We start from the raw sequence: 57,671 nt of genomic DNA, 5'->3' as shown, positions 1-57,671 counted from the left end.
GTGGGCGAATTCGCACAGACCGGCTGGCTGGCGTACCCGCCGTTGTCGGGAATAGAGTACAGTCCAAGCGTGGGGGTCGATTACTGGATCTGGAGCCTACAGCTCTCGGGTATCGGGACGACGCTGACCGGGATTAACTTCTTCGTCACCATCCTGCGCATGCGTGCGCCGGGCATGACGATGTTCAAAATGCCGGTATTTACCTGGGCGTCGCTGTGCGCGAACATCCTGATTATCGTCTCGTTCCCGATCCTGACCGTCACCGTCGCGTTGCTGACTCTTGACCGCTATATCGGTACCCATTTCTTTACCAACGATATGGGCGGCAACATGATGATGTACATCAACCTGATCTGGGCCTGGGGCCATCCGGAAGTGTACATCCTGGTTCTGCCGGTCTTCGGGGTATTCTCGGAAATCGCAGCCACCTTCTCGCGTAAACGTCTGTTCGGCTACACCTCGCTGGTGTGGGCAACCGTCTGTATTACCATCCTGTCGTTCATCGTCTGGCTGCACCACTTCTTCACCATGGGTGCGGGTGCCAACGTTAACGCCTTCTTTGGTATTACGACTATGATCATCGCCATCCCGACCGGGGTGAAAATCTTCAACTGGCTGTTCACCATGTATCAGGGACGTATCCAGTTCAATACGGCAATGATGTGGACCATCGGCTTTATCGTCACCTTCTCGGTGGGCGGTATGACCGGCGTTCTGCTGGCAGTGCCGGGCGCAGACTTTGTGCTGCATAACAGTCTGTTCCTGATTGCCCACTTCCATAACGTGATTATCGGTGGTGTGGTGTTCGGCTGCTTCGCCGGTCTGACCTACTGGTGGCCGAAAGCCTTCGGTTTTACCCTGAACGAAACCTGGGGTAAACGTGCTTTCTGGTTCTGGATTATTGGTTTCTTCGTGGCCTTTATGCCGCTGTACGTGCTGGGCTTCATGGGGATGACCCGTCGTCTGAGCCAGCAAATCGACCCGCAGTTCCATCCGATGCTGATGATTGCAGCGGGCGGTGCGGCGCTGATTGCCTGCGGTATTCTCTGCCAGCTGATTCAGTTCTACGTCTCTATCCGCGACCGCGATCTGAACCGTGACCTGACGGGCGATCCGTGGGGTGGCCGTACGCTGGAGTGGTCAACCTCTTCTCCGCCGCCGTTCTATAACTTTGCCGTCGTGCCGCACGTTCATGAGCGTGATGCTTTCTGGGAAATGAAAGACAAAGGCGAAGCGTACCAAAAACCGCAGCATTATGAAGAGATTCATATGCCGAAAAACACCGGCGCGGGCATCATTATTGCTGCCTTCACGACGCTGTTTGGTTTCGCCATGATCTGGCATATCTGGTGGCTGGCTATCGCAAGCTTCGCCGGCATGATCATTAGCTGGATTGTGAAAAGCTTTGACGAAGACGTGGATTATTACGTGCCGGTAGCGGAAGTCGAAAAACTGGAAAACCAGCATTTCGATGAAATCACTAAGGCAGGGCTGAAATAATGGCAACGAGCACCTTTAATCAAACGACGGCCCATGCGCATGACCATGGGCACCACGATGCAGGATCGAACAAAGTGTTCGGTTTCTGGATCTACCTGATGAGCGACTGCATTCTGTTCTCATGCCTGTTCGCAACCTATGCGGTGCTGGTTAACGGCACCGCGGGCGGCCCGACCGGCAAGGACATTTTTGAACTGCCGTTCGTGCTGGTAGAGACCTTCCTGCTGTTGTTTAGCTCCATCACCTACGGCATGGCGGCGATCGCCATGCACAAAAACAACAAAAGCCAGGTGATCACCTGGCTTGCCCTCACCTTCTTGTTTGGTGCCGGGTTCGTGGGAATGGAAATCTATGAATTCCATCACCTGATTGCTGAAGGTTTCGGTCCTGACCGCAGCGGCTTCCTGTCAGCGTTCTTTGCGCTGGTCGGGACGCACGGTCTGCACGTAACCTCCGGCCTGGTATGGATGGCGATCCTGATGTTCCAGGTGTCCCGTCGCGGGCTGACCAGCACGAACCGCACCCGTATTATGTGCCTGAGCCTGTTCTGGCACTTCCTCGACGTGGTGTGGATCTGTGTGTTCTCTGTAGTTTATCTGATGGGGGCGATGTAATGAGTCATTCAACCGATCACAACGGCGCGTCCCACGGCAGCGTAAAAACCTACATGACGGGATTTATCCTGTCGATCATCCTGACGGTGATCCCGTTCTGGCTGGTGATGAGCGGTGCCATCTCGCACGGTGCGATCCTCGGGACCATTCTGGTTACCGCAGTGGTACAGATTCTGGTACATCTGGTCTGCTTCCTGCACATGAACACCTCATCTGAGGAGCGCTGGAACCTGACGGCCTTTGTCTTTACCGTGATTATTATCGCCATCCTGGTAGTGGGTTCAATCTGGATTATGTGGAACCTCAACTACAACATGATGCTTCACTAAGAGCGGCGAGTATGTTTAAGCAATACCTGCAAGTCACAAAACCAGGCATCATTTTTGGCAACCTGATCTCGGTGATCGGCGGATTCCTGCTGGCCTCTAAGGGCAGCATTAACTATCCGCTATTCATCTATACGCTGCTTGGCGTATCTCTGGTGGTCGCCTCTGGTTGTGTTTTCAACAACTATATCGACCGCGACATCGATCGTAAGATGGAGCGGACGAAAAACCGGGTGCTGGTCAAGGGGCTGATCTCGCCAAAAGTCTCGCTGGTGTACGCCACCTTGTTGGGTATTGCTGGCTTTATGCTGCTGTGGTTCGGTGCCAATCCGCTGGCCTGCTGGCTGGGGGTTATGGGTTTCGTGGTATATGTGGGCGTGTATAGCCTGTATATGAAACGTCACTCGGTTTACGGCACGCTGATTGGCTCTCTCTCCGGCGCAGCGCCGCCGGTGATTGGCTACTGCGCGGTTGCCAACCAGTTCGACAGCGGTGCGGCTATTCTGCTGGCAATTTTCAGCCTGTGGCAGATGCCTCACTCCTACGCCATTGCGATTTTCCGCTTTAAGGATTATCAGGCGGCGAACATTCCGGTCCTGCCGGTGGTGAAAGGCATTTCAGTAGCCAAAAACCACATTACGCTGTACATCATCGCCTTCGCGGTAGCGACGCTGATGCTGACCCTGGGCGGTTATGCCGGGTATAAGTATCTGATCGTCGCGGCGGCGGTCAGCGTCTGGTGGCTGGGGATGGCGCTGCGCGGTTATAAAGTGGAAGATGATAAAGTCTGGGCGCGCAAGCTGTTCGGCTTTTCCATCATCGCCATTACCGCGCTCAGCGTGATGATGTCCGTGGACTTTATGGTGCCGGATTCACACAGTTTGCTGGCTTACGTCTGGTAAGACAGGATGAACATAAAAAAATCCGCTTCGGCGGATTTTTTTATGGCTAACAAACGTTATTCTGTGAAACAACTATGCCGGGTGGCGGCTTCGCCTTACCCGGCCTACCGTCAAAAATATCAATACGTCAGGCGTAACCCGTAGGCCTGTGCAAGCGAAGCGCCGCCAGGCATCATTCCACAGTATAACGTTTGCCAGCAGCCTGAAGGCATAGCGCAAGCTATGCCTTTTTACTTTATAGCGTCACTCCCTTTCTCAAAATCAGATTTCCGTACGCTGCGGTCTCCCCCGTAAGGACGATAGCGTAAGCCTGACGCGCCCGGGCATAAAAAGCCTCACGATCGATTCGCGTAATGCGGACCTCATCACAGAATGGATAAAGCACCTCGCTGTATCGCAACTGTACGTGCCCCTCATCCACCCAGCCGGCATCAAACGCCATCATCACCAACGGTTCAACGCGATCATCCAGATCGATTAACGGCATCATCGCCCCCAGCAGCTGACTCACCGACAATCCGTCAGCCCGGATAACCCTTGCGCCGAGTGAGTGAGCGGGAAAGTGCGCATCTGCTAACAGGATTTCATCACCATGTCCCATCTCCGCGAGCGTTTTTAAAAGCGTCGGCGAGAGTAATGGCGAGATGTTTTTAAGCATAGCGAAACTCCATTTTTTAACGCTTGTATAAGGGGCCATAATTCTGACAGGCCCGATAATCCTGCCCTTCACCGTCCATACCATGCGCCGCCCAGGCAGAAGGACGGTAGATGTCGGTGTCTTCGAGATTATGCATGCAAACCGGGATACGTAGCATTGATGCCAGGGTCACAAAGTCCGCGCCAACGTGACCTGCGGTTAGCACACCATGATTTGCTCCCCAGTTCGCCATGACCGAATAGACGTCCCGGAAAGCCCCCTGCCCTGTCAGTCTTGGCGCAAACCAGGTGGTTGGCCAGCCCGGATCGGTACGCTGATCAAGGGTGTCATGCACTTCTGGTGGTAATTCCACGCTCCAGCCTTCGGCAATTTGTAACACCGGCCCCAGACCTGCAATCAAGTTAATTCGGGTCATAGTAAAGGGAATACCGCCACGGCTCAGAAAACGGGAGGAATAGCCGCCGCCACGGAAATATTCGCGCAATCCCGGAAACCAGGTGGTCGCATTAAGGCAGGCGTCGGCCTCCTGCTGCGTCACCTCCCAGTGCGGTTTGATGGTCGGCTGGCCGGAAAACGAGGTCTGTTGTCCTGAACCATCCAGTGCGGCCGATCCAGAATTAATTAAATGAATAATCCCCTGTGAAGCATGTCCGGACAATATGTGCCCGGTCACACGCTCGACGGCTGCTGGTGACCAGTAGGTTCTGACATCAGCAAAGATCTGCGCTGTTCCTGTCAGCAGATGGCCAAAAAGCATCGTCACACCGTTAAGACTGTCATTTTCCGTTGCCAGAATAGTCGGCTGTCGCACGCCGTTCCAGTCAAAGGAACTGTTGAGTAATGCCTCCGCCATATCGGCATTAGGATATTGATCGCTCCAGTGACGCTGCCCCTGAAAGCCCGCAGCGATAGCGTTGTAACCCAGCGCTTCTTCTTCACGACCAATCCCGGCAAGCGTGCTGTTGCCCTGCATCATGTCGCGGATACATATTGCAATCAGTAAACTCTCACGCAATACATGCTGATGTTGCTCTGCGCTGAAACGCAGCGCCGGGGTATTTTTATCTTCGCCAAAATGGAAGTATTTTTGCGCCCAGGCCAGCGCCAGTTCCAGCTCCTGCGAATCATAAATTTTATGATCAATACGACGTCGCAATTCCGTCATATCCACTGCCTGCACCTTCATTCCCAGCCAGGATTCAAAAAATGCGTGATCGACGATCGAACCCGCTATTCCCATTGAGACGCCGCCCAGTGAGAGATAGCTTTTCCCTTTCAACGTTGCTACCGTCAACCCGGCACGAACAAAACGCAGGATTTTCTCCTCCACATCCGCCGGAATGACGTCATCATCTGCATCCTGAACGTCCTGCCCATAGATAGCAAAAGCGGGCAGCCCTTTCTGATTGTGCGCAGCAAGCGCGGCGGCCAGATAAACGGCACCCGGACGCTCTGTACCGTTGAATCCCCAAATTGCCTTCGGCCGTTGCGGCTCCATATCAATGGTTTCGCTACCGTAACACCAGCACGGGGTCACCGTCAGGGTTAATCCGACACGTTGCGCCGCGAATTTTTCCTCACAAGCGGCTGCCTCTGTCAGTCCCGCTATGCAGGTATCGGCGATGACACATTCAATCGCACTTCCACAAGCATGGCGCAGTTTCTGCGCGATCAGATTGGCCGCCGCGTGCGCCATCGCCATTGTCTGTTCTTCAAGCGATTCGCGAATACCCATTCGCCGTCCATCAATAACCGGGCGAATACCCACTCGCGGCAATACCTTTTTATTTTCCATCATTGCTCCTTAACATCCGTAATCCCAGCAATAAAACCCATGCTAACTCGAGTTAGCATATAAATTAGGACGCTGAGAACACAACAGTTTCGGCTCAACGTTGTGAGCAATATCACATCCCACTCTCTGAGCACAGTACGTGCCGATAAAGGGTATACTGAGCGGATAAGGGTTAAATTTTTTACGATAATGAATGAGATAGAGACCGGCAGAGATGGCCAAAACAGTTGAACAGATTGCCAATGACTTGAACTTATCCGTAACCACCGTTCGGTTAGTGCTTAGCGGAAAAGCGGAGCAATATCGCATCAGCGCTAAAACACAAGCGCGAATCAATGCTCACGTTGAGAGCTATGGCTACATTCTTAATCATTCCGCCCGTAGCCTGAAACTGAACAAAACAGATACGCTGGGGTTAATTGTCCCTAACATTTCAAACGTCTTTTTTGCCACGCTGGCAGAAAAGCTGGAGCTACGCTGCCGTCGTTCTGGCTATCAATTAATGATTACGTGTACCTACGATGACGTGGAGTACGAAAACAAACTGGTTAAGTCGCTTGTCGCCCGTAATGTTGATGGGTTATTTATCGTCCCCGCTACGCTTGAGAACCAACAGCACCACCTGCGCCTCGTCAAAAAACCGGTGGTCCTGCTCGACCGCGATTTTAGTGCCACCACGACACCGCTGGTTGAGAGCCATAACTATGCTGGCGGCGAAATGCTCGCTGACTGCATACTGAACGCAGGGCAGTTGCCGTTGTGGTTTTTGGTCGGCGATCCTCAGTTACCGAGTATTCGTGAGCGTATTGAGGGTTATCAGAACGCGCTGAAAAAGCACAATGTAGTCGCCAATAATTGGGTACTGACGGGTTCGGGAAACTCCCATGATGGAGGGTACTTGTTGATGAATCAGCTATTAAAAGATCACGGCAAGCCGCATGCGTTCATCGCCTCATCTTTACCTGTTCTGGAAGGCGCGATTGAAGCGCTGCGGCAACAATTTGGTTTTATTCCGGCCGATATAAATATTGCTACTTTCGATGAGCACCCCATGCTGGGCTTTCTGGCAAACAACGTCTGGTCGATGCAGCAGGATGAAGATCGCTGGGCAGAAAACGCCTTTGAACTGATGCAACAAGCGCTTGATGACCGACCGGGATGTGAAACGATAAAAGTCCCGATGAAACCGATTATTCGTAAACGCCACGGCTGACGTATTCCGGCGTGGCAGGACGTGTCACGCCGGTTTACTATCGATTATTTCACTTCGGCTTTACGCGTTGTCTGTTCAGGCATTGGGATCTTACCTGCACGCATCATTTGCGAGTAGTAGTCATTATTGATCACATAGTAGCGCATGATGATCCCTGTCAGAAGATAGAAAACCGCTGGCACCAGCAGCATTATCCATGACAGCCCGGCAATGGCCTGCGTATTCTGCGCGCCTGAAGCAGTATAGCCAACCCATGCCAGCAGATAGCCAGTAACAGGTCCGGCAATTCCCATGCCCAACTTCTGACAAAATGAGATCATGCCAATCGCCAGGCCGGAAGCATCAATTCCGGTTTTGCATAATCCATACTCAGATGCCTCGGTTATAGAAGACCAAAGGATTGGCGTATTAATTTGCGATACGATTGAACAGAGCAAATAGAAGATCGTCGCGCCATAAATATTACCCTGCCCGACCATCCACCAGGCAAGAACGGATACCAGTGCTGACGCATACATGGAATAGCGGAACACTTTGACTTTGCAATAAAAGCGGGTAAGCCAGGTTGATACCAGCGGTCCAATAATTCCCCCGACCGATCCCATACTCATAAACAGGGCAATCCCGATCCCATCGCTGGCACCGGCAAATTCTTTGGCATATAAAATCGCCACGCTGCCATTAACCAGAAATCCAATAAACAGGACGATCATCGCAAGGCTGATAACCTGCCATTGATCGTTTTTTAAAAGCCCTTTGATTTGGCGCGCCAGCGGTTCAGCAGCCTCGGTCTTGATAACACGTTCTTTCACGTTGAAGGCGCAAAAAAGCATTATGACAACGCTTATCGCACCAACCACTGAAAAAGCAATAGCATAACTGTTACGTGGATCATTGCCCTGTGTCACCCACCACGGCACCAGCGTTGAGACGATCAGCGTGGCGACTTTTGCCATCGGAAAGCGGAAAGCGTTAGCATTAAGACGCTCTTGCGGATCGGGTGTTATAACGCCGATCAACGAAATATACGGAATCGCCAGTACGGTAAAAGAAAGACTGTTAAATATATAAACCCCGGTAGACCATGCCATTTTCTCACCGTAGGTCTGGCCGAAGGTGGTAAACAGTAGCCATAATGAAATACCGAAAGGTAATGCACCAATGATTAACCAATGCCGGTAACGTCCCAGCCGCGTGCGAAATTTGCTGGTTAAAATCCCCATTAATGGATCGGATACCGCATCAATTGTCCTGACAATCATTAAAATCCAACCAGCATCGACTGGGGTTAAACCAACGACCTGAACCAAAAAAGCATAAATCAGGATAGACGCTGAAATAATGGATATTGTCAGCGCCATATCGCCAGCGCCATACGCGCTCTTTTCGAGAACCGATAAACGTAAGCTCATAATGCTTATTCCCGTAATCAGGAGGAGATTGATACAGGCATACGTATCTGCCAGCGAATTAATCGCTGGCCGTTAAATGTTGGCACGTATGCCTTAATAGTTATTTATGACTAAAAGGACTGACGATTTTATTTTTTTCCGACTTGGTATATGTTGCGATAATTTTTTTATCTACCTCTGCCTGTCTTTTTTCCTGCCAGACATTTAAACGTTGGCGAGCATTTTCTTTACGTTCCAGCATCTGCGGGCTTAAAGAGATGTTTTCCAGTGGTGCGAAAGGTTCACCAGGCTTAGCAGGGATACGCTCCCCGACAGGTTGCATGGTGAGCGACGGGGAAGGCAATTTTTGATACCAGTACACCGTGGAAGCCCAGTCATCTGCCAGATGATTAGCATGGCCATGCTCCATCGTCACCCGAATACGTTTCTTAAAATGCACCGGATCGGTAATGTGAAAACGATAGCTGGTCTGGAAACCCGCAATGTGAGAATCATGCAAACAGGAACCAATAAAAGGCGCAGACGTATTCTGCATTCCCCATGCATGATTAAAATAATCCTCGGTGCCGGTACCGTGAATGGTTGGTGGCCAGGCAGGATCGTCATCAATGAATATCATTTCGTCCCCTTCTCCCCACCACGTAGACTGGCGATGACGGACGGAAAGGTTACAGCCGATATAGTGTCCTTCACCGTCAATATCGAGAAGGACATAATTATTATCGCCAGTTTCGTTAGCAATATTCACTTCCGGACTATTAACCTGTAACTCAGGTGCCCAGCCTTTGCAGGGGTTTTCACGTTTCCACCATGCGTGAAAATAAGCCACATCGGCAGCGTGTTTTTCCGGATAAAACTCAAAATCAATATTAAAATATTGCCCGTAAGGAATATCGTTCTGATTTTCCACTTCAATAATTGCCCGCTCATTGAACGGCATCGGCAGATAGCAATTACAGGCCGCCGTTGCGCCGGGCTTATAGTTTTCCTCAGGGCGACAGGAGACCATAAAAGGGAGCGATGTAAAGCTGGCCGGGATCGAATGCCCTATACAGAAAAAATCGCCCAGCGGAACAATGACAGAAGGTTCCGTCTGGTTATCCCAATAAAATTTCAGCAGTACTTTACGGTAATAGGCTTCATCATGCTCTTCCCAACTGACGCCCAGCGCGTTATTGATTTCATTAATGGGCGCAACATATTGCCCTAATGTAGGATCAATGAGACCAGGCCCTTTAATACGCCGACAAAATTGGGTCATCCAGATATGCGTTATACAACCGCTACCGCTTATATCAGCCAGCCTGACCGTTTCACCCGCCGGTATCATCCAGTAATCCTGATTACGGCCACTTTGATCCCAGCTTGATACCCGCCCGCTGGCTGCCTTTTTCACCCGACATAAATCCTGCATAAAACCGATTTTTTCTACTGACATATCCATCGCCTCCGTCCATTGGCAGATAAAAATTACGTATTTTTCACCGAGGTCGTCAGAAAAGACGCCCTAAAACCCATTGCTAACTCGAGTTAGCAAATTAATCCCGCCCCAAAAAACTGACAAGGCAGTTGATTAAATAATGTGACAGTCATCATTATTTTTCTGCTAAGTGTTTGATAAGAAATAAAATGGCAGGAGCGTAAAGAAAGATATGATCGCTAAAATAAAGCGTTTAATGAATGGGCGTCACTTTATCAAAGTCAATCTGGGAAACCTGTTAACGTTCTTACTAAAGGGCAACTCATCATTTATTAATAACAAACTGACAACATAAAGCCTCACTAAAATATTTTTGAATAACGCCTTATCAAAAAGCACTATTCCTCCAGCAGCATATTTAAGAATCACAAATGCTTTACATTAACTTAATGTAATATTTATTAATTAACCATTTATTTACCTGTTCTCATTCACGTATTACACTATGTCCGGCTCTGACATTGAGGTAGTAATGAACGATTATAAAATGACGCCGGGCGAATTACGCGCCACCTGGGGTTTGGGGACCGTTTTCTCCCTGCGTATGCTCGGCATGTTTATGGTCCTGCCGGTTCTGACCACTTACGGCATGGCCCTGCAGGGCGCAAGCGAAGCCCTGATTGGTCTGGCGATTGGCATCTACGGGCTGGCGCAGGCCGTCTTTCAGATCCCTTTTGGTCTGCTTTCCGACCGTATTGGCCGTAAGCCCTTAATCGTTGGCGGGCTGGCGATTTTTATTGTCGGCAGCATCATTGCCGCGCTCTCCACGTCCATCTGGGGCATTATTCTTGGGCGCGCCCTGCAAGGCTCCGGCGCGATTGCCGCGGCGGTGATGGCGCTGCTTTCTGATTTAACCCGCGAACAGAACCGCACCAAAGCGATGGCATTTATTGGCGTCAGCTTTGGCGTTACCTTTGCCATTGCCATGGTACTGGGGCCGGTGATCACCCATAAGCTCGGGCTGAATGCGCTGTTCTGGATGATTGCCATTCTCGCCTCGGTCGGTATCGCGTTGACATTGTGGGTGGTGCCCAATAGCACCAGTCACGTGCTGAATCGCGAATCCGGGATGGTCAAAGGTTGTTTCAGCAAAGTGCTGATGGAGCCTGGGCTGCTAAAGCTCAACTTCGGCATTATGTGCCTGCATATCCTGCTGATGTCGTCCTTCGTCGCCCTCCCCGGCCAGATGGAGGAAGCAGGTTTTCCGGCGGCGGAGCACTGGAAGGTTTACCTGGTCACCATGCTGATCTCATTTGTGTCCGTGGTACCGTTTATTATTTATGCCGAAGTGAAACGGCGGATGAAGCGAGTATTCCTGGTGTGCGTCGCGGTCCTGCTGATTGCCGAAATCGTGCTGTGGGGCGCAGGTCCGCACTTCTGGGAGATTATCGCGGGCGTTCAGCTTTTCTTCCTCGCGTTTAATTTAATGGAAGCGCTGCTGCCGTCGCTAATCAGCAAAGAGTCCCCGGCGGGCTATAAGGGTACGGCAATGGGCGTTTACTCCACCAGCCAGTTTATCGGCGTGGCCATCGGTGGATCGCTGGGCGGCTGGGTGGATGGTTTCTTTGACTCGCAGACGGTGTTTCTTGCTGGTGCGTTACTCGCTACCTTCTGGCTACTGGTCGCCAGCACCATGAAAGAACCGCCGTATGTCAGCAGCCTGAGGGTAGAAATCCCACCGGAGGTTGCGGCTGATGAAACATTGAAAGAACGTTTGCTGGTCAAAGAAGGCGTTAGTGAAGTGCTGGTGGTGAAAGAAGAACATTCAGCTTACGTCAAAATCGACAGTAAAGTGACGAACCGCTTTGAGATTGAGCAACTTATGCGGGCAAAGCCTGTTTAGTGCTGATGCTTCAGATTGCCGCGCAGTGTATGGTCTAAAAAGTCAATGACGTGCCTTTTCCAGGCATCAGGATCGTGAGCAAACGTATCCTGATGATGAACGCCCGGTAACACCCAAATTGATTTCGGCGGGTGGGCACGCGCCAGCATCTGTTGTAACTCTATTAGCGGAGTATGTCGATCGTCAGCCCCCGCAACAATCAATAGCGGCGCACCGAGCTGATTGATATGGTCCACAGGACGCAACGCATCGGCAGAAAAACCCAGCCGGGGCTTAAGTTGCAGAGTCAAAAGCGGTGTGATAACCGACGCCAGCGCATCGCCAGTACGTATCGCCACCCGGTTATGTACCGCCTGTTGTAATGTGGGATACACCATTTCCAGGACCACAGCATCAAATTTACCCCGCACATCGCTCATTAAAAGCGCTGCGCCCCCCTGAGAGATGCCAATGACGCCAATTTTGCTGCCGGGCACACGTTGATATAACCAATGCCATGCACTATTCACACCCGCAGCTTCACGAAAACCAAAGGTAATCGCATTGCCTGGACTTTCACCGTGCGACGGTAAATCAATCAGCAATACGGAATAGCCGCGATCGTATAGCGCCTTCGCGCGGGGGATCATTTCCAGGCGGCTACTACGCACACTGTGAAGAAGCAAAACGGCGGGAGCATCAGACGATTTTTGCAGCCACCAGCCATAGACAGGCGCTTGAGTGGCTGTTGATAACGTCACGTTTTCAAAAGGTAGCTCAGGATGTGCTGGCATTACGACCGGATGCGGCGCAATGAGTTTACTGCCAATATAATAGCTGAGGCCCATCAGGAAGATGGCTGCAAGCAAAACGCCTGACCCAAGCCAGGCTGCCAGACGTTTACCCATTGGATTTTACCGTCCCTGGTAACTAAAAAATTAATCGCGGAAGTTCTTAAACTGGAACGGTTGCCCCAGATCGCCGCCGCGCACCAGCGCCATGACGGACTGCAAATCGTCGCGGGATTTTCCGGTAATACGAATTTCCTCGCCCTGGATCTGCGCCTGCACTTTCAGCTTGCTGTCTTTAATCAGCTTAACGATTTTTTTCTGGATCGCGCTTTCAATGCCCTGCTTCAGCTTCGCTTCGACGAACCAGGTTTTACCGCTGTGAACGAACGTTTCCGGCACGTCGAGCGACGTCCCTTCAATACCGCGTTTGAGTAGCTTGGCCCGCAGAATATCCAGTAGCTGATTGACCTGGAAATCAGATTCGCTCAGCACCTTGATTGTCTTATTCGCATCGTTCAGCTCAAATGTGGCCTCAACGTTGCGAAAATCAAAGCGTGACTCAACTTCGCGGCTGGCATTATCTACCGCGTTACGTGCTTCCTGAAGATCAACTTCAGAGACAATATCGAAAGATGGCATCTTTTCCTCTCCCTTAGTTTTGTTTGCGATGCATAATACCCGCCACACGGCATAACTCAACTTGTTCTGAGCAGAAAGCATAGCTGAAAACGCTATACTGGACTTATGGCAGGTGAGGAGGATGAATGAAAATTACCGTACTCGGATGCGGTGCACTGGGACAATTATGGCTGACTGCGTTACGTAAACGTGGGCATGACGTGCAGGGCTGGTTACGGGTGCCGCAACCGTATTGCAGCGTTAATCTGGTTGAGCTGGATGGTTCAATCGTTAACGAATCCCTGATCGCCAACGATCCCGATTTTCTCGCGCAAAGCGATTTGCTGCTGGTCACGCTAAAAGCCTGGCAGGTGTCTGACGCCGTACGCGCGCTGGCGGCAATACTTCCTGAAACATCCCCTATCCTGCTCATCCATAACGGCATGGGTGCTGTAGATGAACTGCGTAACCTGAAACAACCGCTGTTAGTCTCTGCGACGACACAGGCTGCGCGGCATGATGGCAATGTCATTGTGCACGTGGCTAACGGGATTACCCATATTGGCCCTGCGCGTAGCTACCCCAAGGATTACAGTAAACTTGCAGACATTCTGCAAAAAGTACTCCCCGACGTCGCCTGGCATAATAACATCTACTCAGCGCTGTGGGGAAAACTGGCAGTTAACTGCGTCATCAACCCACTCACTGCGCTATGGAACTGCCGCAACGGCGAGCTGCGTAGCCATCCGGAGGTGATTGAATCGCTATGTCAGGAGATTGCCGCCGTTATGGAGCGCGAGGGCTTTCATACCTCGCTGGAAAATCTGCTTTACTATGTTTATCAGGTCATTGACAGCACCGCGGATAATATCTCCTCTATGTTGCAGGATATCCGCAGTCAACGTCATACGGAGATTGATTACATTACGGGCTATCTGTTAAAACGCGCCCGCGCGCACGGCATTAGCGTCCCGGAAAATACCCGCCTGTTTGAACAGGTAAAACGAAAGGAGAGTGAATATGAGCGCATCGGCACTGATATGCCTCGCCCCTGGTAGTGAAGAAATTGAAGCCGTTACCACTATCGACCTGCTGGTTCGCGGCGGTATTAACGTCACGGTTGCCAGCGTCGCCAGCAATGGCGAGCTGACGATCGCCTGCTCACGCGGGGTGAAAATTCTCGCTGACGCGCCGCTGGTGGAAGTGGCCGACGGTGATTACGACGTTATTATTCTGCCCGGCGGCAATAAAGGCGCAGAGTGTTTTCGCGACAGTCCGCTGCTGGTGGAAACCGTGAAGCAATTTCACCGTTCCGGGCGCATTGTCGCCGCAATTTGCGCGGCGGCGGCCACGGTACTGATGCCGCATGAGATTTTCCCCATCGGCAATATGACCGGCTTCCCGGCGTTAAAGGATAAAATTCCCGAAGCGCAATGGCAGGACCGACGCGTAGTATGGGACGCGCGCGTCAAGCTGTTAACCAGCCAGGGACCAGGCACGTCTATTGATTTCGGCCTGAAGATTATCGATCTGCTGGTCGGGCGCGAAAAAGCGCATGAGGTGGCCTCACAGTTGGTGATAGCCGCTGGGATTTATAATTATTACGAGTAGCTAATGCCCGGCACCACCTTGCCGGGCTGCTTTTCTGATTTTTCGGGTAAAACGTCGAAACTGGCACAACACATAAAAGATCAGGGATTAATCTTATCTTCCGCCGTCGATTTTATTTTTTCGATAGCATCAATATTTTCTGACATCGCCTCGTTCAGCACTTTCACTGCGGTGATGGCATCCCTTTTCTTAATCGACATGTACACTTTGATATGGGCTTCAACGCTTTCGAGCGTAATACCCAGCGCACGGTTTAACTCTTCAAGATAATAATAATAGATATCTTTAATAGAACTCATCACATTATAAAAGACACTATTGTGCGATGCTCTGACGATGGCAAGGTGAAATTCGTAGTCGGCTTCAGAATACTTTTTATAATCGCTTTTGTTAATAAGCATGTTGTTCAGCGCCTGTTCCAGCCGATTGATGTCTTCCTCAGTGGCATGGGTCACCGCCAGTTCCACGCATTTAAACTCAACGGTCTGACGAAAAATCATCATATCATGAAACTCCTCACGGCTGAGATGCATGATGGGCCGGGGATCATTGCTCAACATTTGTGGTGTAAAGCTTTCGCTAACGTAGCTGCCGCTGCCCTGCCGCGTTACCACTATGCCAAGATCTCTGAAACGCTGGACGGCACTTCTCACACTTACGCGGCTTACATTGAATGATGTTGTTAGCTCAGCCTCAGAGGGAAGCCGACTGCCAGGTGCCCAACTACCGTCCAGTAATTTGGCGCTGATCTGAGCATAAATTTCATTTACAACATTCTGTTTCTGAATGGATTTTATACTCAAGTTTGGCATCCTGAGTGGTGGCATTTAGCCGTCCATTGTATATCACTTCGCTTTTAAGAACAAAGCGCCGCGAAGGCGCTTTATGGTCATCAGCCAAAGTTGACAAGGACTTTTGCAGATACATTTTTATCGGTTGCGGTGAGTAGTGCCTGCTCAATCTGGGCGGGAGGAAACGTTGCACTAATTAAAGGGCGCGGATCGATTCGGCCATCCTCCAGCCACCGGACCGCAACCGCAAACTCGTCGACAAACCGGAAAGATCCTCGCAGGCTAATCTCTTTAACGAGCATAGTCGACATCGGCCAATCAACCGAGCCAGCCCCCATCCCAACCTGAACAATGACGCCTGCGGGGCGGGTAAAATCGACGGTGGAGGTGATAGCGGCGGCTGCACCAGAAGCCTCAAAAACCACGTCAAAATAGCCCTTGTTCTGCTTATAGCATCTCGCTTGCACCTCTTCACGCGCATCGATGGTCGACGTTGCCCCCATTTGCTGTGCAAGTTCCCGGGAGCGAGCGCTTAGATCGGAGGCAACCAGTTCTGACGCGCCGGAACTTCTGGCAGCAGCAAGGATTAGGCATCCGATAGGACCCGCACCAATTACCAGAACCTTTTTTCCCGTCAGTGGGCCACCCACATTGACAGCATGAATGGCTACCGCTAAGGGTTCAGAAAACGCCATAATGTTTGCAGGAATGCGGCTGTCATAAGGAATGCACTGCACTGGCTTTACCGCAACATAATCGGAGAATCCACCGTTAATGTGCGGCACAAACTGCGCACTCCCCATAAAGCGCATCGTACTGCATAGATTCTGCTTTCCAGAAAGGCACTGCTCACAATGGTTACACGGGCATGAAGGATTCACTGCCACGGTCTGCCCACTCTTCAGGCTACTTTCCTCTGGTGCCTCACTAACTACACCGACAAACTCATGGCCTATCACCATAGGATGTTTAAGAACAGACAACCCTGCACGCCCATGTTGGTAATAATGAATATCGGAACCGCAGATGCCGCCACAGGTGACTTTAACCAGTACATGGGTTGTGTCATATTCAATATCGCGTGATTCAAAGCGTACATCTTTTTCTGCATGTGCCATGCAAGCATTACAGGTAATTTTTTTGCCGTTCATGATGACCTCATTATTTGTTTACGGGTGCCGGATTAATAGTATTTTCGCTGGAATATTGCTGTTTCTCCTTCTCAGGCAGGATGACCTCTATTTTCCCGACCAAAAAGATATAGGCCAGAAGCCCTAGCCCAGCGACGCCTGCGATATACCACATGGCATACTGAAAATTCTGAGTACGCTGGAGAATCAAACCAATAACAATTGGGCTGACAATACCTGATAGATTCCCACAAATATTCAGAATACCGCCCATGGTACCCAAAAAATTTCGCGGAATAACATCACTCCAGACCACCCATCCCAGATTTGAAAATGCATTAGCAAAAAAGGAAATGGAGAGAATAATAATTGCAACAACTGGCTGATCTTCAAAAAAATTAACCAGCGCGATAACCATCGTCACACATAACCCGCACATCACCGGTAACTTTCTGGCAAAGGTTCTGGATTTTCCTTTTTTAAGCAACATGTCACTCAAGGTACCGCCACAGAGAACACCCAACATCGCCATAATATAGGGCAACATTGCGCCAACACCGGCTTTAGAAATTGACAGGTGCAACCCTTTTTCAAGATAAACAATAAACCAGGTCAAAAAGAAATAGAGTGTTGAGGAGCAGGCAAATTGCGTAATAAACAATCCCCAAATCGTTTTTTTACTCATCATAAAACGGATGTCATGCCAGCTAATTTTAGTATTAACAGAGGACTGATTGGCTGAACCATACCCACCACCTGCCTTAATATAATCCAGTTCAGATTGGTTAACGGACGTACTGTGTTGCGGATCACGATAGTAAATCAGCCAATATATACCAAACAAAATTCCAGCACCGCCGGAAAGATAAAATGACATCTCCCAGCCGTAATTGGCTACAATGAATGAAAGGGCCGGTGTCAGGAGCGCCAGACCAATATATTGTGCACTCGAGTAGATTGCCGTTGCGCGTGCCCTTTCGTGGTCCGGAAACCAGGTGGCAATAATTTTAGTATTTGACGGAAAAGAGGGAGCCTCTGCAACGCCAATTAAAGCGCGACAAGCGAGTAGCATAACAAAAGACGCCGTTGCTGTCGCAAATAAGTGATGCGAAGCAAACCCCATCATAAAAGTAAAAATACTCCACAGAATAATTGCTCCGCCGTATAAAATTCTCGAACCTATACGATCAAGCACGTAACCGACTGGGATCTGGCTCGCAGCATAGGCCCAGGTAAACATAGAAAACAGTAAACCCAGCTGAGTCGGCGTCAAAGAAAAGTCTTCCTGAATATGTGTACCAGCGACAGCTAGATTAGCACGATCCATATAATTAATTGCGGTTACAATAAAAAGCAATGTAAGAATAAATAGTCTTGACTTTGTAGCTTTCATAATCACACCTATTTTTAACGGCAATACCCTTTTCAATTCAATTATTTATATAACTAAAAATTTGTATTGCCGTTTTATTATTTAAATCAAAAATTCAGCATGCGAGCTTACTTTAATAGATAAAACGCCCTGCTGTTTTAAGAGTGTGCTATTACTGCCGAATGCAATTACAAAGAAAAACATTACTTAGCGAGCAGGTTGTTAAGCTTACCAGACCCATTTGGAACTTTACTATTAAACGGAGTAATGAATGTTAATAACACTGCCAGAATAAGCGAGCCACCCATAAAAATATATGATGCCCCTGGCCCTCCAGTGAGTCCATTCAGATAGCCGACAATCCAGGAACCCACAAACGATCCCAGCGCACCAAAGCTAACAATAAATGCCATTGCGCCTGCCATTACGTTTCGCGAAATCATTTCTGGGATAGCGGCAAAGAACGGGCCGTAGGGAGTATACATTGCTCCACCAGCAATCATTAACAATATATAGGAAAGCCAGAAATTGGAAGCACCAATAGTAAACGACCCAATAAAGCAAACAGCACCGAGACTGAGAAATAGTAAAACAATTATTTTACGATTCAAAAACTTATCAGAGTACCACGATGCAGTTAACATTAACGGCACGGCTAATAAATACGGTGCTGCTGATAACCAACCTGTAGCTACAATACCCAATCCGGAAGCAGTTTTAAGAATAGAAGGCAACCACATAATAAAACCGTACATCCCAATGTTCCAGAAAAAGTGTATAAAGGATAGTGACAATACTTTTCCAGAACGGAAGGCCTCAGCATAGTTTTTAATTTCTTTAATATTTGTTTGTTCTTCAGCCAACGCCTTTTCAATATCAACCTTTTCCTGAGCGGTTAACCATTTTGCATCGACTGGACGATCGACGAAGATAAACCACCATATTGCCGCCCAAATAATTGCCGGAACACCTTCGATAATGAACATCCCGCGCCAACCGAAAGCATCAACGAGATAACCCGATATCACCGACATCCATAACACCGTAATAGGGTTGCCAAGAAAAAGGAAAGTATTGGCTTTCGAGCGTTCTTTTTTCGTGAACCAGTGGCTTAAAAAGACCAGCATCGCAGGCATTACCACACTTTCAGCCACTCCGAGTAGGAAACGAATAACGGCAAGAAATTTGACATCATGGACCATCCCTGTTGCCGTCGCGAGAATACCCCACAGAATCAAGCTCCAGAAAATAAGTTTTTTGGCACTGCGCTTTTCGGCATAAATTCCGCCCGGCACCTGAAAAAAGAAGTAGCCCAGGAAAAACAGCGCCCCAAGAAGAGAAGAAATACCGGGCGTAATGTTCAGGTCTTCAGCCAGGCCAGACGCTGCGCCAAACCCATAATTAGCACGATCCAGATAGGCGAGACTGTAAGTAATAAAAGCCAAAGGTATTAGTTTGCGCCAGCGTATAGGTGCCAGAGATAGTTGTGTGCTTTGCATCATAACGGATATTCCAGGTTAAGATTGCCATAACTAATGTTATGGCAATAAGGAAATGATTACAGGACTGCCAGCCAGCCGCCATCAACGTAGATTATTTGGCCATTGATATAGTTCGAGGCTTTGGAGGACAAAAATACTGCTGTGCCAATGAGTTCATCAGGATGTCCCCAGCGCTGTGACGGATTACTATTTTTCACCCAGCTGTCAAACTGTTTATCTTCAATTAGCGCGGTGTTCATATCTGTTAATATGTAACCGGGACCAATGGCATTAGTCTGAATATTAAACTGTGCCCATTCTGCTGCCATAGAGCAGGTCAGCATTTTAATCCCACCTTTCGCTGCGGTGTAAGGTGCAACAGTCGGTCTGGCAGCCTGGCTGGTTAATGAGCCGATATTAATAATCTTTCCACCTGTATTACGCGCAATCATCCGCTTCGCCGCCGCGCGTGAAACAAGAAACGCGCTGGTCAAATTAGTATCAATCACTTTTTGCCAGTTTGCCAATTCAAGTTCAACCATGGGTTTACGATACTGAATACCAGCATTGTTTATAAGAATATCAACAGCGATATTTTGTTCATCAAGTGAGGCGAACGCGGCTTCAATAGCATTTTCATCAGTAACATCAAAAGCCACACCGTGAGCGCGATACCCTTTGGCTGTCAGTTTTGCCACCGATTCTTCAAGCAAGGTATCCCGAATGTCATTCAGAACGACCTGTGCGCCCGCTGCTGCCAATCCCTCAGCGTAAGAAAAGCCCAGTCCACGAGCGGATCCTGTCACCAGTGCAGTCTTCCCGGTTAAATCAAATAAGGTGGTCATGTTTTTCTCCTGATAAATTTGTATGACGACTACCTTATTTGAGAGTGAGTTTTTGTTTACCTAAAATCAACCATCAACGATAATTTTTGCAATACGGATCACGAAACGGCCTATAAATTGTTTCGCAATATAACTCAATTTATTGATATATATGATATTAATTTTATCACAAATGCATTTTATGATCGTCGTCACAAAACGAGATTTGTACATCCATACCCTGTAAAAAGCATGATATAACTCAACTAAGTTGTAGGACGACTTACAAATTTAGAGTATTTCTCTCTCTGCATCCGGTTGGTTTTCTTATTAAGGAGTTAACGTGAGTAGCCTCAAAATCACTAATGTGAAAACAATCCTGACCGCCCCTGGCGGTATTGATTTGGCCGTGGTAAAAGTTGAAACCAATGAACCGGGTCTGTATGGGCTGGGGTGTGCGACTTTTACACAACGCATTTTTGCTGTGAAGAGCGCCATTGATGATTACATGGCCCCTTTTTTACTGGGCAAAGATCCTACCCGTATTGAAGATATCTGGCAGTCCGCTGCTGTAAGTGGTTACTGGCGCAATGGACCAATTATGAATAACGCCCTTTCTGGTATTGATATGGCGCTATGGGATATCAAAGGTAAAAGAGCGGGCATGCCCGTTTACGAACTGCTGGGGGGGAAATGCCGTGATGCAATCCCTCTTTATTGTCATACCGATGGGAGCGATGAATTTGAGGTAGAAGACAATATTCGTGCCCGTATGGAAGAAGGTTATCAGCATGTGCGCTGCCAAATGGGTATGTATGGCGGAGCAGGGACGGATGATTTAAAGCTGATCGCCACTCAGCTTGCAAAGGCGAAAAATATCCAGCCTAAACGCTCTCCACGTCATCAAACGGCGGGTATATATTTCGATCCTGATGCGTATGCCAAAAGCGTACCTCGTTTGTTCGAACATTTGCGTAATAAACTGGGTTTCGGTATTGAGTTTATTCACGATGTACATGAACGTGTCACGCCTGTAACCGCCATTCACCTTGCTAAGGCACTTGAGGAGTATCAGCTTTTTTATCTTGAAGATCCGGTTGCGCCAGAAAATATTGGCTGGCTGAATATGCTGCGCCAGCAGTCTTCCACGCCGGTCTCAATGGGAGAATTGTTCGTAAATATTAACGAATGGAAGCCATTGATCGACAATAAACTTATCGACTATATCCGTTGCCATGTCAGCACCATAGGCGGCATTACACCGGCAAAAAAATTAGCTGTATACAGCGAGCTGAATGGCGTTCGTACTGCATGGCATGGGCCGGGTGATATCTCTCCGGTTGGCGTTTGCGCCAATATGCATCTTGACTTAAGCTCTTCCAACTTTGGCATTCAGGAATACACCCCGATGAACGACGCGCTTCGCGACGTTTTCTCTGGTTGTCCTGAAATTGAACGCGGTTATGCTTATGTTAATGATAAACCGGGACTGGGTATGGATATTAACGAAGCAGAAGCGGCAAAATACCCGTGTGAAGGCGGTATTCCTTCCTGGACACTGGCCCGAACCCCCGATGGTACGGCATCCAGACCCTGAGTCAGCACATTTATCTTTTTTTGTCGTCGTCAGACTCTATGCTGATGACGGCAGCATTGCAGGAGTTTTACGCTGTGTTAGCCGCATCATAAGCTGCCTGAGCCGCCTGCACAGCATCCATGTTCCTTTCCACCCAATGGGCAAGCACCGTAACAGTATCGGTCAGTGTCCTTCCCAACGATGTCAGGTTATATTCTACCGTGACCGGCACAGTGGCAAAAATCTGCCGCGATATTAAGCCGTCTCTTTCCAGCTTGCGTAATGTCTGCGTCAGTACCTTCTGTGAAATCCCACGAATATCGCGCCGCAGATGGTTAAAACGCATCGGTCCATTCTCCAGTCGTCCAAGCACCAGCAAAGCCCATTTGTCCGCCAGCCTCGCCAGCACATCACGGGTAGGGTAACGATCGTCGTAAATGTTCCAGGGCAATTGCTTTTCATTCATAACGTACCTCACCAGTCAGGTTACCTTGAGGAAACGTAGTGACCTCAGAGTGCCTTCTTCAATAGCTAAAGGATCATGTGTATAAATCTGATCGGGTTCTTAACTCGAATTATGACGTGCATATTTGATACCTGGGAACTCAAAATAGCAAAGTCTCTGGCGGCAACGTCAAAATATGGCATAGACATGGCAAAAAAGGACATAACATGCTGAGCAAAAAACTTATCACACTAATAATAACGGTCATTATTGGGAGTACAAGCCAGGCACTGGCTCAGGAAGACAAATTACATGAGGTTCCTCAGGCGACTGATAATGAATTTTCTCCCACAGGAAAATCTTACAACGTGGATTTTGGCGATCAAAAATTTCGCCTTGATTTTACCTCATCCAGGGAAATGCGCTTTACATCTCCGGATGGTAAAAATACCGCCACTGTACCGATTAGCGTAACGCCCATCAGCAATGACGTGTATATGATCTACTGGTCACGTCGAGCTGGCCAACACGTAGTACACGTTGATGATTTTCGCCATGGTGTTGCATACACTAATATCTTTCTTCCCGATGGTTCAGCTTCTCGTCGCAAAGGTACGCTGACCGAAATAAAAAAATAAACAGAGAACAAACGATGTTAAATAAATTTAATGATGCTTTTACACGTTTTACCGATCACCCTGATTTTGGACGGCTATTACTAAGATTAACGTTCGGGGTATTAGTGATCTTCCATGGTATCGCTAAGGTCAACCACGGTGTGGACTGGATTTCCAGCATCCTTGAATCCAAGGGGCTACCCGGCTTCATTGCTTATGGGGTATTCATTGGGGAGATTATCGCCCCTCTACTAATCATTGTAGGGTGGTTTACCCGTCCGGCCGCCCTTATCTATGCCTTTAATATCCTTGTCGCCACACTATTAGTGGGGACGGATAAAATTTTCAGCATTACCAAAGTGGGTGCCTGGGGTCTGGAAAATGAAGCGCTCTTTTTCCTTGGCGCGCTTTGCATCATGTTTCTGGGCGCAGGGAGATACCGTCTGCCTTTCAAGAATAACTAACGTAAATTAACCAAGCATAAGAACATGAGTATTGTCGCTATTTATTATGCAGGATACGGCCACACATAATGATTTCAGTAACAGTTGATGCCCTGTTTTACTCATGGTAAGGGATAACTTCCCGGATAGTGATCCTATCCGGGAATATTTTGTTATGGCCGATACACCTTCACATTCTTAAAGCCCTGCTCGCGCAGGTACAGCGCCTGCAACCGGCTCATTACACCGCGCTCGCACCACAGCAGCCAGGTTTTGCTCTGATCAAGATCGCCGAATTTAGTGCTCAGCTTGTAGAACGGTAAACAAACCACGTCGATCCCTTCTACTTTCAGCGGCTTATCGTCCTGCTCATCCACAGAACGGATATCCAGAATCACATCATTTGGGCTGAAGCCGCTGACAGTCTCAACCTCCACAACCTCCTGCTCCGTCTGGGCCGCGATATCGCGAATGTCGACGTTGCTGGCTTCCTCAACTACCCGGTCAAGGATACTGAAGTCAAAATGCGCTTCTTCCTCCTCGATTTTCGCTTTCACCGCTTTCACGGTCGGGCTTTTCGAGATCACGCCGCAGTATTCCGGCATGGTGCGGGCAAAGTCTTCGGTACCGATTTTACGCGCCAGATCGATGATGTGCTCTTTATCGTGTGAAATCAGCGGACGCAGGATCAGCGTATCGGAGACATTGTCGATTAAACGCAGGTTGGTCAGCGTCTGGCTGGAAACCTGGCCGAGCGCCTCACCCGTGACCAGCGCCTGCACGCCATAGCGTTCTGCAACTTTAGAGGCGGCGCGGATCATCATACGCTTGAGTACTACGCCCATCTGGCCGTCATCGACTTTTTCGAGGATTTCACCCACTACCGGCTCAAAGTTAATCGCCACAAAACGCACGCGATGTGAGCTGCCGAAGCGGTTCCACAGATAATGCGCCACCTGACGTACGCCGATTTCATGCGCCGCACCGCCGAGGTTGAAGAAGCAGTAGTGGACACGGCAACCGCGACGCATCAGCATATAGCTGGAAACCCCGGAGTCGAAACCGCCGGAGATCAGCGACATCACGTCTTCCTGCGTACCAATCGGATAACCGCCGATCCCCTCTATGCGGTTGTTCACCAGCAGCAGGCGATCGTTTTCGATTTCGAGATTCACGGTGACGTCTGGCTTTGTCAGCTTCACCCGCACGGATTCAATATGCTGATTCAGACCGCCGCCGACGTAGCGTTCGACCTCAATAGAGCTAAACTCATGGGTGCCACGGCGCTTAACGCGCACGCAGAAGGTTTTGCCTTCCAGCCGCTCGCGATACAGCGCCAGGGCTTTTTCAAAGATGTCATGTACTGAAGTAAAGGGAACATCCTCGACTTCCAGCACATGATGAATACCCGGGATACGGGTCAGCGCATCGCGGATCGCAGGACTATGGTTTTCGTCTTTAGCACGAACTTCAATATGATCCCAGTGACGAACGATGGCAAGATCGTCTTTCCAGGACTTCAAAACGTTACGAATGTTACCGGTTAAAATTTTAGTAAAGCGCAAACGCACAGATTGGCTTTTGATAGTGATTTCCGGGAACAATTTAATGATAAACTTCATGGCGGCAATGGTTCTTTGGCAAGTCTTAAGCGACTTGTAGTGGAAAATAGTACAGCAGCCCATACCTGCGGCTGCATCCAGGCGCGCCAGTATACCACCATCGCGGTCATTCTGCGCATCTGCCCTTACCATTGCGCGTTATTTGCTAATCACTCCGGGTCCGTTACCATAAACCCTGAGCTGAAATTACTGAGAGTCAGACATTTACTATGCCAAAGAAAAACGAAGCACCTGCCAGTTTTGAAAGCGCGCTGAGCGAACTGGAGCAAATCGTCACTCGTCTGGAAAGCGGAGATCTGCCGCTGGAGCAGGCGCTCAATGAATTCGAACAGGGCGTACAGCTGGCGCGTCAGGGTCAGAAAAAGCTGCAACAGGCTGAGCAGCGGGTGCAAATCCTGCTGGCAGACAGCGAAGATGCTCCGCTTACCCCTTTCACCCCGGACGCCGAGTAAATGGATTTCATCCAACAGCTGCAAGTTTGCGTTGAGCGGGCGAACGGCGCGCTGCGCCGGTTTATCGAGCCACAGCCGTTTCAGAACACTCCGCTGGTCGAGGCGATGCACTATGGTGCATTGTTAGGTGGTAAACGCCTGCGGCCTTTTCTGGTGTACGCCACCGGTGAGATGTTTAATATCAGCCCGCAGACGCTGGACGCACCGGCCGCCGCGATTGAGTGTATTCACGCCTATTCGCTAATCCATGACGATCTGCCAGCGATGGATGATGACGATCTGCGTCGCGGTCAGCCGACCTGCCATATTAAATTTGGTGAAGCGAGCGCGATCCTCGCGGGCGATGCCTTACAAACGCTGGCGTTTTCGATTCTGAGCAGCGCACCGATGCCGGACGTCAGCGACCGCGATCGTCTGGCGATGGTCGCGGAGCTGGCACAGGCCAGCGGCGTCGCGGGCATGTGCGGCGGACAAGCGCTGGACCTCGAAGCAGAAGGTCAGCACGTCGATCTGGCGGCGCTTGAACGTATCCATCGTCACAAAACCGGCGCGTTGATCCGGGCCGCTGTTCGCCTGGGTGCGCTCAGCGCCGGCGAGCGAGGACGTGACGCACTGCCCATTCTTGATACATATGCAGAATCTATCGGTCTGGCCTTCCAGGTTCAGGATGACATTCTGGACGTGGTGGGCGATACTGCGACATTAGGGAAACGCCAGGGTGCCGATCAGCAGCTTGGCAAAAGTACCTACCCCGCACTTTTGGGCCTTGAGCAAGCCCGCAATAAAGCCCGGGATCTGATTGACGACGCCCGCCAGTCTCTCAGTCAGCTGGCCGCACAGTCTCTTGATATCTCCGCACTGGAAGCACTGGCGAATTATATAATCCAGCGTGATAAATAAACAAAACACCGCGATGAGTCTCTATGAGTTTTGATATAGCCAAATACCCGACCCTGGCGCTGGTCGACTCCACCCAGGAGTTACGCCTTTTGCCGAAAGAGAGCCTGCCGAAGCTGTGCGATGAGCTGCGTCGCTACCTGCTCGACAGCGTGAGCCGTTCCAGCGGTCACTTCGCCTCCGGGCTTGGCACGGTTGAACTTACCGTAGCGCTGCACTATGTCTATAACACGCCGTTCGACCAGTTAATCTGGGACGTGGGCCACCAGGCCTACCCGCATAAAATCCTGACCGGCCGTCGTGATAAGATCGACACCATCCGCCAGAAGGATGGGCTTCATCCTTTCCCGTGGCGCGGTGAAAGTGAATATGACGTATTGAGCGTTGGTCACTCTTCCACCTCAATCAGCGCCGGGATTGGTATTGCGATTGCGGCAGAAAAAGAAGATAAACAGCGGCGCACGGTTTGCGTAATCGGCGACGGCGCGATCACCGCTGGCATGGCGTTTGAAGCGATGAACCACGCGGGTGATATCCGCCCGGATATGCTGGTAATCCTTAACGACAATGAAATGTCGATTTCGGAAAACGTCGGCGCGCTAAATAACCATCTGGCGAAAATTCTCTCCGGCAAGCTCTATTCCTCGCTGCGTGAAGGTGGCAAGAAAGTCTTCTCCGGCGTGCCGCCGATCAAAGAACTGCTCAAGCGCACCGAAGAACATATTAAAGGTATGGTGGTGCCGGGCACGCTGTTTGAAGAGCTGGGCTTTAATTATATCGGCCCGGTTGATGGTCACGACGTACTGAGTCTGGTGAGTACGCTGAAGAATATGCGCGGCCTGAAAGGCCCGCAGTTCCTGCACATTATGACCAAAAAAGGCCGTGGCTATGAGCCAGCCGAAAAAGATCCGATTACCTTCCATGCGGTGCCGAAGTTCGATCATACCAGCGGCGTATTGCCGAAAAGCAGCGGCGGATTGCCCTCGTACTCAAAAATATTTGGTGACTGGTTATGTGAAACTGCCGCCATGGACGACAAGCTGATGGCAGTTACGCCAGCGATGCGTGAAGGCTCCGGCATGGTTGAGTTCTCACGCAAATTCCCCGACCGCTATTTTGACGTCGCCATTGCTGAGCAGCACGCGGTTACCTTTGCCGCCGGGCTGGCGATTGGCGGCTATAAACCGATCGTCGCGATCTACTCGACGTTCTTGCAGCGTGCTTACGATCAGGTGATCCACGATGTCGCCATTCAGAAATTGCCGGTACTGTTCGCCATCGATCGCGCAGGGATTGTCGGCGCTGACGGTCAGACTCATCAGGGCGCATTCGATCTCTCGTTCCTGCGCTGCATTCCCGATATGCTGATTATGACGCCGAGCGATGAAAACGAATGCCGGCAGATGCTGCATACCGGCTACCACTATAATGACGGGCCAAGTGCGGTTCGTTATCCGCGCGGTTCAGGTACTGGCGCAGCACTGGAGCCGCTTCAGATGCTGCCGATCGGTAAGGGCGTGGTAAAACGCCAGGGCGAGAAAGTGGCTATTCTGAATTTTGGTACGCTGCTGGCGGACGCCGCACAGGTCGCCGAGTCGCTAAACGCGACGCTGGTGGATATGCGTTTTGTGAAGCCGCTTGATGAATCGCTGATCCTGCAACTGGCAGAACAACATGACGTACTGGTGACGCTGGAAGAGAATGCGATCATGGGTGGTGCAGGTAGCGGCGTAAATGAAGTTCTGATGGCGCAACGCAAAGTGGTGCCAGTGCTGAACCTCGGCCTGCCGGATTTCTTTATCCCGCAGGGCACGCAGGAAGAAGCCCGCGCGGCAATTGGCCTGGATGCGACAGGAATTGAAACGAAAATCCGCCACTGGCTCGCATAACTCCTCCCCCCACTCCTGCTATGCTTAATCGTACCCTTATAGCAGGAGTGGAACCATGCAATACAACATGTTAGGAAAAACAGACCTCAGGGTTTCCCGCCTTTGCCTCGGCTGTATGACCTTCGGCGAACCGGATCGCGGCAAGCATGCCTGGACTTTGCCGGAAGAGAGTAGCCGTCCAATTATTCAACGTGCGCTGGAAGGCGGCATTAACTTTTTCGACACGGCGAACAGCTATTCTGACGGCAGTAGCGAAGAGATCGTTGGTCGTGCGCTGCGTGATTTTGCGCGCCGTGAAGAGGTGGTGGTCGCCACCAAAGTGTATCACCAGGTTGGCGATCTGGCAGAAGGCCTGTCCCGCGCGCAGATCCTGCGCTCGATAGATGACAGCCTGCGCCGTCTGAATATGGATTACGTTGATTTACTGCAAATCCACCGTTGGGATTACAACACGCCTATTGAAGAGACGCTGGAAGCGCTTAACGATGTCGTCAAAGCCGGTAAGGCACGCTACATCGGCGCTTCTTCCATGCATGCCGCGCAGTTCGCTGACGCGCTGGCGCTGCAAAAACAACACGGCTGGGCACCGTTCGTCACCATGCAGGATCACTACAATCTTATTTACCGTGAAGAGGAACGCGAGATGCTGCCGCTGTGCTATCAGCAAGGGGTGGCAGTGATCCCATGGAGTCCGCTGGCGCGCGGTCGTCTGACCCGCCCGTGGGGCGAAACCACCGCCCGCTCGGTCTCTGATGAATTTGGCAGCACGCTGTATAACACTACGGAAGATAATGACGCGCAGATCGCTGAACGTCTGACCGGCGTCGCAGAAGAAACCGGCGCGACGCGGGCGCAGGTAGCGCTGGCGTGGCTGCTCAGCAAACCCGGCATTGCCGCACCGATTATCGGCAGCTCACGGCAGGAGCAGCTTGATGAACTGTTACAGGCGGTGGATCTGACGCTGACCCCCGAACAGATCGCCGAGCTTGAAACGCCGTATCAGCAGCATCCGGTGGTGGGGTTTAAATAATCATCCTGCGGAGCAGGAGCAGACTGCTGACAAACGTTATACCGTGGAACGATGCCTGGCGGCGCTTCGCTTGCACAGGCCTACAGATTACGCATAACTTATTGATGTTAATGGTTTTTCGTAGGCCGGGTAAGGCGAAGCCGCCACCCGGCAAAACTACGCTAAAGCTCCCGCTGTGGTTCTGCCCGGTGGCGCTGCGCTTACCGGGCCTACAGAGTATGTGTAACGCTTTGATTTGCGTATTTGTAGGCCGGGCAAGGCGAAGCATAATGCATTGATATTAAATATATTGTCGCCGATTAACAATGCGCATTACGCGAAATGATCGTACCCTTTCCAGTCAAAAACAACCGGTTGGCCATCGCGTAAAAACTGAACGCCCTCGCTTTCCGGCACCACCTGTCCAATGCAGGTAAAGGTCGCGCCCAGATGCTTCAGCGCCACGTCCAGTGCGCCGCGATTAAGCTCCGGCACAGTGAAGCAAAGTTCATAATCTTCCCCGCCGCCCAGCGCCCAGCGTAATGCCTGCTCGGGCTCGACATGGCGGAGAATCGGCGCGGAAAAAGGAAACGCATTGAGATCGAGACGCGCACCGCAGCCGCTGGCCTTCAGAATATGGCCCAGATCGGAAATCAGCCCATCAGACAGATCGATAGCCGAACTGGCGCGATCGCGCAACGCCTGACCGTGAAGCACGCGTGGCGTCGGGCGTAAATGCCGTTTCACCAGATACGCGGCATCAGCCTCGTCATCAACCTGCAGCCGGTCCTGTAAAATTGCCAGCCCGGCCGCGCTATCGCCTGGCGTACCGGTGACGTAAATCCAGTCGCCCGGCTTTGCGCCAGAACGTTTAAGAGCGCGGCCCAGCGGCACGTAGCCGTGGATACCCAGAGTCATTGACAGCGGACCACGAGTCGTATCACCGCCAATAAGCTGCATATCGTAATAATTAAGCTGCTCAAACAGACTGTCACTGAACGCTGCCAGCCACGATTCATTAACCTCCGGCAGGGTCAATGCCAGCGTTAACCACGCGGGATCGGCTCCCATTGCCGCCAGATCGCTGACGTTCACGGCCAGCGCTTTATACGCCAGATCGGCAGGATCAATATCAGGAAGAAAATGAATGCCGCTGACCAGAGTGTCGGTGCTGATTGCCAGGGTCTGTTTTTCAGGAATATTAAGCAGCGCGCAGTCGTCGCCAATACCGGTCTCTACATCCAGACGGGAACTTCTTACGCGGTCAAAATAACGGGCAATCAGGGAGAATTCGCCACATGCCATACGTTATGCCTCAGCTGTAACAAATAAAAAGGCCGGCGGCAGAGCGAGACCGCCCTGCCCTTCCGGCCTGGAGATTACTTTTTGCGGGGACGGATCGCCGGGGCTGCTTTATCCAGCACGCCGTTTACGAATTTATGGCTGTCTTCGGCACCAAAGGTTTTTGCCAGTTCGATGGCTTCGTTGATGGCAACTTTATACGGCACATCATCACGTTTAGACAGCTCGAACAGCGCGATACGCAGTACGGCTTTCTCAACCTGACCCAGCTCTTCAAGCAGGCGGGACAGGTACGGCTTCATCAGGCCGTCGAGATATGCGCTGTTAGTCGCCACCCCGGAGAGCAGTTCGCGGAAATACACGATGTCGACATCTTTGACATCCTGTTCCGCCAGGAACTGGTATTCAACATCAGCGATGTCGTTCTGGGACAACTGCCAGGAGTAAAGCGCCTGGACGGCACACTCACGGGCGCGGCGACGAGCAGCAGGTTTCACGGAATTCCCCTTACAAAAATCAGGCCTTGATGGCTTTCAATACATTAATCATTTCGAGCGCGGTCAGTGCAGCTTCTGCACCTTTATTACCCGCTTTGGTCCCCGCGCGTTCGATGGCTTGTTCAATACTTTCAGTGGTGAGAACGCCAAACGCAACCGGGATTTCGCTCTCCTGAGCGACATGTGCCAGACCGTTGCTTGCGCCACCCGCCACATATTCAAAGTGGGCAGTACCGCCACGGATCACCGTGCCAAGCGCCACGACCGCATCATATTTGCCGGTTTTCGCCAGCGCGCCTGCCGCCAGCGGCAGCTCATAGGCACCAGGGACCCAGACAACGGTGATGTTTTCGTCTTTCACCTGACCAATACGCTTGAGGGCGTCAACCGCGCCGTCGAGCAGACTGTCGTTGATGAAATTGTTAAAACGCGCAATGGTGATGGCGACGCGAGCGTCCGGGGCAGCAACGTTAGCTTCAATAATGTTCATACTCTTCCTATGGGTTCATTTGGCCCCGCAGGGGGGCGGATTTTATCATAATAATTCGGGCGCTGCTTCTCTTTTACCGCAGGCGCTACAGGTTGGTCAGATGCAGACAAATATCCGGACCAACCTGACGTATCTCATTGAATTTAAATTGAGGTGCCGCCGAAAGCTGTTCGAGGCCCGGCAAAACGCACAGGCCACGAGCATCATTGCCCAGCAGTTTCGGCGCAAGATAAACCACCAGCTCATCGACCAGCCCTGCCTGAAGCAACGCGCCGGCAAGCGTTGCACCCGCTTCCACCCAGACGCTGTTAATCTGCTCACGGCCCAGTTGCATCAGCAGCACAACCAGATCCACATGGCCGTTATGGGCAGGAATTTTTAACGATCTGACGCCCTCAGGCCATTCACGCGTGTCGTCCTGCGTGCGGGCAAACCAGGTTTCTCCCGCCTGCTGCACGATACGATGCGCTGGCGTCACCCGATTCTGGCTGTCCACCACAATCCGGATCGGCTGGCGCAATGCGTCCTGGGGATATAACGCCTGGGTAGCCGATGACAGTTCGTCCCAGCGCACGTTTAGCTGCGGATCGTCCGCCAGCACCGTCGCGCTGCTGGTGAGGATAGCGTGACTTTGCGCGCGCAGGCGCTGTACATCGCGTCGCGCTTGCGGCGAGGTGATCCACTGACTCTCGCCACTGGCCATCGCGGTACGCCCGTCAAGCGATGCCCCCAACTTAAGCTGCAAGTAAGGGAAACCGGTGCGCATCCGCTTGAGGAAGCCTTTATTTAACGCCTCGGCTTCGTTCATCATCAGCCCGTGACTGACCTCAATGCCTTCCTGTTTCAGGCGATACAGCCCGCGTCCGGCAACCTGTGGGTTAGGGTCCTGCATGGCGGCCACTACGCGCGTTACGCCTGCGGCGATCAGTGCTTCGCAGCACGGCGGCGTGCGACCGTGATGGCTACACGGCTCCAGGGTGACATAGGCGGTTGCACCGCGGGCATGCTCACCAGCCATTCTCAGCGCATGAACTTCTGCATGCGGCTCGCCAGCGCGACGATGGTAGCCCTCGCCGACAATCCGGCCCTCTTTCACAATGACACAACCCACGTTAGGGTTGGGATGAGTCGTAAAACGACCGCGCTGCGCCAGCTTCAGCGCTCGCGCCATAAATACTTCATCCTGCATGAGGTTAATCCTGTAAGCGGGCGATCTCTTCGCCGAACTCTTTAATGTCTTCAAAGCTGCGATAAACAGAGGCAAAACGGATATAAGCGACTTTATCGAGTTTTTTGAGTTGTTCCATCACCAGATTGCCAATCATCTTACTCGGCACTTCACGTTCACCCGTTGCCCGTAACTGCGATTTGATGTGATTGAGCGCCATTTCAACGTCATCAGCGCTCACCGGACGTTTTTCCAGCGCCCGCAGGATGCCATTGCGCAACTTGTCTTCATTAAAAGGTTCACGCACGTCGTTACTTTTTACCACGCGCGGCATAACCAGTTCCGCCACTTCAAAGGTGGTAAAACGCTCATTACACACCAGGCACTGTCGCCGACGGCGCACGGAAGACCCTTCACCCACCAGACGGGAATCGATGACTTTGGTATCTACGGCTAAACAGAATGGGCAGTGCATATCGCGTCCTGACGAGTGGTTAATATGACCTATAGTTTACCCTGAACTGGCAGGACTACAAAGGAAGAGCTTTTTGAGACTATGGATCGATGGCAGATGCGTCGTTATCCTCTACCATAATGACAATAATCGCCTTTTTGAAGGAACCGCCGTTATGACAAGACGTTATTTAAAGGTTTTCGCGCTGGGAAGCCTGTTTGCTCTGACCGCCTGTGCCCCGCAAAGTGAAGTTCGCCAGCTACATCAGAGCGTCAGCACGCTCAATAAAGAGATGACGCAGTTAAATCAGGAAACGGTAAAAATCACCCAGCAGAATGCCCTGAATAAGAAATCTGCCAGCGGTGTCTATTTATTGCCGGGGGCAAATACCCCTGCCCGACTAAACAGTCAGATCGGTATGCTGCGCATGTCGCTGGCAAATATCGCACCCAATGCCGACGGCACGCGGTTAACACTGCGCATTCAGGGAGAATCAAATGATCCGTTACCGGCATTTAGCGGTACCGTTGAATGGGGACAAATCCAGGGCACCACGCAGGATTACCAGGAGGTTAACGTCCAGAACCAGCTCATCAATGCCCCGGCCAGCAGCCTGGCCCCCAGCGATGTCGACATTCCGCTACAGCTTAATGGCATCACGCCTGAGCAATTAGGTTTCATTCGAATCCATGATATTCAGCCCGCGCAACAGCCTTAACCTTAGTGTCTGAGCGAATGCCTCCCCCAATCCGGACGCGCCGGATTGGGCTGCCTGGTTCAGTCAGATTGCGATGGGCATCCTGACCCGCGTCACTGCTTCATCCCACCATCCCCTTTTCTGTTGCCCTCCCCTCGTTACCATCACTCATACTTATTAAAATCCGTTAAAGATTGGCAATAAGTCCGCCCATCAGTACAATCGCCGTCGTTAAAGTACGCAAACGTGAACGCAATCGATTACGCGTGTGACAGGAATGTGAAACAACACATATTTTTGTGAGCAATGATTCTTATAATAGGCACCACAGAAAATATGAAACATTTAGCAACGCGCAGTCATCTTTTTTCATTCCCGCGAGGGATTTTTTTAAACAGTGGCATAACTATGAAACATACAATTCTTGCAGCAGGCGCAGTGCTGGCGCTCTCTTCTGGCTTTACCGCCCAGGCAGCTGAAGCGGAAAAACCGCAGTTCCTTTCTGACTGGTGGCATCAGAGCGTCAACGTGGTCGGCAGCTATCACACCCGCTTTGGCCCGGCGTTACGTAACGACACCTATCTGGAATATGAAGCGTTCGCCAAAAAAGACTGGTTTGATTTTTACGGCTACGTGGATGCGCCACGCTTCTTCGGCGGTGACGGCGATTCACGCGGCATCTGGAACCACGGTTCGCCGCTGTTTACTGAAATCGAACCGCGTTTTTCCATTGATAAGCTGACCAACTCGGATCTGAGCTTTGGGCCGTTTAAAGAGTGGTACTTTGCCAACAACTATATCTACGATATGGGCCGCAATGAATCCGGTCGCCAGAGCACCTGGTATATGGGTCTGGGTACCGACGTTGAAACCGGTCTGCCGATTGGTCTGTCGCTGAACGTGTATGCCAAATATCAGTGGCAGAACTACGGTGCGTCAAACGAAAACGAGTGGGATGGCTACCGCTTCAAAGTGAAATATTTTGTGCCGATTACCGATGTCTGGGGCGGCCACCTGAGCTATATCGGTTTCACCAACTTTGACTGGGGTTCAGACCTGGGCGACGATCAGTACCGCACCAGCAACTCGATTGCCTCCAGCCATGTCCTGGCACTGAACTACGATCACTGGCACTACTCAGTAGTGGCGCGTTACTTCCATAACGGTGGCCAGTGGAACGATGGCGACCAGCCGGTATGGCAGGCAGAGCCGATCAAATCTAACGGCTTTGGCTGGTATCTGGTCGCAGGGTATAACTTCTAATCCTTCTGCTCTCTACAGTAAGTCGGCGATATTGTCGGCTTACCGTATAATTGTCATAAATGCGTCTCCATATCGTATTGAATGATTGAAGCCATCAATATTAAATTAAAAAAAATCTAAAAATAACCGACACACATTCATGCGAAATATATTTCGCGATTTATCATTAACCCTCAAAATATATTTTTAATTGTATTAATGCAATTCGCATCACGTTATTAATCATTCCGCAAGAATATTTGTGATCGTTTTCTCACTCTGTTTAAAACAGAATAGGAAAACGTTTTCCTTTTTTTATAATCTCGGCTATCACAGTCAGGCAGAGGCAATAACGTGGTGAAAAAAGCTGATAACAAAACACGTATTACTATTAGAGACATTGCCAACGCCGCGAATGTTAGTATAAGTACCGTCTCCAAAGTTATGAATGGGACCGGGTCCATTAGCCAACAGACCAAAGATAAAATTAAGCGTGTCATTAATGAAATGGATTATCGGCCCAGCGAACTGGCCCGCTCTCTGCATCAGAAAAAAACCTATACCATCGGTTTATTATCCAGCGACGGCTATGGTCGTTTCAGCCTGCCTATTTTAAAAGGCATAGAAAATGCGCTGGCAGAAGCACAGATATCCGTTTTCTTATGTAACGCCAGCGGCTCACCGCAAGAGTTTAAACGGCATATTGATTCTCTGTTAGCAAAACATGTTGACGGTATTATTGTTACCGCCGCGAAAACCGATAAGCGTGAGCCGCTACGGTTAAAAGATAATACACCCGTGGTGTATGCCTATACCGCTGTTGATGACGACAATGCAATGTGTGTATTACCAGACGATCGCGGCGCGGGTAAGCTGGCGTGTCAGCACTTAATCGAGCAGGGCTGCAAAAATATCGTGCACATCACCGGTCCTGAACATTTTTTAGCGGTGCAACAGCGTAGCGCCGGATGTCGGGAAGTGATGGAAGCGCAGAACATGCCTTGTTTTGCGGAACAGTATGGTAGCTGGAGTTCTGCGCATGGCTACGATGCTATGCGACTGCTCTTGTCTCAGGGCATCGACATTGACGGGGTGATTACCGGCAATGATCTGATCGGCCACGGCGTACTTCAGGCCTTATATGAACAGCATAAATCCGTTCCCAAAGACGTTGCGGTGGTCAGTTTCGATAACTGGCAGGTTATTACGGAGCTATGCCGCCCAACGTTAAGCAGTATTGATTTTCAGTTAAATGAATTAGGCCGCATTGCCGGTGAATGTTTAATAGAAAAAATTGATGGTCAGGACCGCAGGGGCAAAGTGATGGTTCCCTGCTACTTACAACCAGGAGAATCAAGCTGTCGATATTCTCAAGCGTAACAAATTAGGGGTTTTTATGATTTCTAAATTTGTCCACACAGCCGTTGCTGCGTGTATCATCTCTGCTTCGTTTAATGGTATTGCGCAGGCAAAAGAAACAATTACCTTCTGGGGACGTAGCGACCAGGCCTCCCTGGAAGTTATTGTCAATGAGTACAATAAAGCGCAGGACAAGGTCAACGTCCGTCTGAACATTGTTCCTAATTCCTCGCTCATGTCTAAATTAAGCTCCTCCATCGCCGCCGGTAATCCACCCGATCTGGTCGCCCTGGATATCGTTTATTTTCCCGAACTTAATCGCTCAGAACAGCTCGTCGATCTGACCGACAAAGTTGGCAAGATGGATTATATAAGCCAGTTTAGCGATACCTTAAAAGCTATTGGCAGCTATGAAGGACATATTTATGGCGTACCGTTTGCCGCTGAATCCTCCTTCCTCTATTACAATAAGAAACTGTTCCGTCAGGCCGGATTGGACCCGGAAAGGCCGCCAGAGACGCTACAGGAACTGCGTGACGACGCGGAAAAAATTACAAAAGTTGGCGAGGGATATTATGGTTTTGCCCTGCCTGGCGGATGCTCGGGCTGTCTGGCATTTACCTTTGTTCCCTATTTGTGGGCCAGCGGTGGGGATCTGGTTTCAGCTGATGGCAAAACGTCCGTCGTTGACTCGGCGCAGAACAAAAAAACGCTGACCTTCTTCCATAACAAGTATAAAGACGGATTAATCTCCCCCCTCTCACGTGCCGACTCAGCACTGAATGACTCATTCGCCTCCGGAAAAATTGGCATGGTTGGCTCAGGTGCCTTCACCTTTAAAGTCTTCAGAGATAACTATCCTGATATTGATTATGGCGTTGCGTATTTCCCTGGCGAGAAAAAGGGCGACTGGGCGTCCTTTTCTGGCGGCGATGCGTTTGCTATTCCGGTAGGCAGCAAGCATGAGAAAGAGGCCATTGATTTTATCAACTGGACCCTATCAAAAGAAACGCAGATCGAAGTGCTGGCAAAAAATGGCTTTATTCCTACACGGCAGGATGTCAGCGAAAATCCTTACAGCCAAAAAGACGCAAAATACCTTCTGGCAAGCAAAGCGCTGGCCAAAGGCCACGTTCCCTATTTAATTCCCTATAACGAAACGATTAACGCGCAAAATAGCCCGTTGCTGACATTGATTCAAAAATCAGTTTTTGAAGGTGATGTGGATAATGCGCTGAAAACAGCCGACCAGAAAATTAAACAAATTTTAAAAAGATCGGAACAGTGATTTATAGTTGAATCTTTATGAAGTGAGGCACTCTGCCATTCATCTTTTACTGGCAGAGTGCCTGCACGGCGAGGCGTTGACAATGTCTACACAGATGGAAGAATATCAGCCCCAGCTTTTTCAACAGTGGCTACAGAAAAAAAGCGCTGCGTTATCAGAACAAACGTTTCGTAAAAGTAACGCCAGGGGATATTTAGGCTTTCTCTTCATCCTGCCAGTTCTGATGGTGGTAGGGCTGTTTTTTATTACACCACTAATCATGACGGCCTGGATGTCTTTTTATAAATGGCCCCTATTTGGTAAAGCCAAATTTATCGGTCTGCAAAATTACCTCAACATTATTGATGATGGTATTTTCTGGCATGCTTTAAAATTCACCTTTGTTTATGCCATTATCATCACGCCGTTAATCTTTATTCTGTCAATGATAATGGCGTCACTGGTTAAAGACAATAAGAAACCGGGTGTCGCATTTTTTCGCAGCGTGTATTTTTTGCCAACCGTCATTGGTTTTGGTGCCGCCAGTATTATGTGGCGCTGGCTACTCGACCCGCGCTATGGCTTGTTAAATCACCTTGGGGTATCGCTGGGATTATTCGACTCACCGGTCATTTATCAGGATAGCTTTAATGCCAGCTTCTTTGTTGTTATTGCCATGGTGCTATGGAAAACCGCAGGCTTTAACATGATCCTGTTGCTGGTTGGACTACAGGGCATCGATAAAGATATTTACCATGCGGCCCAGGTGGATGGTGCAACGGGCTGGCGACGGTTGCGCTATATCACGCTGCCGTTAATGCGACGAACCTTTATGTTAACGCTAATCCTCTCTGTTTCCGGCTCGCTACTGGCGTTCGATCAGTTTTACATCATTACCAATGGCGGCCCGATGGATAAAACGATCACCAGCGTCTTTCATATTTACAATAATTCATTTATGTATGGCCGAATGGGTTATGGTGCCGCGCTATCAATTGTTCAATTGTTTATATTGATGGTGATTAGCATCCTGCAAATCTGGTTCTTACGCGATAAACAAGGACGGGCGTAACCATGAGCAACGATGTTGTTTTACAATTCAATCGGAAGAGAAGTAGAATCACCGAAATTCTCTTTTACGCAATCAATGGCATACTGGTCATCGGTTTTCTTTATCCATTGGCCTGCGTATTTATTTCATCATTAAAAATCTCCAGCGATTTAGTCATGACGCCACCAACATGGTGGCCATCGATTTTCACTATTAATAATTTCAGTGAGCTATTGCTATCCAATAACAGCATGACCCGGGCAATCATGCTTTCCGGTGTGATATCATTGCTCACGGTCGTCGGCACGGTAATATTGTCTACGCTGGCAGGCTATGGTTTCTCACGCTTCAACTTTCGCGGAAAGAACCTCTTTTTTGTCATCGTCTTATTAACAATGATGATCCCTTTTCAGCCTATTTTAACGCCATTATTTATTATCATCACGAAAATGGGCTTACAAAATAACATCATTGGACTGGTGCTGGTTTATATTACGTTTCAGTTACCGTTCAGTGTTTTTATGATGAGAAACACGTTTGATAGCATTCCGCGGGAGATAGATGAAGCGGCGCAGCTTGACGGTTGCTCACCGCTAAAAATCCTTTTCCGGGTGATGCCGACAATGGTATCCCCCGGTATTGTCACCGTTATAGTGACAACCTTCATTGCTGCATGGAATGAATTTCTGGTGGCGTTGGTATTTATGACTGACTCCGAAAATTACACCATGCCTATTTTGTTGTTTACCACCAGTTCCGGACAGTATGGCACCGTTAACTGGGGCCTGTTGCAGGCCAGCACGACATTTACAATGCTGCCCTGCATCATCATTTTCCTGTTTCTACAAAAGCATTATGTCAGTGGATTAACCAGCGGCGCAACGAAAGGCTGATCCATTACTTATCTGTTATTTCATGGAGAACGAGCATGAAGCTAAATACCGTATCAGCCATTCCTGGAACGCTGTCGTTTATCAATCCAGGAAATATTCAGCCTCTCGGGTGGCTGAAGCGCCAGTTAACACTTCAGGCGCAGGGACTTTCTGGTCAACTGGAGGAAGTATGGCCTGATGTTGGCCCAAACAGCGGCTGGTTAGGCGGCAGCGGCGAAAGCTGGGAGCGCGGCCCTTATTATTTAGACGGTATGCTGCCGCTGGCGTACTGCCTGCATGATGACAAATTGATTAAAAAAACGCAGAAGTGGATTGAATGGATGCTTAACAGCCAGGACGCCGAAGGCTGGTTCGGACCGCAGCACAACAGTGACTGGTGGCCGCGCATGGTCGCGTTAAAAGTGCTAATGCAATATGCCGACGCCACCAGCGATCCACGCGTGTTACCTTTTATGCAGCGCTATTTTCATTATCAGCTCCGCCATTTACCTGAGCGCCCGCTGAGCGACTGGGGCAAGGCTCGCGCTGCTGATAACGTTCTGACCGTTTTATGGGCATGGAAGCAGTTACCCGATGATGACACCTTGCCGAAACTTGCCAGACTTTTACTGGAGCAGGGTAACCACTGGCCGGACTTTATTCTTCATCATTTGCCGACGGGTCCGGTGAATTACTTTTCACACCTCACCCACGTCGTCAACGTGGCGATGGGCATGAAATACTCGGCCATGCATGATGATGTTCATCAACGGCGTGAACGACTGACAGAAATTCAGCGCTGTTTTAGCGAGCTGGATCGCCATCACGGCCAGGCACAGGGCATGTTCTCCGGCGATGAATGGCTGGCAGGCAACGCTCCGGAACAAGGCGTGGAGTTATGCGCCATCGTTGAGCTAATGTATTCGCTGGAAAATTTACTGCGCATTTACGGCGACGCGCAGTTTGCCGAACGTCTTGAGCGTATTGCGTTTAACGCCCTCCCTGCCGGGATCACGGCGGATATGATGGCGCACCAGTATCATCAACAGCCAAATCAAATTGCCGCCAGCGTTGCCCAGCGTAACTGGACGTATAGCGGCGATGAATGCAATACCTTCGGCCTGGAGCCAAACTTCGGTTGCTGTACCGCAAACTATCATCAGGGCTGGCCAAAATTCTGCAACAGTCTGTTTATGCGTGCCGGTGAAAAAGATTTAGCCTGCATGATGTACGCCCCGGCACGTGTTGAATCGGGTGACTGGAAGGTGTCGCTGGATACCGATTATCCGTTTAATGGCGATCTGATCTTTACGGTGCATTCTGCGCCAGAAGGGGAAAAAACGTTATGGTTACGCATTCCGTCATGGAGTCGCGGCACACGTATTACGCTTAATGGAAATACGCTTCCTAACGTCAGTACCTGCGGCTATCTGCCCGTTACCCGGCAATGGCACACCGGTGATAACCTCAGTGTGACATTTGAGCGCCAGGTCGCCGTCGAACCCCGTCAGCACAATGCGGTCAGTCTGTATTACGGTCCGTTACTGATGGCACTCACGCCCGGTGAAATCTGGGAAAAAATTCCCGGCGGCGCGTTGACCGGTGACTGGGAGGTACGTGCACGTTCCACCTGGAATTATGCGCTGGACGTGCAGCCGGAAACTGGCGCGGAAGTTCGTGAGATCCACTATCAACCTTCCGGTGAACAGCCGTTTGCGCTGGCCAGCGCCCCGCTAACATTACGGGCGAGCGCACGACGGTTACCTACCTGGAAGGTCGTCGATAATTCGGCAGGCCCGGTGCCTAACAGTCCGGCTTATGACGCAATGTCATGCCCATCAACCATCACGCTGGTCCCCTATGGCTGTGCACGTATTCGTATCGCAGAGTTTCCATGGGTTGACGGACGCCAGAAGCAGGCGGAAGCACATTAAAAGGTGATGCCATGGCAACAATACGATTAGCGTCCGTCTACAAAGCGTATTCGGCGAAACAGATTGTGATTAACGATATCAACCTGACCATTAACCAGGGCGAATTTTGCGTCATCGTTGGCCCGTCTGGCTGCGGTAAATCCACCCTGCTACGGATGATCGCCGGGCTGGAGGAGATCTCCGCAGGTGAACTGTATATTGATGAAAAACGCATGACCGATGTCCCCTCTTCCGAGAGGGGCATTGCGATGGTTTTTCAGAACTATGCGCTCTATCCCCATATGACGGTTGAGGAAAATATGGGGTTTGCCTTAAAGATGGCCAGGATGCCTGACGAGGAGATTAAAGTCCAGGTCGCTGCCGCGGCCAAATCCCTCCAGCTGGAAGATCTGCTTACTCGTCGCCCGGCCGCCCTCTCTGGCGGACAGCGACAACGCGTGGCCATCGGGCGCGCTATTGTTCGCAAACCCGGCGCATTTCTGTTTGATGAACCGCTGTCTAACCTTGACGCCGGTCTGCGCGCGCAAATGCGCCTTGAGATTGGCCGGTTGCATCGTGAATTTGAAAATGTCGCGACGATTTATGTTACCCACGATCAGGTCGAGGCCATGACGCTGGCAGACAAAATCGTACTGCTTAATAGCGGCGAGAACGTCAATAAATACGGGAGTGTGGCGCAAATTGGCTCACCTATGGAGTTGTATGAGCATCCGCGCAATAAATTTACCGCCAGCTTTATTGGCTCACCACGAATGAATTTTTTAGCAGCACAGGTAGCAGAAATTCATTCCGATCACGTAGATGTCAAACTTTCTGATAAAGAAATACTCAGCGTGCAGGTAGACGGCAAATATTTATCCGTTGGTGAAAACGTCACGCTTGGAATACGTCCGGAGCATATCACGCTGACGTCGGAGGCAGGCGACAATACCCTTGAACGGCCAATCCATTTTATCGAGCAACTCGGCGATGCCACTTGCCTGTATCTTGAGGATGATTTGACGGCAAAGCTCAACGGCTATCATCAATATCAACGCTACAGTACGGTCAGACTGCATATCCCGGCACGCTGCTGCCATCTTTTCGACAGTAATGAACAGGCGTGCCCTCGCCTGTCAGCGTAAATCCCTTACCCGCTTTGCAGCGGGTAAGGCTATTTATCACGAGAACCGCTGAACCTATGAATGTACAAGATCGTGAATTTATTGCTATCAGCAAAGCGCAGGCCTTACGCTGTACCGGAAATGTAAAAATCGCCGAAATCCTTGAGCGTGGCCTGGCTAATACGCTGGATACCACCGTGCAAAAAAGCGATAACGGCGTTTTTATTATCACCGGCGATATCCCTGCTATGTGGTTGCGGGACTCCGCCTGCCAGATACGTCCTTATTTGCTTTTTTGTCAGCAACACCGCGAGTTACAGACGTTGATTGCTGGCGTGATCAGCCAGCAGATGCATTTTATTACGCTTGATCCCTACGCTAACGCGTTTAATCGCCATCCTGACGGTTCAGGTCATCAAAGCGATCTAACGGCGATGCACGCGCAAATCTGGGAGCGCAAATACGAAATTGACTCCCTCTGCTATCCGCTTCAGCTTGCCTGGCTGTTCTGGAAAATCACCGGCATTACCACGCATTTTGATCAAACGTTTATCCAGGCCAGCCGTCTGATCCTGGAGCTGTGGGAAACCGAGCAGCATCACGGGCAACGCTCTGCCTATCATTTCCAGCGTCCTAACCCCCCTGCGCCTACGGATACGCTTCCTTGTAACGGCAAAGGCGCGCCGGTAAGCTACACCGGAATGACCTGGTCGGGTTTTCGCCCAAGCGACGATGCCTGTACCTGGGGTTATCTGGTCCCTGCGAATTTTTTCGCCACCGTGGCACTGGGTTACCTGGAAGATATTGCCCGCGATGTTCTGCATGATAATGCAATGCGCTGTAATGCTGTCGCGCTACGAGCGACAATCCGTGCCGGAATTGAGGCGCATGCCGTGGTCCGGCATCCTGATTATGGCGAAATGTACTGCTATGAAACGGACGGTCTCGGCAATGTGCTGTTGATGGACGACGCTAATGTCCCATCACTTTTGTCACTGCCGCTGCTGGGCGCGCTGGCAAAAGACGATCCGCGCTACCTGAACACCCGACGCTTTATCTTAAGTACAGACAATCCATTTTACCGCACCGGGAAGTACGCGCAGGGCGTCGGCAGCCCGCATACGCCGACCGGTTATATTTGGCCGATTGCGCTGGCGGTGCAGGGCCTGACCACTGACGATCCGGCGGAAAAGCTCGCCATGATTAAGATGCTGATCGACACCGACGACAACACCGGCATGATGCACGAATCGTTCGATCCCAGCGATCCCTCCCGTTATACCCGCCCGTGGTTCTCCTGGGCCAACGCCATGTTCTGCGAACTGGCGCTGGATTATTGTGGCCTCAGACTTAACGATTTGATTCATCAAAAGGAATGATCATGACAATCACTGTGAAAAATCCGCTGATCGAGGGCTGGTACGCCGACCCGGAAATCCGTTTTTATGCAGGTCAGTACTGGATCTACGTTACCCGCTCTTTCACCGACTATAAGCAGCAACTGAATATCGACGCATTTTCTTCCCCGGATTTAGTGCACTGGGAGAAACATGCCGGGATCGTTGAGATGGCTGACTTCCCATGGATCTGGCGTGCGGTCTGGGCACCGACGATTGTTGCCGCCAATAACAGGTACTATCTGATTTTTGCCTCGAATGACATTCAGGATAACGACCAGGTCGGCGGGCTGGAAATTGCCGTCGCAGACTCGCCTGCGGGTCCATTTCGGGCACTACTCAAAAAGCCGCTGATTGACCGCTTTATTAACGACGCGCAGCCCATAGATGCCCACCTGTTTGCCGATGATGACGGTAAAATATACCTTTATTACGGCGGCTGGGGACACTGCAATGTTGCTCAGATGAACCCTGACATGGACGGGTTTATCCCTTTCGAGGATGGGACCGTATTTCGCGAGATCGATATTCCCGGCTACGTCGAGGCTCCCTGCATGATCAAGCGCCGGGGCCGGTATCATTTTATGTGGTCGGAGGGCAACTGGACCAACGGTAGCTATCGCGCCGTGACGACTGCCAGCGACTCGCCATTTGTCTTCGCTGGCCCGCGTACCACCCTACTGACCGCGCAGCCGATCGCCGACGGGCCGGGGCATCATAGCTGTATTGCGCTCAACGATGAAGACCAATGGCTGATCGCCTATCACCGACGTATCCCTGGCGATAATGAGGCGGGACACCGGATGCTGTGTCTGGATAAGCTGATCTTTAGCGGGGAGACGATTGAGCCGGTAGTAATGACTGACGGACTGAGGATTTAAGCGGTTTTCAGCGGGATGAGGGGCGTAAGCACCCCCTCATTACCGGTCTTACCCACGCATCAGGCAGTGAGACTCTCCTCAACCGGAAGTCAGATGGAGTCGATCATTGTCAATCTGGAGGAGAAAAAGTTAAGCCTGCGCACATGATCGATGAAATCAAGCTTTGGTACGCTCATTTTCTCTGATGGGTTGAATTATCTTTATAAATAAAATCAAAATCAACGCCCGCATTTTCCGCTAAAAAAATAAATAGCTCAGCATGTTTATCCAATGCTTTTGCTGGTATCAAAATCGGTAAATACCCTGCTGTAATTTTTCCTTTTGGCGTATTTTTAGGACAAAAGATAAATGCAAGGAATTCATCCGTTCGTTGAATAATATAAAAATCATCCCAGGATAAGGCACCATACTGCCAGGGATCGGTAAAAACTATACCTTCCTGATAAAAAGTGTAACGGGCTGGCTGGCTGAAATCTGCCCGGTAAAGTGCCCGGGCCATTTCACGAAATCCAAAAAGCCATATCCAAAGGTTAACCTGAATCCCTATGGTTGCTGCGACAAAGACCATTACCGCAACATAAGATATAGCGCTCAGGATTTTAATCCAGCTAACGAGAGGGAATACTGAACTAATACACGCCATGACCAGTGCGATAGCAATAGAAATGCAGGGTAATGTAACAACACGAGGATAAATTCTATATACTTTGTAATATTTTTTCAGAAACTGAGTAAAATTTTTTATCAGCCCGGTAAACGAAGCCAGATCGTAGTCAACAATAATTGAATCACCAATACTATTACGACATCCATGAGGGTTAAATCGAACCAATTCCCTGTTCATAAAACATCTATCCTAATATTACTCTAATCATCACACATAAAGTGCAGAAAGGTTGGTAATAGCAAGACTGATCCCTGGAGCATTGTCACGCTATACGAGTCCAGCTATAAAAATCCTGGCCAGCTGGCCAGGATTCAGAGCGTAATACCAGTTTGTGTTCTGCTTACGGCAGAATGGACGGCTGATCCGCCCCTTCTTTCTCGACTTTCTGCTGGAGCATATGCTCGCGCTTCATACCGAGTTTCAGCGCCAGCGCTGAAGCAACATAGATGGACGACGCGGTACCAATTGAAACACCGATCAGCATTGTCAGCGAGAAGCCTTCCAGTACCGGACCACCGAAGAGGTACAGCATCAGGATAACCACTAACGTTGTCCCTGAGGTAATCAAGGTACGGTGCAGCGTCTGGGTCAGCGACACGTTAAAGATTTCGTAAGGCGTCCCGCGACGAATTTTGCGGAAGTTTTCACGAATACGGTCTGATACCACGATGCTGTCGTTCAGCGAGTAACCGATGACCGACATCAATGATGCCACGATCGTCAGGTCAATTTCGATATGGAACAACGACAAAATCCCGAGCGTGATAATCACGTCGTGCGCCAGCGAGATAACCACGCCTGCCGCCAGTCGCCATTCGAAGCGGAAACCGACGTACACGAGGATGGAGATTAACGCCACCATCAGCGCCATCGCGCCGGTTTGCGCCAGATCGGCACCCACGCTTGGGCCAACGAACTCAATACGCTTAACGGCCGCATTCTGGCTCGTGGACTCGTTAATCACACTCAGTACTTTGCTGCCCAGTACCTGACCACCACTTTCACCTTCGGTTGGTGGCATACGTACCATGATGTCGTGGCTGCTGCCGAAGTTCTGCAACTGCGGTTCTTCAAAACCCGCTTTTTGCAGCGCTTCGCGCATCACGTCCATATCAGCCGGTTTTTCCAGCGTGATTTCAATAACGGTACCACCGGTGAAGTCGAGACCCCAGTTAAAGCCGCGCACGCCCATAATGACAATGGCCGCCACCAGCAATAGCCCTGAAATGCCGAAAGCCCAGTAGTCCCAGCGCATAAAGTCATAGACTTTACGGCCGTGGTTCAGTTGTTCAACAGTATATTCCTGTGCCACATCGCACTCCTCAGATTGACAGCTTGTTGACGCGTTTGCCGCCATACAACAGGTTTACGATGGCACGCGTACCGACAATCGCGGTAAACATCGACGTCGCCACACCAATACCGGTAGTGATCGCGAACCCTTTAATTGCCCCGGTACCGACAGCGTACAGGATCAGCACTTTAATCAGCGTGGTGATGTTCGCATCGAAGATGGAACTAAACGCGCCCGCATAGCCTTCGTTGATCGCCTGCTGAACTGTACGCCCGTTGCTCAATTCTTCTTTGATACGTTCGTTAATCAGTACGTTGGCGTCAACCGCCACCGCAAGGGTTAAGACGATCCCCGCGATGCCTGGCATACTCAACGTTGCCCCCGGCAGGAGCGACATAATCCCGACAATCAACACCAGGTTCGCCACCAGTGCGCTGGTCGCAATCAGGCCAAACTTCTTATAGAAGACGATCATAAACAGAATGGAGACGGCCAAACCTGCCAGACACGCTTCCAGACCCTGCTTAATGTTCTGCATCCCCAGGGTTGGGCCGATGGTACGTTCTTCCACAATCTGAATCGGCGCAATCAACGCACCGGCACGCAGCAGTAATGACAACTGACGGGCTTCATTCGGGTTGTTAATACCGGTAATACGGAAGCTGTTACCCAGACGAGACTGGATATTGGCAACGTTAATCACCTCTTCCTGCTTCACCAGTACCGAGCGACCGTTAGCATCTTTCTTACCGCTGTCTTTATACTCCACAAACAGGGTCGCCATCGGTTTACCGATATTGTCCTTGGTGAAGTTAGACATGATGTTACCGCCAGCGCTGTCAAGCGAGATATTAACCTGCGGCTGGTTGTACTCATCCTGATTTGAGGTGGAGTCAGTGATATGGTCACCGGTGAGGATCACACGCTTGAACAGCACGACCGGCTGGCCTTCACGCATTTGCTTCACTTCGGAATCACCCGGTATGCGGCCAGATGCGGCAGCAGCCTGATCGACGTTGGTATTGACCAGACGGAATTCCAGCGTTGCGGTCGCGCCAAGAATTTCTTTCGCGCGTGCGGTATCCTGAATCCCCGGTAGCTCTACGACGATCCGGTCGGCACCCTGACGCTGAACGACTGGCTCTGCAACGCCCAGTTGGTTAACACGGTTACGCAGAATATTGATGTTCTGCTGGACCGCGTATTCACGGGCTTCGCTCAACCGCGCATCGGTCATCACGGCACGCAGCGCATTGCTGCTCTGGCTGGAAATCACCAGGTCCTGATGACGTTTGCTCAGATAAGAAACGGCTTCATCACGGGCAGATGCATCACGGAAAGTAATGCTCAGGCCGTAGTTATTTTCTTTGCGAACGGTAGTATACGGAATGCCTTTTTCGCGCAAATCGCTGCGCAGGCCGTCAATATTCTGTTCCTGAAGTTTACCCAGCGCCGTGTCCATATCCACTTCCATCAGGAAGTGAACGCCGCCACGCAGGTCGAGACCCAGCTTCATCGGCTCAGCTTTGATGGCCGCCAGCCAGCGCGGGGTGGCCGGAGCAAGGTTAAGCGCCACGACGTATTTATCGCTTAGCACGTCAACCAGCGCTTCACGGGCACGCAGTTGGGTATCCGTGGAGTCAAAGCGTACTAAGATAGCGCCCTCTTCCAGCACCATAGACTTCGCGGTAATTTTATCTTTTTGTAATGTATTCTGGATCTGGATCAGCGTTTCTTCACTGGCGACGCCGCCGCGCACGCCAGTGATCTGAACAGCCGGATCCTCACCATACAGGTTGGGAAGTGCGTAAAGCAGGCCGACGACAATCACGACGACCAGCATAATGTACTTCCACAAAGGATAACGGTTTAACACGGCAGTTCCCTTTGGGAAATCAAAAAATTACAGCGCCTTCATCGTGCCTTTCGGCAGAACGGCAGCTACGAAATCACGTTTGATAACCACTTCCGTGGTGTCGTTCAGCGCGATGGCAATATAGCCGCTGTCTGCCACTTTCGTGACGCGACCCACCAGACCACCGTTCGTTAACACTTCATCACCTTTGGCAATCGAGCTCATCAGGTTTTTGTGTTCTTTGGTCCGCTTCTGCTGAGGGCGTAAGATCATGAAGTAAAAAATCAGACCAAAAACCACCAGCATCAGAATCAAAGACATCGGGCTGCTCTGACCAGCGCCGCCTGGTGCTGCTATCGCATCAGAAATAAAAAAGCTCATTCAAATTCCCTCATTATTAAAATTAATCAACGTTTACAGGTGGTACGGGTCGCCCCTGACGCTGGTAAAAATCGGTGACGAAGCTCTCTAATTTACCCTCTTCAATAGCCTTGCGTAAACCAGCCATTAAACGCTGATAGTAGCGCAGGTTATGAATGGTATTGAGACGCGCGCCCAGTATTTCGTTACAACGGTCAAGATGATGCAAGTAGGCACGTGAATAATTGCGACAGGTGTAGCAATCACACTCAGCATCAAGCGGACCAGTATCGCTTTTATACTTCGCGTTACGGATTTTCACCACGCCCTCAGTCACAAACAGGTGGCCGTTGCGGGCATTACGCGTTGGCATTACGCAGTCAAACATATCGATACCACGACGCACGCCTTCAACCAGATCTTCCGGTTTGCCGACGCCCATCAGGTAGCGTGGTTTATCGGCCGGGATCTGCGGGCAAACATGCTCCAGAATCCGGTGCATATCGGCTTTCGGCTCCCCTACCGCCAGTCCGCCGACAGCGTAGCCATCAAAGCCAATCTCCACCAGACCTTTGACCGAGATATCGCGTAAATCTTCGTAAACGCTGCCCTGAATGATGCCGAACAGCGCGTTTTTGTTGCCAAGACTGTCAAAACGGTCGCGGCTGCGTTTCGCCCAGCGTAACGACATTTCCATCGAGCGCTTTGCATAGTCCCAGTCCGCCGGATACGGCGTACACTCATCGAAAATCATCACGATGTCAGAGCCGAGATCGAACTGGATTTCCATCGATTTTTCCGGATCGAGGAAGATCGGATCGCCGTTGATCGGATTGCGGAAATGCACGCCCTGCTCGGTGATCTTACGGATATCACCAAGGCTGAAAACCTGGAAGCCGCCGGAATCGGTCAGGATGGGTCCTTTCCACTGCATAAAATCGTGCAGATCGCCGTGCAGCTTCATGATTTCCTGGCCCGGGCGCAGCCACAAGTGGAACGTATTACCGAGAATGATTTGCGCGCCGGTCGCTTCAACTTCTTCCGGCGTCATGCCTTTGACGGTGCCGTAGGTGCCCACCGGCATAAACGCAGGCGTTTCCACTACGCCACGATCAAACACCAGGCGGCCACGGCGAGCGCGTCCGTCGGTGGTATCCAGTTCGAATTTCATTTTTTCTCCAGTACGCCGGAAAAACAGTCCGACGTGAAAAGCTTATGTCGCGGCATTATTCCCCGACACGTTCATTAATCGCCGACGGATTGTACGTGATATACATGGCATCGCCATAACTAAAAAAGCGATATTCGGCGTTAACCGCCTGCTGATACGCGTTCATGGTGTGTTTATAACCCGCAAATGCCGAGACCAGCATGATCAGCGTGGATTCCGGCAGATGGAAGTTAGTGACCAGCGCATCAATGACCTTGTAGTGATACCCCGGGTAAATGAAGATTTGCGTATCACCAAAGAACGGTTCAATCAGGTCGTTTTTTGCCGCCTGCGCCGCGCTTTCCAGCGAGCGTACCGAGGTCGTCCCCACCGCAATCACCCGGTTACCGCGCGCTTTCGCCGCCAGCACCGCATCGACCACCTCCTGCGGCACTTCGGCATATTCAGAGTGCATGATGTGATCTTCGATGCTCTCGACCCGCACCGGCTGGAACGTCCCGGCTCCCACGTGTAGGGTGACAAAGGCCATCTCAATGCCTTTACTGCGCAGGCGCTCAAGCAGCGGCTCATCAAAATGCAGACCGGCAGTTGGCGCGGCGACCGCACCCGGCTTCTGGCTGTAGACGGTCTGATACAGTTCGCGGTCGGCGTCTTCATCCGGTCGGTCGATATACGGCGGCAGCGGCATGTGGCCGATGGCGTTGAGGATATCCAGCACCGGCCGCTCATCGTGAAACTCAACTTCAAACAGCGCATCGTGACGGGCAGTCATTGTGGCCTGAATGCTTTCGTCGTCACCGAGCAGCAGCTCCGCGCCGGGCTTCGGCGCTTTTGAGGCGCGAATATGTGCCAGAATACGTTTATCATCCAGCATGCGCTCAACCAGTACTTCAATCTTGCCGCCGCTGGCTTTACGGCCAAACAACCGTGCCGGGATCACCCGCGTGTTGTTAAAGACCAGAAGATCGCCAGGGTTGAGCTTGTCGAGCAAATCGGTGAAAGTACCATGCGTCAGCGCTCCTGTCGGCCCGTCCAGCGATAATAAGCGACATGCGCTGCGCTCAGGCTGCGGATAATGAGCAATCAGGGATTCGGGGAGTTCAAAGGAAAAATCGGCAAGGCGCATGACAGTAACCAGGACAAATAAAGAAGCGGGTAGTCTAGTGCCGGGGCGTTTTCCCTGCAACCTTTACCCTGCCGGAGATAGCAACAAACCATGAATTTTCTTGCTCACCTGCACCTCGCCCACCTCGCTGACAGTTCGCTGTCTGGAAATTTACTGGCAGATTTCGTGCGCGGTAATCCGCAATCACTTTATCCGCAGGCGGTCGTGGACGGTATTTTTATGCATCGGCGTATTGATGTGATGACCGATAATCTGCCGGAAGTGAAACTCGCGCGGGAGTGGTTTCGTCCTCAAACGCGCCGGGTTTCTCCGATTACCCTGGACGTAATGTGGGATCATTTTCTCTCCCGCCACTGGGAAAAAGTGTCACCCGATCTGCCGCTGGCGGAATTTATAAACTACGCCGAGGCGCAGATCGGCATGATACTGCCCGACTCGCCGCCGCGTTTTGTTAATCTCAATCAGTATCTTTGGTCCGAACGCTGGCTGGAGCGCTATCGCGATATGGCGTTTATTCAAAACGTACTGAACGGCATGGCCAGCCGCCGCCCACGGCTTGATGCACTACGCGATTCCTGGCACGATCTGGATGCGCATTATGAGAAGCTGGAAACGCTGTTCTGGCAGTTTTACCCGCGGATGATGGCGCAGGCAAAGCGGCAGGAGTTATGATTCCTTCAGATTATTCTATTCCCGATGCTGCTATTCTGTGAGTAACTGTAAAAGTGAGACGCCACATCCAGTGTTTTTTTTCGCCACATGAGGATATGCCATAGCGATTGATATGAGGTAGCTATGGATATTTTTATTTCAAAAAAGATGCGTAATTTCATCCTGCTGGCGCAGACTAACAATATTGCCAGAGCCGCAGAGAAAATACACATGACCGCATCCCCCTTCGGCAAAAGTATTGCGGCGCTGGAAGATCAAATAGGCTATACGCTGTTTACCCGCAAAGATAACAGCATCAGTCTGAATAAAGCCGGACAGGAGTTATATCAGAAGCTGTTTCCTATTTATCAGCGCTTATCGGCCATCGATAACGACATTCACCACGCCGCGCACCGCTCGCGCAACATCGTTATTGGCATCGACAACACGTATCCGACGATTATTTTCGATCAGCTTATCAGCCTCGGCGATAAATATGATGGTGTCACCACCCAGGCCGTCGAGTTCAGCGAGAACGGAGTGATTGATAACCTGTTCGATCGCCAGCTTGATTTTATTATCTCCCCTCAGCATGTTTCAGCTCGCGTGCAGAAGCTGGAAAATCTGACCATCAGCGAACTGTCGCCGCTGCGTCTGGGGTTTCTGGTTTCCCGTCGCTATGAAGAGAGACTGCCGCAGGATCTGTTGCGTGAACTGCCCTGGCTACAAATGCGCTTCCAGAACCGGGCCAATTTTGAAGCAATGCTGGACGCCTGGATGCGCCCCTGCGGGATAAATCCAACGATTATCTATCGTCCCTACAGCTTTATGGCCAAAATCAGCGCCGTGGAGCGAGGACAATTTTTGACGGTTATTCCTTACTTTGCCTGGCGCCTGGTGAACCCGGCGAAGCTGAAGTATTTTGACGCTCCCGGTAATCCGATGTATATGCAGGAGTATCTCTATTCGCTGAAAAATCATCGATATACCGCCACGATGCTTCAGCATATTACTGAAGATCGTGACGGTATGGCTGACTAGCCGAGCATTGAACCGTGCTCGATCAGGTTGCGGTGTAGATCAAAAGCATGGCTGAGATCGTGATGAATGTGTCCGCCGGAAGCATTCGCCAGATAGCGATGCAAATAGTCCCGATATAGCGGATGCGCGCAGTTATCGATAATCGCGTGAGCCCGCTGTAGCGGTGATAACCCGCGCAGATCGGCGATACCCTGCTCGGTAATGATCACTTTTACGCTGTGCTCGCTGTGGTCGACATGGCTGCACATCGGCACGATGGTCGAAATCTTCCCGTCTTTGGCAATGGACGGTGCCATAAAGATGGAGAGATAGGCATTACGCTCAAAATCGCCGCTGCCGCCGATGCCGTTCATCAGATTCACCCCGGCGACGTGCGTCGAGTTGGCGTGGCCGTAAATATCAAATTCCAGCCCCACGTTCAGGGCGATAACGCCCAGACGCCGGATAATTTCCGGGTTATTGGAAATCTCCTGCGGGCGCAGCACGATGCGGCTGGCGAAGAAATCCATATTGTCGTAGATTTTGCGCAATGAATCGGCGGATACGGTCAGGCTGGAAGCACTGACGCCGGTGATTTTCCCCGTTTCCAGCAGATGAACCACCGACTCCTGCAATACTTCCGAATACATCATAAACGACGGAATATCCGGATTTTCACCCAGCCGCGCCATCACCGCATTGTTGATGTTGCCCACGCCGCTTTGCAGCGGCAGAAATTCAGGCGGGATGCGCCCGTGCGCCATCTCGTCGAGCAGGAACGTCACCACGTTATCGGCAATTTGCTGACAGGTGGGATTATTTTTATCGAGCACATTTCCGGCGTCGGGCAGTTCGGTATCCACCACGGCGACAATTTTGCTGGGATCGATCTGCACATAGCGAGTGCCTACCCGATCCATAGCATGAAAGACAGGAACGCTGTTGCGCCGCGGCGGCGCGCCGGGGATCACGATATCCGCCAGCTCGGCAACGCGCGGGTTATGGTAGTGATTCAGTTCGATGATCACTTTTTTGGCCCGTTGCAGCCAGGTCGGCGCATTGCCGATCCCGCTGGTGAGCCAGACCCGCCCGTCATGCGTAATCGCCGAGGCTTCAATCACCGCCACGTCAATATCGCCAAAGAAACCGTAGTTGACCATCTGCGCCACTTCGCTCAGGTGCAGGTCGACAAACTTCACCTTTCCCTGATTGATTTTTTGCCGCAGGCCGGCAGCGGTCTGATAAGGCGCACGCCACGAGATGGCGTCGGCTTCTGCCAGCGCATCATCGGCAGCGGCGCTGATTGACGCTCCGGTCAGTAATCGTATCTGGAAAGGCTTCTGTGCCTGATGCAGTTCGCTGGCGCGGCGGGCGATCACCGCTGGCAGCGCTTTAGGCGAACCGGCGGGCGTGAACCCGCTGAACGCCACCATCTGGTCATGCTGAATCATCTGCGCAGCTTCATCGGCGCTCATCCGTTTCATTGTGCACTCCTTGAGTCGGCGTCATTAATGGCCGACGAAGTTAGGTTTCCGTTTTTCCATAAACGCGCTCATGCCTTCCTGGTAATCCTCGCTATCGTAAACCGCGCGGCGCATCCCCTGGATGCGCTCGAACTCATCGGAATTCATGGTGTGCGCTTCGCCGAGCACCCGCAGTTCTTCCTTGATGACCGCTATCGCCAGCGGCGCTTTTTCGGAGATGTGGTGGGCCATCTGCAACGTGAAATCTTCCAGCTCTTCGACGTCTACCACATGGTTAAGAATACCGACCGCCAGCGCGCGCTGGGCGGTAATCGGCGAGGCGGTGAAAATCAGTTCTTTGACAATATGGAAACCGGCGTCGCGGGTCAGGTTGTGAATGCCGACCAGGTTATACGGCACGCCAAGGTTGACAGGGGTCATCGAGAAGGTGGACGTGCTGGCGGCGATGATCAGATCGGAACTCATGATCATCTCAAACGCGCCGCCCCAGACGCTGCCTTCGACCATCGAGATCACCGGTTTGGGATACTTCTGGATCATACGGGTGATCTGGCGCAGCGGATCGTCATACGAGAGCGGATCGCGCCGACCGGTGGGGAGTTCATGAATGTCATGCCCGGCAGAGAATACTTTCGCGCCGCTGGGCGCGCGCAGAATAATGCAGCGAATTTCCGGGCGATTGAGATCGCTGAGCGCCTGCATCAGATCGTCGATAAACACCTTACTGAGCGCGTTGAGTTTGCGGGCGTAGTTAAATTCAATAACGGCTACTTTATGAATGACGACAACGTTAACGTATTGATAAGACATATTAATCTCTTTGTTCAAAGTAATGATTCTGGATAAATTCGCTGATCTGGCGCAGGCCGGTGCGCGGCGAGAGGCTGTGGTTTTTAACCGCCTGTTGTGTCTGCTGATAGAAACGCTCAAAATCGGCGCGGGCAAACAGAAGGCGCAGCGCCTCTTCTTCAGTCTGTTTTTGTAGCCAGTCCACCGACTGCTGCTGGCGCACCTGTTGGAGTCGGCCGCTGGCGGTAAGCACCGTTCTGAAGTTGCAGATAGCGTGCCAGACGGCCTCGATGCCGCGTTTTTCCAGCGCGCTACAGCTCAGAACCTGCGGCTGCCACTCTTGATACTTGCGGCGCAAAATATGCAGTGCGCTCTCATACATATGACGGGCGATGGCAACATGGGTATGGTTTTCACCGTCATCCTTGTTAATGACGATCAGATCCGCCATCTCCATGATGCCTTTTTTAATCCCCTGTAAATCGTCGCCGCCGCCTGCAATTTGCAGTGACACAAAACAGTCCACCATCCGGGCGACTTCCGTTTCCGACTGCCCCACGCCGACGGTTTCAACGATGACCACGTCGAAACCTGCCGCTTCGCATAGCAGAATGAGTTCACGCGCACGCAGACATGCGCCGCCCAGGTGGCCGCTGGAAGGCACCGGACGAATAAAGGCCGCATCCGATCGTGCCAGTTCGATCATCCGGGTTTTATCACCAAGAATGCTACCGCCGCTGACCGGGCTGCTGGGATCGACGGCAATTACTGCCACCTTTAAGCCCTGGCGGATCAATAACATGCCAAAGGCTTCCAGAAAGGTGCTTTTTCCGGCCCCCGGCGTACCGGTGATCCCCAGACGCAGCGCGTTGCCGCTAAACGGCATAATGGCATCCAGCAACTGTGTGCTTAGCGCCTGGTGACGTGAAAGCCGACTTTCTACCAGCGTCATGGCCTGGGCGAGCGTGGCCCGCTCGCCCAAACGTAACCGCCGCACGGTGTCTGCCAGCGTGGCTTCGTTAATCATGATGCTGGCTAATCCGCATCAGCACATCACGTACGCTTTCCAGCATTGGCGTGCCGGGGCCGTAGATCGCTGCGACGCCCCGCTCATGCAGGAAGGCGTAATCCTGCGGCGGGATAACGCCGCCAGCAATGACGCAGATATCTTCGCGTCCCCATTTTTTCAGCGCATCTACCAGTTCCGGGATCAGCGTTTTATGCCCCGCCGCCAGCGACGATGCGCCGACCACGTGGACATCGTTTTCCACCGCCAGACGGGCGATCTCTTCCGGGGTCGAGAACATGGGACTCAGATCGACATCGAAACCGAGATCGGAATAGGCGCTGGCGATCACTTTGGCTCCGCGATCGTGGCCGTCCTGGCCCATTTTGGCGATCAGGATACGTGGACGGCGACCGTGTTCCGTCAGGAACTGTTTGGTTTGCGCCACAATAGCGTCAAACTCATTGGCTGATTTATCGGACTGATGGTAGCTTTGCGCAATGACTCCGGTGACGCACTGGCTTGGTACCAGGTAACGGTCAAATGCTGCTTCCAGCGCATCCGAAATCTCGCCAAGCGTGGCGCGTACGCGGGCGGCGTTGACGGCGGCGGCCAGCAAATTTTCATTATGCTGCGCGGCGTGGGTCAGCGCTTGCAGCGCGGCTTTCACGGCGCTGTCATCGCGAGTGGCGCGGATACGCTCCAGCGAGGCGATCTGTTCGTTGCGCACCTTCACGTTGTCAATTTCCAGCACTGCGGTTTCGTCTTCTTTCTCCAACTTGTACTTGTTCACGCCGACGATAACGCGCTTGCCCTGATCGATAAGCGACTGTTCACGGGCGGACGCTTCTTCAATCATTCGTTTCGGCAGTCCCGCTTCGATCGCTTTCGCCATCCCGCCAGCCTCATCAATTTGCCCGATGATCTTACGTGCCTCCTTGACGATTTGATCGGTTAACGATTCCACGTAATAGGAGCCAGCCAGCGGATCGACCGTGCGGCAGATCTCTGACTCTTCCTGAATGATGATTTGGGTGTTACGGGCGATGCGTGCCGAGAAGTCAGTGGGCAGGCCAAGCGCTTCATCAAAGGCGTTGGTATGCAGAGACTGGGTACCGCCAAGCGTGGCACCGAGCGCTTCAATGGTGGTGCGAATGACGTTGTTGTACGGGTCCTGCTCGGTCAGGCTCCAGCCGGAGGTCTGGCAGTGGGTGCGCAGGGCAAGCGACTTGGGATTGGTCGCC

54 protein-coding genes and 1 pseudogene (2 of these 55 cut by a window edge) are annotated in these 57,671 nt (G+C 51.2%); 27 read left to right on the top strand and 28 right to left on the bottom strand.

Translation table 11 applies throughout. The annotated features are described in order from the left end of the window. The 4 genes in view from cyoB to cyoE are tightly spaced (at most 11 nt apart) and all read left to right on the top strand, a layout consistent with a single transcriptional unit that may run on beyond the window. Nucleotides 1-1,500 carry the 3' portion of a cytochrome o ubiquinol oxidase subunit I gene (gene cyoB, locus CHU32_RS07610; protein ID WP_103674912.1) on the top strand. It extends 483 nt beyond the left edge of the window, so the window shows 1,500 of its 1,983 coding nt (coding positions 484-1,983); the start codon falls outside the window, past its left edge; it ends in the stop codon at nt 1,498-1,500. Next, the gene (locus CHU32_RS07605) at nt 1,500-2,114 is read left to right on the top strand and encodes a cytochrome o ubiquinol oxidase subunit III (protein ID WP_103674911.1); all 615 of its coding nucleotides are present in this window, start codon (nt 1,500-1,502) and stop codon (nt 2,112-2,114) included. Before cyoB ends, CHU32_RS07605 begins: the two co-directional genes overlap by 1 nt. Further along, nucleotides 2,114-2,443, top strand: coding sequence for a cytochrome o ubiquinol oxidase subunit IV (locus CHU32_RS07600; RefSeq protein ID WP_103674910.1), 330 nt, complete (start codon nt 2,114-2,116; stop codon nt 2,441-2,443). Before CHU32_RS07605 ends, CHU32_RS07600 begins: the two co-directional genes overlap by 1 nt. 11 nt (nt 2,444-2,454) lie before the next feature. Beyond that, complete coding sequence (gene cyoE, locus CHU32_RS07595; RefSeq protein WP_103674909.1) at nt 2,455-3,342, top strand: heme o synthase; 888 nt, start codon at nt 2,455-2,457, stop codon at nt 3,340-3,342. 235 nt (nt 3,343-3,577) lie between these two features. On the opposite strand, the gene fucU is transcribed toward cyoE, so the two are convergent. After that, nucleotides 3,578-4,000, bottom strand: coding sequence for an L-fucose mutarotase (fucU, locus tag CHU32_RS07590; protein WP_103674908.1), 423 nt, complete (start codon nt 3,998-4,000; stop codon nt 3,578-3,580). A gap of 16 nt (nt 4,001-4,016) precedes the next feature. Further along, nucleotides 4,017-5,795 carry an L-fucose isomerase gene (locus tag CHU32_RS07585; RefSeq protein WP_103674907.1) on the bottom strand — a complete coding sequence of 593 codons (1,779 nt, stop codon included), beginning with the start codon at nt 5,793-5,795 and terminating at the stop codon, nt 4,017-4,019. Nucleotides 5,796-6,009: 214 nt separating this feature from the next. On the opposite strand from CHU32_RS07585, the gene CHU32_RS07580 reads away from it, so the two are divergent. Then, entirely contained in the window at nt 6,010-7,008 is a 999-nt protein-coding gene (locus CHU32_RS07580) for a LacI family DNA-binding transcriptional regulator (protein ID WP_103674906.1), read from the top strand. A gap of 44 nt (nt 7,009-7,052) precedes the next feature. Here CHU32_RS07580 and CHU32_RS07575 read toward each other — a convergent pair whose 3' ends face one another. Continuing rightward, nucleotides 7,053-8,420 carry an MFS transporter gene (locus CHU32_RS07575; protein ID WP_103674905.1) on the bottom strand — a complete coding sequence of 456 codons (1,368 nt, stop codon included), beginning with the start codon at nt 8,418-8,420 and terminating at the stop codon, nt 7,053-7,055. A 100-nt stretch (nt 8,421-8,520) separates the two neighbouring features. Next, on the bottom strand, nt 8,521-9,858 hold the full coding sequence (locus tag CHU32_RS07570; protein WP_103675056.1) for a glycoside hydrolase family 172 protein: 1,338 nt from the start codon (nt 9,856-9,858) through the stop codon (nt 8,521-8,523). A 514-nt stretch (nt 9,859-10,372) separates the two neighbouring features. On the opposite strand from CHU32_RS07570, the gene CHU32_RS07565 reads away from it, so the two are divergent. Next, the gene (locus CHU32_RS07565) at nt 10,373-11,743 is read left to right on the top strand and encodes an MFS transporter (RefSeq protein WP_103674904.1); all 1,371 of its coding nucleotides are present in this window, start codon (nt 10,373-10,375) and stop codon (nt 11,741-11,743) included. On the opposite strand, the gene CHU32_RS07560 is transcribed toward CHU32_RS07565, so the two are convergent. Continuing rightward, nucleotides 11,740-12,630 carry an alpha/beta hydrolase gene (locus tag CHU32_RS07560; RefSeq protein ID WP_103674903.1) on the bottom strand — a complete coding sequence of 297 codons (891 nt, stop codon included), beginning with the start codon at nt 12,628-12,630 and terminating at the stop codon, nt 11,740-11,742. The genes CHU32_RS07565 and CHU32_RS07560 overlap by 4 nt on opposite strands. 30 nt (nt 12,631-12,660) lie before the next feature. Then, complete coding sequence (locus CHU32_RS07555; RefSeq protein ID WP_103674902.1) at nt 12,661-13,152, bottom strand: YajQ family cyclic di-GMP-binding protein; 492 nt, start codon at nt 13,150-13,152, stop codon at nt 12,661-12,663. Nucleotides 13,153-13,277: 125 nt separating this feature from the next. Here CHU32_RS07555 and panE point away from each other — a divergent pair, with 125 nt between their 5' ends. After that, nucleotides 13,278-14,189 (top strand): 2-dehydropantoate 2-reductase, encoded by a 912-nt coding sequence (gene panE / locus CHU32_RS07550; RefSeq protein WP_103674901.1) that lies wholly within the window; start codon nt 13,278-13,280, stop codon nt 14,187-14,189. After that, the gene (gene yajL / locus CHU32_RS07545; protein ID WP_103674900.1) at nt 14,152-14,742 is read left to right on the top strand and encodes a protein deglycase YajL; all 591 of its coding nucleotides are present in this window, start codon (nt 14,152-14,154) and stop codon (nt 14,740-14,742) included. Before panE ends, yajL begins: the two co-directional genes overlap by 38 nt. An 80-nt stretch (nt 14,743-14,822) precedes the next feature. On the opposite strand, the gene CHU32_RS07540 is transcribed toward yajL, so the two are convergent. The 5 genes from CHU32_RS07540 to CHU32_RS07520 form a co-directional block, all read right to left on the bottom strand. After that, on the bottom strand, nt 14,823-15,545 hold the full coding sequence (locus CHU32_RS07540; RefSeq protein ID WP_103674899.1) for a FadR/GntR family transcriptional regulator: 723 nt from the start codon (nt 15,543-15,545) through the stop codon (nt 14,823-14,825). Nucleotides 15,546-15,634: 89 nt separating this feature from the next. Continuing rightward, nucleotides 15,635-16,684 (bottom strand): L-idonate 5-dehydrogenase, encoded by a 1,050-nt coding sequence (idnD, locus tag CHU32_RS07535; protein WP_103674898.1) that lies wholly within the window; start codon nt 16,682-16,684, stop codon nt 15,635-15,637. A gap of 10 nt (nt 16,685-16,694) precedes the next feature. Next, nucleotides 16,695-18,056, bottom strand: coding sequence for an MFS transporter (locus CHU32_RS07530; RefSeq protein WP_103674897.1), 1,362 nt, complete (start codon nt 18,054-18,056; stop codon nt 16,695-16,697). 182 nt (nt 18,057-18,238) lie between these two features. Further along, nucleotides 18,239-19,537 carry an MFS transporter gene (locus CHU32_RS07525; RefSeq protein WP_425444882.1) on the bottom strand — a complete coding sequence of 433 codons (1,299 nt, stop codon included), beginning with the start codon at nt 19,535-19,537 and terminating at the stop codon, nt 18,239-18,241. 56 nt (nt 19,538-19,593) lie between these two features. Next, nucleotides 19,594-20,361: an SDR family oxidoreductase gene (locus tag CHU32_RS07520; protein ID WP_103674896.1), complete on the bottom strand. Its 768-nt coding sequence runs from the start codon at nt 20,359-20,361 to the stop codon at nt 19,594-19,596. A 322-nt stretch (nt 20,362-20,683) separates the two neighbouring features. On the opposite strand from CHU32_RS07520, the gene CHU32_RS07515 reads away from it, so the two are divergent. Further along, entirely contained in the window at nt 20,684-21,937 is a 1,254-nt protein-coding gene (locus CHU32_RS07515; RefSeq protein WP_103674895.1) for an enolase C-terminal domain-like protein, read from the top strand. A 67-nt stretch (nt 21,938-22,004) separates the two neighbouring features. Here CHU32_RS07515 and CHU32_RS07510 read toward each other — a convergent pair whose 3' ends face one another. After that, nucleotides 22,005-22,382, bottom strand: coding sequence for a winged helix-turn-helix transcriptional regulator (locus CHU32_RS07510; protein WP_103674894.1), 378 nt, complete (start codon nt 22,380-22,382; stop codon nt 22,005-22,007). Between the two features lie 206 nt (nt 22,383-22,588). Between CHU32_RS07510 and CHU32_RS07505 the strand changes: the two genes are divergently transcribed. Then, the gene (locus tag CHU32_RS07505) at nt 22,589-22,999 is read left to right on the top strand and encodes a MoaF-related domain-containing protein (RefSeq protein ID WP_103674893.1); all 411 of its coding nucleotides are present in this window, start codon (nt 22,589-22,591) and stop codon (nt 22,997-22,999) included. A 14-nt stretch (nt 23,000-23,013) separates the two neighbouring features. Continuing rightward, nucleotides 23,014-23,442, top strand: a complete 429-nt coding sequence (locus tag CHU32_RS07500) for a DoxX family protein (RefSeq protein ID WP_103674892.1) — start codon at nt 23,014-23,016, stop codon at nt 23,440-23,442. 152 nt (nt 23,443-23,594) lie between these two features. Here CHU32_RS07500 and thiI read toward each other — a convergent pair whose 3' ends face one another. Further along, on the bottom strand, nt 23,595-25,043 hold the full coding sequence (thiI, locus tag CHU32_RS07495) for a tRNA uracil 4-sulfurtransferase ThiI (RefSeq protein WP_103674891.1): 1,449 nt from the start codon (nt 25,041-25,043) through the stop codon (nt 23,595-23,597). Nucleotides 25,044-25,252: 209 nt separating this feature from the next. Here thiI and xseB point away from each other — a divergent pair, with 209 nt between their 5' ends. Genes xseB through CHU32_RS07475 form a run of 4 tightly spaced genes read left to right on the top strand, consistent with a single transcriptional unit; the run spans nt 25,253 to nt 29,311 of the window. Then, nucleotides 25,253-25,495, top strand: coding sequence for an exodeoxyribonuclease VII small subunit (xseB, locus tag CHU32_RS07490; RefSeq protein WP_103674890.1), 243 nt, complete (start codon nt 25,253-25,255; stop codon nt 25,493-25,495). Further along, nucleotides 25,496-26,395 carry a (2E,6E)-farnesyl diphosphate synthase gene (ispA, locus tag CHU32_RS07485; protein WP_103674889.1) on the top strand — a complete coding sequence of 300 codons (900 nt, stop codon included), beginning with the start codon at nt 25,496-25,498 and terminating at the stop codon, nt 26,393-26,395. It begins immediately after the preceding gene. A 23-nt stretch (nt 26,396-26,418) separates the two neighbouring features. Next, entirely contained in the window at nt 26,419-28,281 is a 1,863-nt protein-coding gene (gene dxs / locus CHU32_RS07480) for a 1-deoxy-D-xylulose-5-phosphate synthase (RefSeq protein ID WP_103674888.1), read from the top strand. 55 nt (nt 28,282-28,336) lie between these two features. Then, nucleotides 28,337-29,311 carry an aldo/keto reductase gene (locus tag CHU32_RS07475; protein WP_103674887.1) on the top strand — a complete coding sequence of 325 codons (975 nt, stop codon included), beginning with the start codon at nt 28,337-28,339 and terminating at the stop codon, nt 29,309-29,311. Nucleotides 29,312-29,623: 312 nt separating this feature from the next. Here the strand turns inward: CHU32_RS07475 and thiL are convergent, their stop codons facing one another. The 5 genes from thiL to nrdR all read right to left on the bottom strand — a co-directional run bounded on the left by thiL (nt 29,624) and on the right by nrdR (nt 33,222). Then, nucleotides 29,624-30,595 (bottom strand): thiamine-phosphate kinase, encoded by a 972-nt coding sequence (gene thiL / locus CHU32_RS07470; protein ID WP_103674886.1) that lies wholly within the window; start codon nt 30,593-30,595, stop codon nt 29,624-29,626. A 74-nt stretch (nt 30,596-30,669) separates the two neighbouring features. Beyond that, the gene (gene nusB / locus CHU32_RS07465) at nt 30,670-31,089 is read right to left on the bottom strand and encodes a transcription antitermination factor NusB (protein WP_103674885.1); all 420 of its coding nucleotides are present in this window, start codon (nt 31,087-31,089) and stop codon (nt 30,670-30,672) included. Nucleotides 31,090-31,108: 19 nt separating this feature from the next. Beyond that, nucleotides 31,109-31,579 (bottom strand): 6,7-dimethyl-8-ribityllumazine synthase, encoded by a 471-nt coding sequence (gene ribH, locus CHU32_RS07460; RefSeq protein WP_103674884.1) that lies wholly within the window; start codon nt 31,577-31,579, stop codon nt 31,109-31,111. Nucleotides 31,580-31,664: 85 nt separating this feature from the next. Then, on the bottom strand, nt 31,665-32,768 hold the full coding sequence (gene ribD / locus CHU32_RS07455) for a bifunctional diaminohydroxyphosphoribosylaminopyrimidine deaminase/5-amino-6-(5-phosphoribosylamino)uracil reductase RibD (RefSeq protein ID WP_103674883.1): 1,104 nt from the start codon (nt 32,766-32,768) through the stop codon (nt 31,665-31,667). Nucleotides 32,769-32,772: 4 nt separating this feature from the next. Beyond that, entirely contained in the window at nt 32,773-33,222 is a 450-nt protein-coding gene (nrdR, locus tag CHU32_RS07450) for a transcriptional regulator NrdR (protein ID WP_103674882.1), read from the bottom strand. A gap of 154 nt (nt 33,223-33,376) precedes the next feature. Here nrdR and CHU32_RS07445 point away from each other — a divergent pair, with 154 nt between their 5' ends. The 10 genes from CHU32_RS07445 to CHU32_RS07400 all read left to right on the top strand — a co-directional run bounded on the left by CHU32_RS07445 (nt 33,377) and on the right by CHU32_RS07400 (nt 45,004). Beyond that, complete coding sequence (locus CHU32_RS07445) at nt 33,377-33,919, top strand: SadB/YajI family lipoprotein (RefSeq protein ID WP_103674881.1); 543 nt, start codon at nt 33,377-33,379, stop codon at nt 33,917-33,919. Nucleotides 33,920-34,306: 387 nt separating this feature from the next. Then, entirely contained in the window at nt 34,307-35,161 is an 855-nt protein-coding gene (locus CHU32_RS07440) for a nucleoside-specific channel-forming protein Tsx (protein WP_103675054.1), read from the top strand. 333 nt (nt 35,162-35,494) lie between these two features. Continuing rightward, entirely contained in the window at nt 35,495-36,520 is a 1,026-nt protein-coding gene (locus CHU32_RS07435; RefSeq protein WP_103674880.1) for a LacI family DNA-binding transcriptional regulator, read from the top strand. A 16-nt stretch (nt 36,521-36,536) separates the two neighbouring features. After that, nucleotides 36,537-37,787 carry an ABC transporter substrate-binding protein gene (locus CHU32_RS07430; protein WP_103674879.1) on the top strand — a complete coding sequence of 417 codons (1,251 nt, stop codon included), beginning with the start codon at nt 36,537-36,539 and terminating at the stop codon, nt 37,785-37,787. Nucleotides 37,788-37,869: 82 nt separating this feature from the next. Beyond that, complete coding sequence (locus tag CHU32_RS07425) at nt 37,870-38,838, top strand: carbohydrate ABC transporter permease (RefSeq protein ID WP_218113708.1); 969 nt, start codon at nt 37,870-37,872, stop codon at nt 38,836-38,838. Nucleotides 38,839-38,840: 2 nt separating this feature from the next. Continuing rightward, the gene (locus CHU32_RS07420) at nt 38,841-39,710 is read left to right on the top strand and encodes a carbohydrate ABC transporter permease (RefSeq protein WP_103674878.1); all 870 of its coding nucleotides are present in this window, start codon (nt 38,841-38,843) and stop codon (nt 39,708-39,710) included. Nucleotides 39,711-39,745: 35 nt separating this feature from the next. Then, nucleotides 39,746-41,623 carry a beta-L-arabinofuranosidase domain-containing protein gene (locus CHU32_RS07415; protein ID WP_103674877.1) on the top strand — a complete coding sequence of 626 codons (1,878 nt, stop codon included), beginning with the start codon at nt 39,746-39,748 and terminating at the stop codon, nt 41,621-41,623. Nucleotides 41,624-41,634: 11 nt separating this feature from the next. Continuing rightward, a complete protein-coding gene (locus CHU32_RS07410) occupies nt 41,635-42,747 on the top strand; it encodes an ABC transporter ATP-binding protein (RefSeq protein ID WP_103674876.1) in 1,113 nt (370 codons plus the stop codon). 56 nt (nt 42,748-42,803) lie between these two features. Continuing rightward, nucleotides 42,804-44,105 carry a glycoside hydrolase family 125 protein gene (locus tag CHU32_RS07405; protein ID WP_103674875.1) on the top strand — a complete coding sequence of 434 codons (1,302 nt, stop codon included), beginning with the start codon at nt 42,804-42,806 and terminating at the stop codon, nt 44,103-44,105. A gap of 2 nt (nt 44,106-44,107) precedes the next feature. Further along, entirely contained in the window at nt 44,108-45,004 is an 897-nt protein-coding gene (locus CHU32_RS07400; protein ID WP_218113706.1) for a glycoside hydrolase family 43 protein, read from the top strand. Nucleotides 45,005-45,176: 172 nt separating this feature from the next. Here the strand turns inward: CHU32_RS07400 and CHU32_RS07395 are convergent, their stop codons facing one another. The 6 genes from CHU32_RS07395 to queA form a co-directional block, all read right to left on the bottom strand. Continuing rightward, nucleotides 45,177-45,848, bottom strand: coding sequence for a hypothetical protein (locus CHU32_RS07395; protein ID WP_103674874.1), 672 nt, complete (start codon nt 45,846-45,848; stop codon nt 45,177-45,179). Between the two features lie 163 nt (nt 45,849-46,011). Then, complete coding sequence (secF, locus tag CHU32_RS07390; RefSeq protein WP_103674873.1) at nt 46,012-46,983, bottom strand: protein translocase subunit SecF; 972 nt, start codon at nt 46,981-46,983, stop codon at nt 46,012-46,014. A 10-nt stretch (nt 46,984-46,993) separates the two neighbouring features. Beyond that, nucleotides 46,994-48,841, bottom strand: coding sequence for a protein translocase subunit SecD (gene secD, locus CHU32_RS07385; protein WP_103674872.1), 1,848 nt, complete (start codon nt 48,839-48,841; stop codon nt 46,994-46,996). Nucleotides 48,842-48,868: 27 nt separating this feature from the next. Continuing rightward, the gene (yajC, locus tag CHU32_RS07380) at nt 48,869-49,201 is read right to left on the bottom strand and encodes a preprotein translocase subunit YajC (RefSeq protein ID WP_103674871.1); all 333 of its coding nucleotides are present in this window, start codon (nt 49,199-49,201) and stop codon (nt 48,869-48,871) included. A gap of 22 nt (nt 49,202-49,223) precedes the next feature. After that, entirely contained in the window at nt 49,224-50,351 is a 1,128-nt protein-coding gene (gene tgt / locus CHU32_RS07375) for a tRNA guanosine(34) transglycosylase Tgt (RefSeq protein WP_103674870.1), read from the bottom strand. 55 nt (nt 50,352-50,406) lie between these two features. Beyond that, a complete protein-coding gene (gene queA / locus CHU32_RS07370; protein WP_103674869.1) occupies nt 50,407-51,477 on the bottom strand; it encodes a tRNA preQ1(34) S-adenosylmethionine ribosyltransferase-isomerase QueA in 1,071 nt (356 codons plus the stop codon). Between the two features lie 90 nt (nt 51,478-51,567). On the opposite strand from queA, the gene acpH reads away from it, so the two are divergent. Then, nucleotides 51,568-52,149: an ACP phosphodiesterase gene (gene acpH, locus CHU32_RS07365; protein WP_103674868.1), complete on the top strand. Its 582-nt coding sequence runs from the start codon at nt 51,568-51,570 to the stop codon at nt 52,147-52,149. Between the two features lie 123 nt (nt 52,150-52,272). After that, entirely contained in the window at nt 52,273-53,169 is an 897-nt protein-coding gene (srsR, locus tag CHU32_RS07360; protein WP_103674867.1) for a LysR family transcriptional regulator SrsR, read from the top strand. Here srsR and scpC read toward each other — a convergent pair. The 4 genes and pseudogenes from scpC to scpA form a co-directional block, all read right to left on the bottom strand. Further along, nucleotides 53,166-54,638: pseudogene (gene scpC / locus CHU32_RS07355) on the bottom strand (succinyl-CoA:acetate CoA-transferase ScpC); the annotation flags it as partial. The gene srsR and the pseudogene scpC overlap by 4 nt on opposite strands. Before the next feature lie 18 nt (nt 54,639-54,656). After that, nucleotides 54,657-55,442 (bottom strand): methylmalonyl-CoA decarboxylase, encoded by a 786-nt coding sequence (gene scpB, locus CHU32_RS07350; protein ID WP_103750818.1) that lies wholly within the window; start codon nt 55,440-55,442, stop codon nt 54,657-54,659. A gap of 1 nt (nt 55,443) precedes the next feature. Beyond that, nucleotides 55,444-56,448: a methylmalonyl Co-A mutase-associated GTPase MeaB gene (gene meaB / locus CHU32_RS07345; RefSeq protein ID WP_103674864.1), complete on the bottom strand. Its 1,005-nt coding sequence runs from the start codon at nt 56,446-56,448 to the stop codon at nt 55,444-55,446. Next, nucleotides 56,441-57,671, bottom strand: partial view of a methylmalonyl-CoA mutase gene (gene scpA / locus CHU32_RS07340; RefSeq protein ID WP_103674863.1) — the 3' portion only. It continues 914 nt past the right edge of the window; the window shows 1,231 of its 2,145 coding nt (coding positions 915-2,145); its start codon lies beyond the right edge, outside the window — the gene reads right to left on this strand; it ends in the stop codon at nt 56,441-56,443. Before scpA ends, meaB begins: the two co-directional genes overlap by 8 nt.

Source organism: Superficieibacter electus, from assembly GCF_002915575.1.
GTDB lineage: Bacteria > Pseudomonadota > Gammaproteobacteria > Enterobacterales > Enterobacteriaceae > Superficieibacter > Superficieibacter electus.
Note: the sequence above shows the minus strand (reverse complement) of the source record. Positions and strands in the feature narration are given on the sequence as shown.

What these genes read in the sequence shown, in the direction of transcription:
- CHU32_RS07430 (WP_103674879.1), top strand. Translation starts at nt 36,537, where the DNA reads ATGATTTCTAAATTTGTCCACACAGCCGTTGCTGCGTGTATCATCTCT.
- CHU32_RS07570 (WP_103675056.1), bottom strand. Translation starts at nt 9,858, where the DNA reads ATGTCAGTAGAAAAAATCGGTTTTATGCAGGATTTATGTCGGGTGAAA.
- CHU32_RS07475 (WP_103674887.1), top strand. Translation starts at nt 28,337, where the DNA reads ATGCAATACAACATGTTAGGAAAAACAGACCTCAGGGTTTCCCGCCTT.
- ribD (WP_103674883.1), bottom strand. Translation starts at nt 32,768, where the DNA reads ATGCAGGATGAAGTATTTATGGCGCGAGCGCTGAAGCTGGCGCAGCGC.
- CHU32_RS07530 (WP_103674897.1), bottom strand. Translation starts at nt 18,056, where the DNA reads ATGAAAGCTACAAAGTCAAGACTATTTATTCTTACATTGCTTTTTATT.
- CHU32_RS07500 (WP_103674892.1), top strand. Translation starts at nt 23,014, where the DNA reads ATGTTAAATAAATTTAATGATGCTTTTACACGTTTTACCGATCACCCT.
- CHU32_RS07605 (WP_103674911.1), top strand. Translation starts at nt 1,500, where the DNA reads ATGGCAACGAGCACCTTTAATCAAACGACGGCCCATGCGCATGACCAT.
- CHU32_RS07395 (WP_103674874.1), bottom strand. Translation starts at nt 45,848, where the DNA reads ATGAACAGGGAATTGGTTCGATTTAACCCTCATGGATGTCGTAATAGT.
- yajC (WP_103674871.1), bottom strand. Translation starts at nt 49,201, where the DNA reads ATGAGCTTTTTTATTTCTGATGCGATAGCAGCACCAGGCGGCGCTGGT.
- yajL (WP_103674900.1), top strand. Translation starts at nt 14,152, where the DNA reads ATGAGCGCATCGGCACTGATATGCCTCGCCCCTGGTAGTGAAGAAATT.
- CHU32_RS07425 (WP_218113708.1), top strand. Translation starts at nt 37,870, where the DNA reads ATGTCTACACAGATGGAAGAATATCAGCCCCAGCTTTTTCAACAGTGG.
- CHU32_RS07600 (WP_103674910.1), top strand. Translation starts at nt 2,114, where the DNA reads ATGAGTCATTCAACCGATCACAACGGCGCGTCCCACGGCAGCGTAAAA.
- idnD (WP_103674898.1), bottom strand. Translation starts at nt 16,684, where the DNA reads ATGAACGGCAAAAAAATTACCTGTAATGCTTGCATGGCACATGCAGAA.
- scpB (WP_103750818.1), bottom strand. Translation starts at nt 55,442, where the DNA reads ATGTCTTATCAATACGTTAACGTTGTCGTCATTCATAAAGTAGCCGTT.
- CHU32_RS07420 (WP_103674878.1), top strand. Translation starts at nt 38,841, where the DNA reads ATGAGCAACGATGTTGTTTTACAATTCAATCGGAAGAGAAGTAGAATC.
- CHU32_RS07505 (WP_103674893.1), top strand. Translation starts at nt 22,589, where the DNA reads ATGCTGAGCAAAAAACTTATCACACTAATAATAACGGTCATTATTGGG.
- CHU32_RS07565 (WP_103674904.1), top strand. Translation starts at nt 10,373, where the DNA reads ATGAACGATTATAAAATGACGCCGGGCGAATTACGCGCCACCTGGGGT.
- meaB (WP_103674864.1), bottom strand. Translation starts at nt 56,448, where the DNA reads ATGATTAACGAAGCCACGCTGGCAGACACCGTGCGGCGGTTACGTTTG.
- CHU32_RS07575 (WP_103674905.1), bottom strand. Translation starts at nt 8,420, where the DNA reads ATGAGCTTACGTTTATCGGTTCTCGAAAAGAGCGCGTATGGCGCTGGC.
- CHU32_RS07525 (WP_425444882.1), bottom strand. Translation starts at nt 19,537, where the DNA reads ATGATGCAAAGCACACAACTATCTCTGGCACCTATACGCTGGCGCAAA.
- tgt (WP_103674870.1), bottom strand. Translation starts at nt 50,351, where the DNA reads ATGAAATTCGAACTGGATACCACCGACGGACGCGCTCGCCGTGGCCGC.
- CHU32_RS07555 (WP_103674902.1), bottom strand. Translation starts at nt 13,152, where the DNA reads ATGCCATCTTTCGATATTGTCTCTGAAGTTGATCTTCAGGAAGCACGT.
- nrdR (WP_103674882.1), bottom strand. Translation starts at nt 33,222, where the DNA reads ATGCACTGCCCATTCTGTTTAGCCGTAGATACCAAAGTCATCGATTCC.
- dxs (WP_103674888.1), top strand. Translation starts at nt 26,419, where the DNA reads ATGAGTTTTGATATAGCCAAATACCCGACCCTGGCGCTGGTCGACTCC.
- thiL (WP_103674886.1), bottom strand. Translation starts at nt 30,595, where the DNA reads ATGGCATGTGGCGAATTCTCCCTGATTGCCCGTTATTTTGACCGCGTA.
- CHU32_RS07520 (WP_103674896.1), bottom strand. Translation starts at nt 20,361, where the DNA reads ATGACCACCTTATTTGATTTAACCGGGAAGACTGCACTGGTGACAGGA.
- cyoE (WP_103674909.1), top strand. Translation starts at nt 2,455, where the DNA reads ATGTTTAAGCAATACCTGCAAGTCACAAAACCAGGCATCATTTTTGGC.
- thiI (WP_103674891.1), bottom strand. Translation starts at nt 25,043, where the DNA reads ATGAAGTTTATCATTAAATTGTTCCCGGAAATCACTATCAAAAGCCAA.
- xseB (WP_103674890.1), top strand. Translation starts at nt 25,253, where the DNA reads ATGCCAAAGAAAAACGAAGCACCTGCCAGTTTTGAAAGCGCGCTGAGC.
- CHU32_RS07560 (WP_103674903.1), bottom strand. Translation starts at nt 12,630, where the DNA reads ATGGGTAAACGTCTGGCAGCCTGGCTTGGGTCAGGCGTTTTGCTTGCA.
- panE (WP_103674901.1), top strand. Translation starts at nt 13,278, where the DNA reads ATGAAAATTACCGTACTCGGATGCGGTGCACTGGGACAATTATGGCTG.
- queA (WP_103674869.1), bottom strand. Translation starts at nt 51,477, where the DNA reads ATGCGCCTTGCCGATTTTTCCTTTGAACTCCCCGAATCCCTGATTGCT.
- CHU32_RS07440 (WP_103675054.1), top strand. Translation starts at nt 34,307, where the DNA reads ATGAAACATACAATTCTTGCAGCAGGCGCAGTGCTGGCGCTCTCTTCT.
- ispA (WP_103674889.1), top strand. Translation starts at nt 25,496, where the DNA reads ATGGATTTCATCCAACAGCTGCAAGTTTGCGTTGAGCGGGCGAACGGC.
- CHU32_RS07410 (WP_103674876.1), top strand. Translation starts at nt 41,635, where the DNA reads ATGGCAACAATACGATTAGCGTCCGTCTACAAAGCGTATTCGGCGAAA.
- CHU32_RS07405 (WP_103674875.1), top strand. Translation starts at nt 42,804, where the DNA reads ATGAATGTACAAGATCGTGAATTTATTGCTATCAGCAAAGCGCAGGCC.
- CHU32_RS07400 (WP_218113706.1), top strand. Translation starts at nt 44,108, where the DNA reads ATGACAATCACTGTGAAAAATCCGCTGATCGAGGGCTGGTACGCCGAC.
- ribH (WP_103674884.1), bottom strand. Translation starts at nt 31,579, where the DNA reads ATGAACATTATTGAAGCTAACGTTGCTGCCCCGGACGCTCGCGTCGCC.
- CHU32_RS07585 (WP_103674907.1), bottom strand. Translation starts at nt 5,795, where the DNA reads ATGGAAAATAAAAAGGTATTGCCGCGAGTGGGTATTCGCCCGGTTATT.
- CHU32_RS07510 (WP_103674894.1), bottom strand. Translation starts at nt 22,382, where the DNA reads ATGAATGAAAAGCAATTGCCCTGGAACATTTACGACGATCGTTACCCT.
- CHU32_RS07580 (WP_103674906.1), top strand. Translation starts at nt 6,010, where the DNA reads ATGGCCAAAACAGTTGAACAGATTGCCAATGACTTGAACTTATCCGTA.
- CHU32_RS07445 (WP_103674881.1), top strand. Translation starts at nt 33,377, where the DNA reads ATGACAAGACGTTATTTAAAGGTTTTCGCGCTGGGAAGCCTGTTTGCT.
- srsR (WP_103674867.1), top strand. Translation starts at nt 52,273, where the DNA reads ATGGATATTTTTATTTCAAAAAAGATGCGTAATTTCATCCTGCTGGCG.
- fucU (WP_103674908.1), bottom strand. Translation starts at nt 4,000, where the DNA reads ATGCTTAAAAACATCTCGCCATTACTCTCGCCGACGCTTTTAAAAACG.
- CHU32_RS07415 (WP_103674877.1), top strand. Translation starts at nt 39,746, where the DNA reads ATGAAGCTAAATACCGTATCAGCCATTCCTGGAACGCTGTCGTTTATC.
- acpH (WP_103674868.1), top strand. Translation starts at nt 51,568, where the DNA reads ATGAATTTTCTTGCTCACCTGCACCTCGCCCACCTCGCTGACAGTTCG.